The organism is Streptomyces sp. 3N207, assembly GCF_052246355.1.
Classification (GTDB): Bacteria; Actinomycetota; Actinomycetes; order Streptomycetales; family Streptomycetaceae; genus Streptomyces.
Genome location: NZ_JBQQBV010000014.1, coordinates 1 through 57671, shown reverse-complemented (window position 1 = coordinate 57671; position 57671 = coordinate 1). Strand labels below are relative to the sequence as shown.

At 70.6% G+C, this 57671-nt stretch carries 46 protein-coding genes and 1 pseudogene (1 of these 47 running past the window's edge); 30 read left to right on the top strand and 17 right to left on the bottom strand.

The features are described 5' to 3' along the window. Window positions 1-57, bottom strand: the start of a protein-coding gene (locus ACTWP9_RS22040; RefSeq protein ID WP_443247950.1) for an RNA polymerase sigma factor SigF. It extends 939 nt beyond the left edge of the window; only the first 57 of its 996 coding nucleotides appear in the window; its start codon is at window positions 55-57; its stop codon lies off the left edge, out of view. Between the two features lie 261 nt (window positions 58-318). On the opposite strand from ACTWP9_RS22040, the gene ACTWP9_RS22035 reads away from it, so the two are divergent. The 5 genes from ACTWP9_RS22035 (at window position 319) to ACTWP9_RS22015 (ending at window position 4695) form a co-directional block, all read left to right on the top strand. Beyond that, window positions 319-717 carry an STAS domain-containing protein gene (locus tag ACTWP9_RS22035; RefSeq protein WP_443247949.1) on the top strand — a complete coding sequence of 133 codons (399 nt, stop codon included), beginning with the start codon at window positions 319-321 and terminating at the stop codon, window positions 715-717. 418 nt (window positions 718-1135) lie between these two features. After that, entirely contained in the window at window positions 1136-1612 is a 477-nt protein-coding gene (locus ACTWP9_RS22030; protein WP_443247948.1) for an ATP-binding protein, read from the top strand. Between the two features lie 204 nt (window positions 1613-1816). Continuing rightward, window positions 1817-2584, top strand: coding sequence for an LPXTG cell wall anchor domain-containing protein (locus tag ACTWP9_RS22025; RefSeq protein WP_443247947.1), 768 nt, complete (start codon window positions 1817-1819; stop codon window positions 2582-2584). Between the two features lie 3 nt (window positions 2585-2587). Continuing rightward, the gene (locus ACTWP9_RS22020) at window positions 2588-3736 is read left to right on the top strand and encodes a COG1470 family protein (RefSeq protein ID WP_443247946.1); all 1149 of its coding nucleotides are present in this window, start codon (window positions 2588-2590) and stop codon (window positions 3734-3736) included. Next, a complete protein-coding gene (locus ACTWP9_RS22015; RefSeq protein ID WP_443247945.1) occupies window positions 3733-4695 on the top strand; it encodes a neocarzinostatin apoprotein domain-containing protein in 963 nt (320 codons plus the stop codon). Before ACTWP9_RS22020 ends, ACTWP9_RS22015 begins: the two co-directional genes overlap by 4 nt. A 65-nt stretch (window positions 4696-4760) precedes the next feature. Here ACTWP9_RS22015 and ACTWP9_RS22010 read toward each other — a convergent pair whose 3' ends face one another. Next, on the bottom strand, window positions 4761-6287 hold the full coding sequence (locus ACTWP9_RS22010) for a peptide MFS transporter (RefSeq protein WP_443247944.1): 1527 nt from the start codon (window positions 6285-6287) through the stop codon (window positions 4761-4763). A gap of 322 nt (window positions 6288-6609) precedes the next feature. On the opposite strand from ACTWP9_RS22010, the gene ACTWP9_RS22005 reads away from it, so the two are divergent. Continuing rightward, complete coding sequence (locus tag ACTWP9_RS22005) at window positions 6610-7290, top strand: response regulator transcription factor (RefSeq protein WP_243085427.1); 681 nt, start codon at window positions 6610-6612, stop codon at window positions 7288-7290. Window positions 7291-7354: 64 nt separating this feature from the next. Then, the gene (locus ACTWP9_RS22000; RefSeq protein WP_443247943.1) at window positions 7355-8641 is read left to right on the top strand and encodes an ATP-binding protein; all 1287 of its coding nucleotides are present in this window, start codon (window positions 7355-7357) and stop codon (window positions 8639-8641) included. Here the strand turns inward: ACTWP9_RS22000 and ACTWP9_RS21995 are convergent. Beyond that, window positions 8561-9184 carry a GtrA family protein gene (locus tag ACTWP9_RS21995; RefSeq protein ID WP_443247942.1) on the bottom strand — a complete coding sequence of 208 codons (624 nt, stop codon included), beginning with the start codon at window positions 9182-9184 and terminating at the stop codon, window positions 8561-8563. The genes ACTWP9_RS22000 and ACTWP9_RS21995 overlap by 81 nt on opposite strands. A 327-nt stretch (window positions 9185-9511) precedes the next feature. Here ACTWP9_RS21995 and ACTWP9_RS21990 point away from each other — a divergent pair, with 327 nt between their 5' ends. From ACTWP9_RS21990 to ACTWP9_RS21975, 4 genes are all read left to right on the top strand, one after another. Beyond that, the gene (locus ACTWP9_RS21990; RefSeq protein WP_443248087.1) at window positions 9512-10630 is read left to right on the top strand and encodes a 5-(carboxyamino)imidazole ribonucleotide synthase; all 1119 of its coding nucleotides are present in this window, start codon (window positions 9512-9514) and stop codon (window positions 10628-10630) included. A gap of 70 nt (window positions 10631-10700) precedes the next feature. Then, entirely contained in the window at window positions 10701-11219 is a 519-nt protein-coding gene (gene purE / locus ACTWP9_RS21985) for a 5-(carboxyamino)imidazole ribonucleotide mutase (RefSeq protein WP_443247941.1), read from the top strand. After that, window positions 11216-12436 (top strand): dipeptidase, encoded by a 1221-nt coding sequence (locus tag ACTWP9_RS21980; protein WP_443247940.1) that lies wholly within the window; start codon window positions 11216-11218, stop codon window positions 12434-12436. The genes purE and ACTWP9_RS21980 overlap by 4 nt, the downstream gene beginning before the upstream one ends. Window positions 12437-12570: 134 nt before the next feature. Continuing rightward, window positions 12571-15855, top strand: a complete 3285-nt coding sequence (locus tag ACTWP9_RS21975) for an amidohydrolase family protein (protein WP_443247939.1) — start codon at window positions 12571-12573, stop codon at window positions 15853-15855. A 60-nt stretch (window positions 15856-15915) separates the two neighbouring features. Here ACTWP9_RS21975 and ACTWP9_RS21970 read toward each other — a convergent pair whose 3' ends face one another. Then, entirely contained in the window at window positions 15916-17082 is a 1167-nt protein-coding gene (locus ACTWP9_RS21970) for an acyl-CoA dehydrogenase (RefSeq protein WP_443247938.1), read from the bottom strand. Window positions 17083-17266: 184 nt separating this feature from the next. On the opposite strand from ACTWP9_RS21970, the gene ACTWP9_RS21965 reads away from it, so the two are divergent. Beyond that, complete coding sequence (locus ACTWP9_RS21965) at window positions 17267-18610, top strand: UDP-glucose dehydrogenase family protein (protein ID WP_443247937.1); 1344 nt, start codon at window positions 17267-17269, stop codon at window positions 18608-18610. 40 nt (window positions 18611-18650) lie between these two features. Here the strand turns inward: ACTWP9_RS21965 and ACTWP9_RS21960 are convergent, their stop codons facing one another. Next, window positions 18651-19196: a CGNR zinc finger domain-containing protein gene (locus tag ACTWP9_RS21960; protein WP_443247936.1), complete on the bottom strand. Its 546-nt coding sequence runs from the start codon at window positions 19194-19196 to the stop codon at window positions 18651-18653. Window positions 19197-19315: 119 nt separating this feature from the next. On the opposite strand from ACTWP9_RS21960, the gene ACTWP9_RS21955 reads away from it, so the two are divergent. Continuing rightward, complete coding sequence (locus ACTWP9_RS21955; RefSeq protein WP_443247935.1) at window positions 19316-19699, top strand: VOC family protein; 384 nt, start codon at window positions 19316-19318, stop codon at window positions 19697-19699. Window positions 19700-19808: 109 nt separating this feature from the next. On the opposite strand, the gene ACTWP9_RS21950 is transcribed toward ACTWP9_RS21955, so the two are convergent. Then, window positions 19809-21083, bottom strand: a complete 1275-nt coding sequence (locus ACTWP9_RS21950; protein ID WP_443247934.1) for an LCP family protein — start codon at window positions 21081-21083, stop codon at window positions 19809-19811. Window positions 21084-21212: 129 nt separating this feature from the next. Here ACTWP9_RS21950 and ACTWP9_RS21945 point away from each other — a divergent pair, with 129 nt between their 5' ends. Further along, window positions 21213-21749: an acyl-CoA thioesterase gene (locus ACTWP9_RS21945; RefSeq protein ID WP_443247933.1), complete on the top strand. Its 537-nt coding sequence runs from the start codon at window positions 21213-21215 to the stop codon at window positions 21747-21749. 45 nt (window positions 21750-21794) lie between these two features. Here ACTWP9_RS21945 and ACTWP9_RS21940 read toward each other — a convergent pair whose 3' ends face one another. Then, window positions 21795-23213 (bottom strand): LCP family protein, encoded by a 1419-nt coding sequence (locus ACTWP9_RS21940; RefSeq protein ID WP_443247932.1) that lies wholly within the window; start codon window positions 23211-23213, stop codon window positions 21795-21797. Between the two features lie 192 nt (window positions 23214-23405). Here ACTWP9_RS21940 and ACTWP9_RS21935 point away from each other — a divergent pair, with 192 nt between their 5' ends. Further along, entirely contained in the window at window positions 23406-24461 is a 1056-nt protein-coding gene (locus tag ACTWP9_RS21935) for a glycosyltransferase family 2 protein (protein WP_443247931.1), read from the top strand. A gap of 95 nt (window positions 24462-24556) precedes the next feature. On the opposite strand, the gene ACTWP9_RS21930 is transcribed toward ACTWP9_RS21935, so the two are convergent. From ACTWP9_RS21930 to ACTWP9_RS21910, 5 genes are all read right to left on the bottom strand, one after another. Next, window positions 24557-26314, bottom strand: coding sequence for an LCP family protein (locus ACTWP9_RS21930; RefSeq protein WP_443247930.1), 1758 nt, complete (start codon window positions 26312-26314; stop codon window positions 24557-24559). 70 nt (window positions 26315-26384) lie between these two features. Continuing rightward, complete coding sequence (locus ACTWP9_RS21925) at window positions 26385-28199, bottom strand: LCP family protein (protein WP_443247929.1); 1815 nt, start codon at window positions 28197-28199, stop codon at window positions 26385-26387. A 147-nt stretch (window positions 28200-28346) separates the two neighbouring features. Next, a complete protein-coding gene (locus ACTWP9_RS21920; protein ID WP_443247928.1) occupies window positions 28347-29498 on the bottom strand; it encodes an LCP family glycopolymer transferase in 1152 nt (383 codons plus the stop codon). Window positions 29499-29660: 162 nt separating this feature from the next. Continuing rightward, window positions 29661-30416, bottom strand: coding sequence for a TIGR03089 family protein (locus ACTWP9_RS21915; protein WP_443247927.1), 756 nt, complete (start codon window positions 30414-30416; stop codon window positions 29661-29663). A gap of 95 nt (window positions 30417-30511) precedes the next feature. Further along, window positions 30512-30706, bottom strand: coding sequence for a hypothetical protein (locus ACTWP9_RS21910; protein ID WP_443247926.1), 195 nt, complete (start codon window positions 30704-30706; stop codon window positions 30512-30514). A gap of 94 nt (window positions 30707-30800) precedes the next feature. Between ACTWP9_RS21910 and ACTWP9_RS21905 the strand changes: the two genes are divergently transcribed. The 3 genes from ACTWP9_RS21905 (at window position 30801) to ACTWP9_RS21895 (ending at window position 34294) form a co-directional block, all read left to right on the top strand. After that, window positions 30801-32066, top strand: a complete 1266-nt coding sequence (locus ACTWP9_RS21905; RefSeq protein ID WP_443247925.1) for an N-acetylmuramoyl-L-alanine amidase — start codon at window positions 30801-30803, stop codon at window positions 32064-32066. 175 nt (window positions 32067-32241) lie between these two features. Then, entirely contained in the window at window positions 32242-33324 is a 1083-nt protein-coding gene (locus ACTWP9_RS21900) for a sugar phosphate nucleotidyltransferase (RefSeq protein ID WP_443247924.1), read from the top strand. A gap of 55 nt (window positions 33325-33379) precedes the next feature. After that, entirely contained in the window at window positions 33380-34294 is a 915-nt protein-coding gene (locus ACTWP9_RS21895; protein WP_443247923.1) for a DNA-3-methyladenine glycosylase family protein, read from the top strand. A gap of 17 nt (window positions 34295-34311) precedes the next feature. Here ACTWP9_RS21895 and ACTWP9_RS21890 read toward each other — a convergent pair whose 3' ends face one another. The 3 genes from ACTWP9_RS21890 to ACTWP9_RS21880 form a co-directional block, all read right to left on the bottom strand. Further along, a complete protein-coding gene (locus ACTWP9_RS21890) occupies window positions 34312-35637 on the bottom strand; it encodes a coenzyme F420-0:L-glutamate ligase (RefSeq protein ID WP_443248086.1) in 1326 nt (441 codons plus the stop codon). 107 nt (window positions 35638-35744) lie between these two features. Continuing rightward, a complete protein-coding gene (cofD, locus tag ACTWP9_RS21885) occupies window positions 35745-36749 on the bottom strand; it encodes a 2-phospho-L-lactate transferase (RefSeq protein WP_443247922.1) in 1005 nt (334 codons plus the stop codon). Between the two features lie 117 nt (window positions 36750-36866). Next, window positions 36867-37364, bottom strand: a complete 498-nt coding sequence (locus ACTWP9_RS21880; protein ID WP_443247921.1) for a cysteine dioxygenase — start codon at window positions 37362-37364, stop codon at window positions 36867-36869. Window positions 37365-38162: 798 nt separating this feature from the next. Between ACTWP9_RS21880 and ACTWP9_RS21875 the strand changes: the two genes are divergently transcribed. From ACTWP9_RS21875 to ACTWP9_RS21865, 3 genes are all read left to right on the top strand, one after another. After that, window positions 38163-38426, top strand: a complete 264-nt coding sequence (locus tag ACTWP9_RS21875; RefSeq protein WP_004952403.1) for a WhiB family transcriptional regulator — start codon at window positions 38163-38165, stop codon at window positions 38424-38426. A gap of 279 nt (window positions 38427-38705) precedes the next feature. After that, a complete protein-coding gene (locus ACTWP9_RS21870) occupies window positions 38706-42467 on the top strand; it encodes a glycosyltransferase family 2 protein (protein ID WP_443247920.1) in 3762 nt (1253 codons plus the stop codon). Continuing rightward, the gene (locus ACTWP9_RS21865) at window positions 42464-44092 is read left to right on the top strand and encodes a DUF5719 family protein (protein ID WP_443247919.1); all 1629 of its coding nucleotides are present in this window, start codon (window positions 42464-42466) and stop codon (window positions 44090-44092) included. Before ACTWP9_RS21870 ends, ACTWP9_RS21865 begins: the two co-directional genes overlap by 4 nt. 78 nt (window positions 44093-44170) lie before the next feature. On the opposite strand, the gene ACTWP9_RS21860 is transcribed toward ACTWP9_RS21865, so the two are convergent. Beyond that, a complete protein-coding gene (locus tag ACTWP9_RS21860; RefSeq protein WP_443247918.1) occupies window positions 44171-44620 on the bottom strand; it encodes a metallopeptidase family protein in 450 nt (149 codons plus the stop codon). Window positions 44621-44909: 289 nt separating this feature from the next. Here ACTWP9_RS21860 and ACTWP9_RS21855 point away from each other — a divergent pair, with 289 nt between their 5' ends. From ACTWP9_RS21855 to ACTWP9_RS21830, 6 genes are all read left to right on the top strand, one after another. After that, complete coding sequence (locus ACTWP9_RS21855; RefSeq protein WP_443247917.1) at window positions 44910-45356, top strand: DUF3499 domain-containing protein; 447 nt, start codon at window positions 44910-44912, stop codon at window positions 45354-45356. Between the two features lie 85 nt (window positions 45357-45441). Beyond that, window positions 45442-46827 (top strand): phosphomannomutase/phosphoglucomutase, encoded by a 1386-nt coding sequence (locus ACTWP9_RS21850; RefSeq protein WP_443247916.1) that lies wholly within the window; start codon window positions 45442-45444, stop codon window positions 46825-46827. 109 nt (window positions 46828-46936) lie between these two features. Next, window positions 46937-47110 carry a Trm112 family protein gene (locus tag ACTWP9_RS21845; RefSeq protein ID WP_078514689.1) on the top strand — a complete coding sequence of 58 codons (174 nt, stop codon included), beginning with the start codon at window positions 46937-46939 and terminating at the stop codon, window positions 47108-47110. Window positions 47111-47202: 92 nt separating this feature from the next. Then, window positions 47203-48501 (top strand): SIS domain-containing protein, encoded by a 1299-nt coding sequence (locus tag ACTWP9_RS21840; RefSeq protein WP_443247915.1) that lies wholly within the window; start codon window positions 47203-47205, stop codon window positions 48499-48501. Window positions 48502-48599: 98 nt separating this feature from the next. Continuing rightward, window positions 48600-49811, top strand: coding sequence for a mannose-6-phosphate isomerase, class I (gene manA / locus ACTWP9_RS21835; RefSeq protein ID WP_443247914.1), 1212 nt, complete (start codon window positions 48600-48602; stop codon window positions 49809-49811). Window positions 49812-49849: 38 nt separating this feature from the next. Next, window positions 49850-50818, top strand: coding sequence for a cation diffusion facilitator family transporter (locus ACTWP9_RS21830; protein WP_443247913.1), 969 nt, complete (start codon window positions 49850-49852; stop codon window positions 50816-50818). Between the two features lie 82 nt (window positions 50819-50900). Here ACTWP9_RS21830 and ACTWP9_RS21825 read toward each other — a convergent pair whose 3' ends face one another. Continuing rightward, the gene (locus ACTWP9_RS21825; RefSeq protein ID WP_443247912.1) at window positions 50901-53000 is read right to left on the bottom strand and encodes a fructose-specific PTS transporter subunit EIIC; all 2100 of its coding nucleotides are present in this window, start codon (window positions 52998-53000) and stop codon (window positions 50901-50903) included. A 396-nt stretch (window positions 53001-53396) separates the two neighbouring features. Here ACTWP9_RS21825 and ahcY point away from each other — a divergent pair, with 396 nt between their 5' ends. The 3 genes and pseudogenes from ahcY to ACTWP9_RS21810 all read left to right on the top strand — a co-directional run. Further along, on the top strand, window positions 53397-54857 hold the full coding sequence (ahcY, locus tag ACTWP9_RS21820; RefSeq protein WP_443247911.1) for an adenosylhomocysteinase: 1461 nt from the start codon (window positions 53397-53399) through the stop codon (window positions 54855-54857). 139 nt (window positions 54858-54996) lie between these two features. After that, window positions 54997-55611 (top strand): hypothetical protein, encoded by a 615-nt coding sequence (locus ACTWP9_RS21815; RefSeq protein WP_443247910.1) that lies wholly within the window; start codon window positions 54997-54999, stop codon window positions 55609-55611. A 916-nt stretch (window positions 55612-56527) separates the two neighbouring features. Beyond that, window positions 56528-57342, top strand: a pseudogene (locus tag ACTWP9_RS21810) (stage II sporulation protein M); the annotation flags it as partial. Between the last annotated feature and the right edge of the window lie 329 nt (window positions 57343-57671).

The window sequence follows — 57671 nt, the reverse complement described above, 5'->3', positions numbered from 1 at the left end:
GGTCGCGACCTGCGTATGCACGGGGTCGGATATCCCGTTGTCGAGCCGGGATGACATGGCTGTCCTCCATGGTTTCTCGGCATATGGCTGCCGAAGCCGTGACGTGCACTACGGGGTGCGGCGCCTCCAGAGCCGACGTTGGTTCGGTATCCCTACTAGACCTACCTGCTCCTGTACGGCAAGAGCAAGCTCCTTTTGTCCGTATGTGGCTAATCTGTCCAATGTTCGGCTACCGGTGAGGCCCACGAAGGCGTAGGGTTCGAACCGCTCGACGGGGGGAAGCAGTGAGGGCCCTCACGCGAAACAGAAGGGGTGTGCATGGACCGCGGGATGCCCGGCAGCACGAGCCAGGGCCGGCTGACGGTCGAGGTACGGCACGAGGGAATCAGTGCCGTGGTGACCCCCGAGGGTGAGCTCGATCACCACACCGCGGAGCTGTTGCGCGAGCCGCTGGAGCACAGCGTCGAGGAGGGCTACAGCCGCCTCGTCGTGGACTGCTCGCGGCTCGAGTTCTGCGACTCGACGGGGTTGAACGTGCTGCTCGGCGCCCGCCTGAAGGCGGAGGAGGCCGGTGGCGGCGTACATCTGGCGGGGATGCTCCCCGTAGTCGCCCGTGTCTTCGAGATCACCGGCGCGAGCGCGGTCTTCACCGTGCACGACGATCTCGAGTCGGCGCTCCGGAACTCCTCGGGCGCAGATCACCGGCCAGAGGCGTAACCAGCGCGTTACGCGCATCACACAGGTCCGGCTGAATCCGTAAGTGTTCTCACGGTGCGTCCGGGCAGGAGTCCTTCGAATCTGTCAGACATTCGCGCACAGCGCGTCACGGTCCCGTCGAACGCGGGACGGCGCGGGACGGCGAAACGTAACCGGTGATCGGTGAGGTGAACCACTGATGAGCACCACCCGGCCGCAACCGGCGGGCGACCGCGGTCCGGAGCCCGAGGGCACTCCGGCGACCGCGGGCCCGGGGTGTGCTGCGGCCGGGGGTGCCGACGCACGGGTGCGTGCCGGTACGGACACGGGGCGTGAGTCAACCCTCGGAATCTCCGATTCCGGCGGCGCTCCGGGAGGCGTTTCCCCTTCCGGGAGCGCTTCCACGCCCGCACCCGAACCCGAAGGGGGGAGTGGCGCCATGGGGACCGCTGCGGAGAGTGCGGCCTCGGCCGCCGCGGGGGCCGTACGCCAGGCAGGGCAGCCGATGCGGCAGGTCCGCAGGCTGCGGCTGGTCGGCGCCAGCGGTGCCGTGCCGCGCGCCCGGGACTTCACCCGCCGCGCCCTCCAGGACTGGGGCTGGCTGCCCGCCGCCACGGCCGATCAGCGCGCGGCCGCCGAGGACGTCCTGCTCGTCGTCTCGGAACTGGTCACCAACGCGTGTCTGCACGCCAACGGCCCCGAGGAACTGCGGGTCGGCGCCAATGCGAAGGTGCTGCGCCTGGAGATCGTCGACCTGGGCAGCGGCTCGCCGTCCCCGCGGACCCCGCACCGTGCCGGCCGGCCGGGCGGGCACGGGATGTTCATCGTGCAGCGGCTGTGCCTGGACTGGGGCGTCGTACGCAACCCGGAGGGCCCGGGCAAGACGGTATGGGCGGAGCTCGCTGCCCCGCACTGACGCGAGCGTGTGGGCGGAGCTTGCGGCTCCGCACTGACGCTCCGTATGACGCGACACGGGCGTGCGCGTTTCTCACCCAACTCGTGGCCCCCTGCTGACTCGACGGCGCGGAGGCTCTTCCCTCGGCAAGGGGCTGGGGCTACTGTCGGCGCAAATCTGATGTGTCGTCAGTAACTTGCGAGTCCGGATGAAGGGGGAACCCCCGTGTCCCACAGCAAGAAACGCCACACCCGCACGGCCGCCGCCGGCGTGGCAGCAACAGCCCTCGCAGGCTCGGCCGTACTGTTGTCGGCCCCCGCCGCGAGCGCCACGACGGTCGACGTCGACTACCAGTGCAAGACCCCCATCGGGAACAAGGGCGCTGTCTCGCCCATCGACATCAAGTCGACCAAGAGCGGCAGCGGTTACAAGCTCACCATGTCGTTCCAGAAGGGCGTCTCCTCCAGCCCCGTCGAAATCGGCAAGGGCGCGATGAAGCCCAGCGCCAAGATCAAGCTCGGCGGCGCCGAGACCGGCGATGTGCCGGTGAGCGGGCCGGCCAACGACAAGGCCATCCCGGCCAACACCCCGATCAAGATCCCGGATCTGAGCGGGACCTACACGCCGAAGAAGAGCGGCAAGGTCACCTTCACCGCCAGCACCCTCACCATCAAGGCGCTGGGTACGACCACCACCTGCGAGCCGAAGAACAACCCCAAGCCCTCCCTCACCCTCGATGTGACGGCGACGGGCGGCAGCGGCGGTTCGGGTGGCAGCGACACCTCCGGCGGCGCGGCGAGCGGCGGCGGCGACGCCTCCGGTGGTGCGGCGGCATCCGGCGGCAGCCAACCGGCGCCCAGCGGCGGCGAACTGCCCAAGACCGGCCCCGCCGACTCCGCGGTCGCCCTCGGCACCCTCGGCGGCACCGTGCTGCTGGCCGGAGTCGGCGGAGCGCTGTGGGTGACGCGGCGCAGGGCCGCGGTTCGGCACTAGCCCGTGGTGGGCCGCACCCCGCCCCACCATGGCGCCGGCATCGCACCGACCCCCCGCACCCGGGGAGTGCTCCCGGGCCGCACCCGGGGGGTGCTGGTCTGTGCACTCGTGGTGTTCTGCCTGCTGGGAGCGGGCAACCTCGCAGCCTCGGCGCCGCCCGGCAAGGGCGAGCCTCCGTGGTCGGCGGCGCCCTCCCCGCCCGCGGGTACGGCCACGGCCGACGCGCGCTCGTACTTCTATCTGGAGGGCGACCCGGGCACCGTGCTCAAGGACTCCCTCGCGCTCACCAACGAGAGTGACGCACCCCGCACCTTCCGGCTGCGCGGCGCCGATGCGTACAACGCACGCGGCGGCGGGTTCGCCGTACGGGACGAGGGCCGCAGCCGGGGGCCCGGCAGCTGGATCGCCCTCGCCGAGGACACCGTCGAGGTGCCGCCGCACACCCGGGCCGAGGTGCCGCTGAGCGTCACCGTCCCCGACAGCGCCGTCCCCGGTGACCATCCCGCCGCGGTCGTCATCAGCGACGGCAGGCGGAGGGTGGGGATACGGATGCATCTGCGGGTGAGCGGGCCGACGCTGGCGGCGCTGAGCGTCGAGAACGTCAGGGTCGAGGAGGCGGACGACGGTGCCGCGGCGATCGGCTACACCTTGGTCAACCGTGGCAACACCGCATTGCGGCCCCGGCTCGCCGTCGACGTGGACGGGCTGTTCGGCCCGCTGATCCGGCAACCGGCCCGCGCCCTGCCCGTCGAACTGCTCCCCGGCCAACGCGTCACCCGCCAGGAGCGGTGGCCCCACCCGCCCGCGGCGGATATGGCGGACGTCCGCCTCACGGTGACGGCCGAAGACGGAGCACGGGATTCCGGTACGGCCTCGTACACGGCCGTGCCCTGGGGGTGGGTTGTCGGGGTGCTCGTCGCCCTCGGCGGTACGGGCATTGCCTGGTACGCCCACCGCAGACGCGGCGCTTCGCCGGGCGAGGACCGGCGGCCGAACCCGGGCGAGGGAGCCCTGTCCGACCGGGGGCGCGGGGGCGAAGCGCCCGCAACCGATCCCGCCGACCCGGCGAGCAACCACGATGGCAAGGCTCCGGCGGTGGGCGCCACGGCCGCAACCCCGATGCCCGGTGCCATGAGGGGAGCCGCGAAGTGAGGACGAACATCCGGCGAACCGCATGCCTGTTGGGCGCGTTGGTGGGCTGCCTCGGCATGGTGGCCGTACTGACCGAGGCGTCTGCGGGCACCGCAGCAAAGCCGCAGCCGGAAATCACGCTTTCCCGCAGCGAGGCGGGCGCCGGGGCGAACGTCACGGTCCGCGGCAGCGGATGGCGCCCCGACACCCTGCTCACCCTGCTGGTGTGCGGCCAGAACGCGATCGGCGGCACCAACGCCTGCGCCAACGCCGAAGGGCGGGCCGTCACCACGGACAAGAACGGCCGCCTCCGCAAGAAGATCCCCGTCGCGGAGCCGCCGAAGCCCTGCCCGTGCGTCGTGAGGGCCACCACGGTGACCGGCGCCTACGCGGCGGCGAACGCGAAGCTCCGCGTCGCAGGGCACCCGGTGGAACCGCTGCCCGAGAAGCGCACGGGCGGGCGGCTCAGTGTGCTGGCGGCGCGGCTGGAGGGCGACAGCGGGCTGCTCAACTGGTTCGGCGCCCCCGAGCAGCGGAAGCTGGTGCTGACGGTCGGCAATCTGGGCGCCGACCGCGCCCGGGACCCGGTCTTCGAGGTGGGCACCTCGCACGGCGTCCTCGCCCCCGAGTGGGAGCGCCAGCAGTGGCGGGGCACCATCGATCCGGGCAGGAAGGCGCGGGTCGAGCTGCCGGTCGAGCTGGCCTCGGGGGCTCACGGGGAGTACGCGGTTGCGGCCAAGCTCGACCGGCGCGTACTGACCGAGCAGCCCTGGGAGGTGGGGCGCCCCTGGGGGGTGACGCTTTTCTGGGTGCTGCTGTGTGTGGTGGTGCCGCTGGCGGTGTTCCGGCTCGGGATGGCGCTGGTCGCGCGGGTTGCCCCGTCGCGGACACAGGGCGCCCCCTCCCGCGGCGGCACCTCCTCCCACCGCAACGGCGAGGAGGAAGACGGCGAGAGCCCGGCGGAAATGCGACGGAGCTGAACCAGTCGCAGATGCCGCCGGACCCTCGCCAGGGCGCCCCGCGTGGGAGGGCGCCCAGGGTGCGGCTACTTCACTTCTGTCATCGTCGCGGTGATCTGCCGCCGGTACATGTACACCGCGAAGCCGGCCAGCGCAGCGAGCGTGGCTTCGACGGCGACGACGCCCGTGGTGCTCAGGTCGGCGCCGCCGATGGACAGCAGGCCGGTGATGCTGTCACCCGCGGTCACGGCGAGGAACCAGACACCCATCAGCTGGCTCGCATACTTCGCAGGGGCCAGCTTGGTGGTCACCGACAGACCCACCGGCGACAGGCACAGCTCCGCGACGGTGTGCAGCAGGAAGATGAGGACCAGCCACATCGGGCTCACCTTCGTACCGTCGGAGGCCATGCCCATCGGGATGACGAAGACGAAGAACGACAGGCCGGTCACCACCAGCGCGAAGGCGAACTTCGCGGTGGTGGTCGGCTCCTTGCCGCGCCGGTTGAGGGACAGCCACAGTGCGGCGAAGACCGGGGCCAGCAGGATGATGAAGAGCGGGTTGATCGACTGGAACCAGGTCGAGGGGAAGTGCCAGCCCAGGATCGAGGTGGAGGTCTTCGCGTCACCGAACGCCTGCACGGTCGAGGCGCCTTGGTCGTAGATCATCCAGAAGATCGCCGCGGCGGCGAAGAACCAGATGTAGCCGGTCATCCGGCCCTGCTCGACCTGGGTGAGGTCCTTGTCGCGCTTGATCCGCACCAGCATCGCGAGCGGGATGAGCAGGCCCAGGACGGTGAGCGGGATCATCGCCCAGTTCAGGGTGAAGGTGCCGGTGGCGACCACGACGCCGTAGAAGATCACGGTGGCGACCAGCCACAGCAGCGCCTTGCGCAGTACGGCCGTCTTCTCCTGCGCCGTCAGCGGCGAGGGGACCTGGCTGCTCTTGGGGTCCAGATGGCGCGAACCGACCAGGAACTGGATCAGGCCGAGGCCCATACCGACGGCGGCCATGCCGAAGCCCAGGTGCCAGTTGACGGTCTGGCCGACGGTGCCGATGGCGAACGGGGCGAGGAACGAACCCGCGTTGATGCCCATGTAGAAGACCGTGAAGCCGCCGTCGCGGCGCGGGTCCTCGGGGCCGTTGTACAGGTCGCCGACCATCTTGGAGATGTTGGCCTTCAGCAGCCCGGAGCCGGTGGCCACACACGCGAGGCCGATGAAGAACGATGCCTCGCCCGGCATTGCCAGGGTGAGGTGGCCGGCCATGATGATGCCGGCGCCGACCGTGACGGTCTTGCGGGGGCCCCAGAGCCGGTCGCCGAACCAGCCGCCCGGCATGGTCAGCAGATAGACCATGGCGTTGTAGACGGAGTAGATCGCCGTGGCCGTGGCCAGGGTCATGGCGAGGCCGCCGCCCTGATGGCCCGCGCCGCCCTCGCCCGCGTCGGGCCCGCCGGCCACGAGGTAGACGACGAGCAGTGCGCGAAGCCCGTAGAAGCTGAAGCGCTCCCACATCTCCGTCATGAAGAGCGTGGCCAGACCTCGTGGGTGGCCGAAGAAGGTCTTGCCGCCGGTGGTGCCGGGAGCGTCCTTCGTCAGGCTGGGCGCCATATCGGTGTTCCTTGCCATTGCGCCGCAGGGGCCGCGCTGCCCAGCGGCGCTGCTCGCAGGCGGGACCCGTACACGGGAAAGGACCCCCGGCCGATGGTGCGTGGCGCCAGGAGTCCTCGACGTTCACTTACATAAGTGTATTCACCATAAGTCACCGCTCAGGGCTCCGGGGAAGGGCTTGCGAGATACATCACAGGTGAACCGTGCAACCTGCCTGGACTTTCCTTGGTGTCGTGTCCATCTCACCTGGGTATCGTCAGTGCCGGTGGAGGAGCGCACCGTGTCCCCACTTACGCTCGGCCACGCGGACTACCATCGGTGCATGACCCGAGTACTGCTCGCCGAGGATGACGCGTCGATCTCGGAGCCCCTGGCCCGCGCCCTGCGCCGGGAGGGATACGAGGTCGAGGTGCGCGAGGACGGCCCCACCGCGCTCGACGCCGGACTGCGCGAGGGCATCGATCTGGTCGTGCTCGATCTGGGACTGCCCGGCATGGACGGTCTCGAGGTATGCCGCAGGCTGCGCAACGAGGGCCACGCCTTCCCCGTCCTCGTCCTGACCGCGCGCGCCGACGAGGTGGACACCGTCGTCGGGCTCGACGCGGGGGCCGACGACTACGTCACCAAGCCCTTCCGGCTCGCCGAGCTGCTGGCACGGGTCCGCGCCCTGCTCCGCCGCGGTACGCCCGCCGAACCGGCCCAGCCCCCGGCCACCCACGGCGTACGGATCGACGTCGAGTCGCACCGGGCCTGGATGGGCGACGAGGAGCTGCAGCTGACCGCCAAGGAGTTCGACCTGCTGCGGGTGCTGGTGCGGGACGCGGGCCGGGTCGTCACCCGGGACCAGCTGATGCGCGAGGTGTGGGACACCACCTGGTGGTCGTCGACCAAGACGCTCGATATGCACATCTCCTGGCTGCGCAAGAAGCTCGGCGACGACGCGGCCAACCCGCGCTACATCGCCACCGTGCGCGGCGTCGGCTTCCGCTTCGAGAAGAGCTAGGGCCGGTCCGGCGGTCGTACGTTCGGGGTACGCCCCCTGTCACAGCTAGGAAAGAAGCCAGCACGTGCGTCGTCGGCTCATCCTCTCCATCCTCGCCGTCGTCCTCGTCGTCGTCGCGGTCTTCGGTGTCTCGCTCGTCCTCGTCGAGTCCCGCACGATCGAGAACAGCACCAAGGAGAACGTCCGCTCCGAGGCGGTCCGCCTGGTCTCCACCGTCGAGAGCCGGCTGATGGCCGAGGAGCAGGTGACGAAGGAGTCCATCGGCGTCACCACCTCCAAGGACCGCATCGTCCGCTATATCCGCATCGACCTGCCCGACCGGCGGCCCATCGAGGTCGGCCACCGGCCGTCGGGCGATGTCGTCGAGGCGCAGGAGACCGGCGCGCACGGCGAGCGCGTCACCGTACAGGCGTCGCGGTCCGCGGTGCGGGCCGAGGTCGGCCGCACCCTGCTGATCATCCTCGCGGTCGCGCTGCTCGCCGTGGTCGCCGCCGCCGTGCTGGCCGTACGCCAGGCCCACCGGGTCGCGGCGCCGCTCACCGATCTGGCCGAGACCGCCGAACGGCTCGGCTCCGGCGACCCGCGCCCACGGCACCGCCGCTACGGGGTGCCGGAGCTGGACCGGGTCGCGGACGTGCTGGACGGCAGCGCGGACCGGATCGGGCGGATGCTCACCGCCGAGCGACGGCTGGCGGCCGACGCCTCGCACCAGCTGCGCACCCCGCTGACGGCGCTGTCCATGCGGCTGGAGGAGATCATCGCGATGGCCGACGGGGACGAGCCGGAGAGCCGTGCCGTCGTCAAGGAGGAGGCGACCATCGCGCTCGCCCAGGTCGAACGGCTCACGGACGTGGTGCAGCGGCTGCTGACCAACTCCCGGGACCCGCGTACCGGCTCGGCCGTCAGCTTCGACCTGGACGAGGTCGTCAAGCAGCAGATAGAGGAGTGGAAGCCCGCCTATCGCAGCTCGGGCCGGGCCATCGTGCGCTCCGGCAAGACCGGACTGCGCGCGGTGGGCACGCCCGGCGCGGTGGCGCAGGTGCTGGCGACGCTGATCGAGAACTCGCTGATGCACGGCGACGGTACGGTCGCGCTGCGCACCCGGGTCACCGGCAACCAGGTGGTGGTCGAGGTCACGGACGAGGGCCCCGGGGTGGACGAGGCGCTGGGCTCGCGGGTCTTCGAGCGGACCGTCAGCGGCCACAACTCCACCGGCCTCGGCCTCGCCGTCGCCCGCGATCTCGCGGAGGCGGACGGCGGGCGGCTGGAGCTACTTCAGCAGTTGCCGCCGGTCTTCGCGCTGTTCCTCAGCCGCGAGGCCGCCGATCTCGATGCGTCCGCCTCCGGCTGAGGCCGCCGGTTCGACGGGGACGCGGTCGCTGGGGGCACCTCCCGGGCGAAGCCTGGGGGAGGGCTCACCGTCCGCCTCGGCGTCGGCATCAGGGTCGGTGCCGGACTTGGTGCCCACCCGGAACACCCAGGTGCGGTACGCCCAGAAGCGGAAGGCCGTGCCGATGGCGAGCCCGATGACGTTCTTGGCGATGTTGTCCGCGAGCGGTGAGGTGTACCCGAAGCCGTAGTGCGACAGCGCGAGGATGCCGTTCTCCAGCACCAGCCCGACGCCGCTGAAGAGGAAGAAGAGGACCGTCTCGCGGTGGATCCGGCTCTTGTCGATGTGCCGATAGGTCCAGTAGCGGTTGCCCAGGTAGTTGGTGCCGATCGCGACGACCTGCGAGATGACCCCGGAGCGGATGGGGGCGAGCTGGAACGTGTGGATGCACAGGTTGAAGATCGCGACGTTCACCAGGAAGCCCAGCGCACCGACGGCGCCGAACTTGGCCAGTTCGCGCAGGAGCCGTTCCAGTCCCGGGCGCACCGTGCGCCATTTCCCCATAACGATACTGAGCCCCGTTTCGTTCGGTCGTCGAAGGCTGACCCATGCTAACCAGCCGTACATTTGCTCTGTATGGCGATTGACGCAGCCGGGGCGAACACGGTTGCGAGGGCCGGTCGGCAGCACGGCGACCGCCAGTGTGGCTGGTTTCATACGCCGCACTTCGTCCCGCGAAGTCCGCAGCTCCCTCTCCCGATCGAGCGCGCCGAGCCCGGAGGAGGCGCGGTGAGGCGGACGGGGCGGGCGGAGCGCTCCCTTGGGCCCCGTACCCTGGGAACCGTGACATTCCCGGTAGTCGGCATGGTCGGCGGCGGCCAGCTCGCTCGTATGACGCACGAGGCAGGCATCCCGCTCGGCATCAGATTCAAGCTCCTTTCCGATACGGCGCAGGACTCGGCGGCACAAGTCGTCAACGAGGTTGTCGTTGGTGACTACCGAGATCTGGACACGCTCCGGCGCTTCGCCGAGGGCTGCGATGTGATCACTTTCGATCACGAGCATGTGCCCACCGAGCACCTCCGCGCGCTGGAGGCGGACGGCATCCCCGTCCGCCCGGGCCCGGAAGCGCTCGTCCACGCGCAGGACAAGGGCGTGATGCGCGCCCGGCTCGCCGAACTCGGGGTGCCCGCGCCGCGCAACCGGATCGTGAGCGGTCCGGACGACGTCGCCGCGTTCGCGGCGGAGGGCGCGGCGGAAGGGGCTCCCGGCAGCGGTTTCCCCGTCGTCCTCAAGACGGTGCGCGGCGGCTACGACGGCAAGGGCGTATGGGTGGTGCGCGGCGCCGAGGACCCGATCGCGGCCGAGCCCTTCAAGGCGGGCGTCCCCGTGCTCGCCGAGGAGAAGGTCGACTTCGCACGGGAGCTGGCAGCGAACGTCGTCCGCTCCCCGCACGGACAGGCCGTCGCCTACCCCGTCGTGGAGTCCGTCCAGGTCGACGGCGTCTGCGACACCGTGATCGCCCCCGCGCCCGAACTGGCCGAGGACGCCGCGCTGCGCGCCCAGGAGATGGCGCTGCGCATCGCGCACGAGCTGGGCGTGGTCGGGCATCTGGCCGTCGAGCTGTTCGAGACCAAGGACGGCCGGCTGCTCGTCAACGAGCTGGCCATGCGGCCGCACAACTCCGGGCACTGGACCCAGGACGGCGCCGTCACCTCGCAGTTCGCCAACCATGTGCGGGCCGTGCTCGACCTGCCGCTGGGCGATCCGCGCTGCCGGGAGCCCTGGACCGTGATGGCCAACGTGCTGGGCGGCGACTACCCCGACATGTACGCGGCGTATCTGCACTGCATGGCGCGCGACCCCCAGCTCAAGATCCATATGTACGGGAAGGACGTGAAGCCCGGCCGCAAGGTGGGGCACGTCAACGTCTACGGGGACGACCTCGCCGACGTACGGGAACGCGCAGCGCACGCCGCGGGATACTTGCGGGGCACCATCGCGGAGTGAGCGTCCGTCCGAGCCGTTTCTCTTTCTAGGAGCCGCATTGAGTACAGCCAGCCCTCTCGTGGGGATCGTCATGGGGTCCGATTCGGACTGGCCCGTCATGGAGGAAGCGGCCAAGGCGCTGGACGAGTTCGAGGTGCCGTACGAGGTCGACGTCGTCTCCGCGCACCGGATGCCCCGCGAGATGATCGCCTACGGCGAGGACGCCGCCGACCGCGGCCTGAAGGCGATCATCGCGGGCGCGGGCGGCGCGGCACATCTGCCGGGCATGCTGGCCTCGGTCACGCCGCTGCCCGTCATCGGCGTTCCCGTGCCGCTCAAGTACCTGGACGGCATGGACTCGCTGCTCTCCATCGTGCAGATGCCCGCGGGCGTGCCGGTCGCCACCGTCTCGGTGGGCGGGGCGCGCAACGCCGGGCTGCTGGCCGTACGGATGCTCGCCGCGCACGAGGGCGGCGAACTGCGCGAGAAGATGCGCGACTTCCAGCAGGAGCTCAACGCGCAGGCCACCGAGAAGGGCAAGCGGCTGCGTGCCAAGGCCGCGGGGGAGACCGGGTTCGGCTTCGGCAGCCCGGCGGGAGGCAGCCGGTGACGCCTGCCGACGGCCCTGGGCGCCGGCCCGACAGCCCCAACCTGGAGCGCGCCCGCGCGCTGCTGACCGAGCACCCTGTCGTTGACGGCCACAACGATCTGCCGTGGGCACTGCGCGAACAGGTGCACTACGACCTCGACAAGCTCGACATCTCCCAGGACCAGCACGAGAAGCTGCACACCGACCTCGCGCGGCTGCGCGCGGGCGGTGTCGGGGCGCAGTTCTGGTCCGTCTACGTCCCGGGCGAGCTGACCGGGGACGACGCGGTGAGCGCGACCCTGGAGCAGATCGACGCCGTACGGCTGCTGGCGGCGCGCTACCCCGACGACCTCCAGTTGGCCTTCACCGCGGAGGACGTGGAGGCCGCCCACGCCCAGCGCCGTATCGCCTCGCTGATGGGCGCCGAGGGCGGGCACTCGATCAACAACTCGCTGGCCGCGCTGCGCGCCCTGTACCGGCTCGGGGTGCGCTATCTGACGCTCACCCACAACAACTCGCTGGACTGGGCCGACTCGGCCACCGACGCATCGCGCGCGGGCGGGCTGAGCCGCTTCGGCGAAGAGATCGTCCGCGAGATGAACCGGCTCGGCATGCTGGTGGATCTCTCGCATGTGGCGGCCGAGACGATGCGGGACGCGCTGCGGGTGACCGAGGCGCCCGTGATCTTCTCGCACTCCTCCGCGCGGGCCGTCTGCGACCACCCGCGCAACATCCCCGACGACGTGCTGGCCCAGCTTCCCGCCAACGGCGGCGTCGCGATGGCCACTTTCGTGCCGAAGTTCGTCCTCCCCGAGGCGGTGGCCTGGACCCAGGCTGCCGACGAGAACATGCGCGCGCACGGCCTGGACCATCTGGACCTGAGCGACGAGGGCCGCAAGGTGCAGCGCGAGTTCGAGCAGGCCAACCCGCGGCCGGTCCCGGACGCCGGTACGGTCGCCGACCACCTCGACCACATGCGCGAGGTCGCCGGTATCGACCACATCGGCATCGGCGGCGACTACGACGGCACCGCCTTCACCCCGGCCCAGATGGAGGACGTCTCCGGCTATCCGCACCTGGTGGCAGAGCTGCTGGACCGCAAGTGGTCCGAGGCGGAGCTGGCCAAGCTCACCTGGTCCAACGCCCTGCGGGTGCTGCGCGAGGCGGAGGAGGTGGCCCGGACGCTCCAGACGCAGCGCGGGCCCTCGATCGCCACGATCGGTCAGCTGGACGGCTGACAGGCTGAACGGGCGTCAACTCCCTGGGCACTGCGGCATTGCGGCAGCGGGCCCCGAGGCGGCGAGCGGTCTTGACCTTGCCCCCGGGGCCCGCGAGCATCAGCGGGCCCACTCCTTGTGTCCAGGGAGGACCATTGGCCACCTCGGAACCGTCCGGCTCGCGCACCACTCCCGCAACTTTCTCCTCCTCCGACTCCCCTGGCGCCCTCGCCCGGCGCCGTCTCCTCCAGGCATCCGCCGCCGCGGGCGGCGCCCTGGCCGTGGGAGGCACCGCCCTCACGGCCCCGGCCGCCGCCGCACCGGCTCAGGCCGCCGCCGCACCGGCCGCCGACCTCGCGAAGGCCGCCACCAAGGCCCGCACCGTCTCCTTCTCCGCCGCCACCAACGGTGCCGCCACGCTGGTGCCCGGCGCCGAGAGGTTGATCGCGGAGATGCAGAACATCCTGTGGTCCATCCCCCGTTCGGGAGGTGCCGCCCGCGCACTGACCGTCCCGGGGCTGGAGCCCACCCGTCCCGTACTGGCGCCCGACGGCAAGACCGTGGCCGTGTGCGCCTACCACGACGGCGGCTTCCATATCTGGACCCTCCGTTCGGACGGCTCCGGCCTCAAGCAGCGCACCGACGGGCCCTGGGACGACCGCGGCCCCGCCTGGTCGCCCGACGGCACCCGGATCGCGTTCGCCTCCGAGCGCGAGGGCGACCCGGTCAAGGGCAGCCCGTACCGCATCTGGGTGCTGGACGTCCGCAGCGGCGAACTGACCCGCCTCACCGGCCGCAAGGGCCAGGAAGGGCCGCTCCAGGACGGTGCCTGGGAGGACTTCGACCCGGCCTGGTCACCGGACGGCGAGCGCGTGCTGTGCGTACGCGGCAGTGTCGTCAAGGGCGAGACCGGGCCGCAGCTCCAGGCGCGCACCCTGGTCTCCGTCGCCGCGGACGGCTCCGGAGACGTCCGCACCGAGCACGAGGACGGCACCGAGGGCGTCTCGCTGATGACACCCGCCGTCTCGCCCTCCGGCAAGGTGGCCTACCTGCGCACCACTGCCGCGCCCAAGGCGTCCTGCACGCTGGTCGTCGAGGGCAAGGCCGTACGGATCGAGGGCGACCTGGCGCCGGCGCCACCCCGCTGGACCGACCGCGAGACGCTGCTGCTGACCGTCTCCGGCACCTTCCGGCTGCTGCGCCCGGCCCGCCCCGAGTCCGCCGAGCGCATCCCCTTCACCGCCGAACTCCCCACCCAGCGGCCCCGCTACCGCGTCAAGGACTACGGCTTCGAGGCGCCCGGCAGCCACCGGGTGCGCGGGGTGCAGCAGCCCGTGCTCTCCCCGGACGGCAAGCACCTCGCCTTCGTCGCCCTCAACGCGCTCTGGCTGGCCCGCACCGACGGCCGGGGCAGCCCCCGCAAGCTCGTCCAGGCGTCCCAGGCCCGCTACATCTGCGCGCCCTCCTTCACCCGGGACGGCAAAGCGCTGCTCTACAGCGACGACCGCGCCGGACTGCTGGCCGTACGCCGCAGAGAGCTCGACTCCGGCAAGGAGCAGGAACTCGCCGCGGGAGGCCGCGTCTTCGGCGCGCTCTCCCCGGACGGCGACAGGCTGGCCTGCCTGGACATGGCGGGCAACCTGCTCGTCAAGGACCTGGCCGGCGGCCAGGAGCGCACCCTGGCCAAACCCCTGGGCGGCGGCGGCATCCCCGGCCCGCCCAGCTGGTCGCCGGACGGCCGCCGCCTGGCACTGTGCGACCGCAACCGGCTCAACTACCGCTTCCGCGAGGGCTACAACCTCATCCGCGTCCTCGACGCCGACAGCGGCGCGGAGGCCCTGCACCCGCTCGCCCCGCACGCCTCGCTCGCCGACCGCTACGCCGCCGGGCCCGTCTGGTCACCGGACGGGAAGTGGATGGCGGCCGTGTCCGAGTCGGCGCTGTGGGTGCTGCCCGTACGCGACGACGGCAGCCCGGCCGGGAAGGCCCGCCGGCTGTCCGACGAGAGCGCCGACCACCCCTCCTGGTCCGGCGATTCCCGCACCTTGCTGTATCTGTCGGCGGGCAAGCTGCGGCTGCGCGAGGTGAAGGGCGGAAAAGCGCGCACCGTCCGGCTGGAGATGTCCTGGCGGCGGCCCGCCCCCAAGCAGACCGTCGTGCACGCGGGACGGCTGTGGGACGGCACAGGAGAGGGCGTACGCGAGGACGTCGATCTGGTGCTGCGCGACGGCCGGATCGCCGAGATCTTCCCGCACCGCTCAGGGCGGCGCGCCGAGCGCCGCCTGGACGCCTCCGAGCTGACCGTACTGCCGGGCCTGTGGGACACCCACACCCACCCCTGGCAGACCACCTACGGCGGCAGACAGACGGTCGCCCAGCTCGCCTACGGCATCACCACGGCCGTCTCCTTCGGCGGCTTCTCCTACGAACAGGCCCGGCTGCGCGAGGCGGTGGCCGCCGGACAGCTGGCCGGACCGCGGCTGCTGGCCACCGGCGAACTGCTGGACGGCGCTCGCGTCGCCTACAGCATGGGCAGGGCCCACCGCACGGCCGAGGGGCTACGGCGCTCCCTGGAGCGTGCAGGCGCGCTCGACTGGGACTTCGTCAAGACGTACGTACGCGCATCCGCCACGGCGATGCGGCAGGCGGCGCAGTACGCGCACGAGGAGCTCGGCGTCCGCTCCGGAAGCCACCTGTGCACCCCCGGCATACAGGTCGGCCAGGATCTGACCACGCACCTCCAGGCCACCCAGCGGCTGGAGTTCGGGCACGCCACGACCGGTACCGGGCACGTCGACGAGGACGTCGTCGGCATCTACTCCACGCCGGGCGACTTCCACCTCGTCGCCACGCCCTTCACCGCGGCCCCGCTGCTGGGCGCCCACCCGGAGCTGGCCGAGGACGAGCGGGTGACCCGGCTGCTGCCGCCGTGGGACGTGCAGCTCGTACGCCAGGGCGCGGCCACTCCGCCCACCAAGGAGCAACTGGCCACCCTCGATGTGGAGACCGCCGTCTACCGGCGCGTTCTTGCCGCGGGCGGCATCGTCGCGCTCGGCACCGACCAGCCCCTGGTGCCGGTCGGGCTCCACCTCCATCTGGCGCTGCGCGCCCTGCACCGCGCCGGGCTCAAGCCGCACGAGGCGCTGCGTACGGCCACCGTGCTGCCCGCCAAGGTGTTCGGCGCCGAGCGCGAACTGGGCACCGTGGAGGAGGGCAAGCTGGCCGACCTCACCCTGGTGGACGGCAACCCGCTGACCGACTTCGACTCACTGGTGCGCACAGTGACGGTTGTACGCGGCGGCGTCCCCTACGAGCAGAAGAACCTGATCGACGCCTACCGCACCGCACAGGTGCGCACCCGTGACGAGGGGCAACAGGCGCACTGGCGGCAGGTGAGCCGCCAGCTGCGCCGGGACGGCTGCTGCGACATGGGGCACTGACGTGCGTGAGGGGCCGACGTTCCGCACGCCGGCCCCTCACCGCTGGTCACATGGGGCCCCTCACGGCAGATTGCGCGCCATCACGATGCGCTGCACCTGGTTGGTGCCCTCGTAGATCTGTGTGATCTTCGCGTCCCGCATCATCCGCTCGACCGGGTAGTCACGGGTGTAGCCGTAGCCGCCGAGCAGCTGGACGGCGTCCGTGGTGATCTCCATGGCGGCGTCCGAGGCGTAGCACTTGGCGGCGGCACCGAAGAAGGTCAGATCCTCCTTCTCGCTGCCTTCGGAGACCCGCTCGGAGCGCGCGGCAGCCGCGTAGGTGAGCTGCCGGGCCGCCTCGATCTTCATGGCCATGTCGGCGAGCATGAACTGCACGCCCTGGAAGTCGCCGATGGGCTTGCCGAACTGCTTGCGCTCCTGCACATACCCCTTCGCGTAGTCCAGCGCGCCCTGCGCGATACCGAGGGCCTGCGCGGCGATGGTGATGCGGGTGTGGTCCAGGGTCTTCATGGCGGTGGCGAAGCCGGTGCCCTCGGCGCCGATCATCCGGTCGGCCGGGATCCGCACGTTGTCCAGATAGACCTCGCGCGTGGGGGAGCCCTTGATGCCCAGCTTCTTCTCCGGAGCACCGAAGGAGACGCCCTCGTCGTCTTTTTCCACGACGAACGCGGAGATGCCCTTGGTGCGCTTGTCCGGATCGGTGACGGCCATCACGGTGTAGTAGTCGGAGACCCCGGCGTTGGTGATCCAGCGCTTGACGCCGTTGAGGACCCAGCTGTCCCCGTCCCGTACGGCCTTGGTCTTCATACCGCCCGCGTCCGAACCGGCGTCCGGCTCGCTCAGGCAGTACGAGAACATCGCGTCGCCCCTGGCCAACGGCGCCAGGTAGCGCTTCTTGAGCTCCTCCGAGGCGGAGAGGATCACCGGGAGCGAACCGAGCTTGTTGACGGCCGGGATGAGGGAGGAGGAGCCGCAGACCCGGGCGACCTCCTCGATGACGATCACGGTGGCCAGCGCGTCGGCGCCCGCGCCCCCGTACGCCTCCGGCACGTGCACCGCGTGCAGATCGTTGGCGACCAGCGCGTCCAGCGCCTCCTGCGGGAACCGTGCCTCCTCGTCCACCTCGGCGGCGTACGGCGCGATCTTCGCCTCGGCGAGCGCGCGCACCGAGTCGCGGAGCATCTCGTGCTCCTCGGACGGCCGGTAGAGGTCGAAATCAGACGCCAAGGTGTCTCACTCCTTTGAGAGCATGCGAATGCCTGGGTTGCTGGAGGTGCCTGGGACTGCTAATTACCGTTAAGTAACAGCGATTTTAGTGGTCTGGGGCTCCTTGGGGGTACGTGAGGTTCACGACAGCAGAGGCCCCGTTATGCTCGCGGACAGCGTTCTGCCGTCACAAGGAGCTACCCGCATGGCCTCGCCCAAGATCACCGTGATTGGCCTCGGCTATCTCGGCGCCACCCACGCGGCCGCCATGGCCGAGCTGGGCTTCGAGGTGCTGGGCCTGGATGTCGTCCCGGAGAAGATGCGCAAGCTGGAGCAGGGGCAGGCGCCCATGTTCGAGCCGGGCCTGGAGGAACTGCTGCGGGCCCATGTGGCCGGCGTCGAGGGGTCCACCGGGCGGCTGCGCTTCACCGACTCCTGGGAGGAGATCGGCGCCTTCGGTGACGTCCACTTCGTATGCGTCAACACCCCGCAGAAGCACGGCGAGTTCGCCGCCGACATGAGCTACGTCGAGCGTGCCGTCGACTCCCTCGCGCCGCATCTGCACGGGCCCGCGCTCGTCGTCGGCAAGTCGACCGTTCCGGTCGGCAGCGCGGAGCGGCTCGCGGCCCGGATCACCGGGCTGGCGCCCGCGGGCGAGGAGGCCGAGCTGGCCTGGAACCCCGAGTTCCTGCGGGAGAGCTTCGCCGTCAAGGACACCCTGCACCCCGACCGCATCGTCGTCGGAGTCGGCGGGCCGCGCGGCGAGGGGCTGCTGCGGGAGGTGTACGCGCGGCCCATCAGCGAGGGCACACCGTTCCTGGTCACCGACTTCCCGACGGCCGAGCTGGTGAAGACCTCCGCCAATTCGTTCCTGGCCACGAAGATCTCCTTCATCAACGCCATGGCCGAGGTCTGCGAGGCCGCGGGCGGCGACGTCGTGAAGCTTGCGGAGGCCATCGGCTACGACGACCGCATCGGCCACAAGTTCCTCCGCGCCGGGATCGGCTTCGGCGGCGGCTGCCTGCCCAAGGACATCCGCGCCTTCATGGCCCGCGCCGGTGAGCTGGGCGCCTCCGAGGCGCTCACCTTTCTGCGCGAGGTCGACTCCATCAACATGCGCCGCCGCGCCCAGATGGTCGAGCTGGCACGCGACGCGCTGGGCGGCGCGCTGCTGGGCAAGCGCATCGCCGTCCTGGGCGCCACCTTCAAGCCCGACTCCGACGACGTACGCGACTCGCCCGCACTCAACGTCGCGGGCCAGCTGCACCTCCAGGGCGCGCAGGTGACGGTGTACGACCCGAAGGGCATGGCGAACGCGCGGGCCGTCTTCCCCACGCTGGGCTACGCGGACAGCGCCCTGGACGCCGCCCGCGGGGCCGATGTGGTGCTGCACCTGACGGAGTGGTCCGAGTTCAAGGAGCTCGACCCGGCGCGGGTGGGTGACGTCGTCGCCACCCGCCATATTCTCGACGGCCGCAACACGCTCGATCCCTCGCTTTGGCGCAAGGAGGGCTGGGTCTTCCGCGCCCTCGGGCGGCCCACGATGTGATCCCGCACACCCGCCCCTGAAGGCGCCCTCTCCCGGAGTGCTATCGGGCGCGGCGCGCTCGATAGGTGCGCATTTTCGCGCGGCTGCCGCAGACCGCCATGGTGCACCAGCGGCTGCGGCCGGCCGGGCTGCGGTCGTAGTAGACCCATTGGCAGTCGTGCGCTTCGCACGCCTTCAGGCGCTGCCAGCTACCGTCGCCCGCCGCGGTGGCGATGCGGGCGGCCAGATGGGCGGTCAGCGCGGGGAGGCCCGCGAGGCCCGGAGCGGCCTCCAATGCGGCCTCGCCCTGGGCACCGATCCGCAGGGCGAGCGGTGCCGCGCGCAGGTGCCGCTCCAGCGCTTCGGCCGCTTCCGGCGGCACCGGAGCGCCCGTGTGGGCCAGGCAGGCGGCACGCAGCGCCTCGCGGAGCTCACGCAGCCCCGCCAGATCGGGTTCGTCCAGCCGGAACCGCGTCAACTCGTGGTCGTCGGCGAACCGGTCCAGATCCTCCGGCGTGGCGAGGCGGTCCGTACCGGACTCGATGTCCAGGGTGTTCGCCAACTCCTGCACCAAAAGGAGTGGTTCCGGCGCTTGTCTGTCTCCCACTCTTGCGACGTTACCGGTGCAAGGCCATCATGAGGTAACCGAAGTCGTTACCGCTAGAACCCGTATAGCGGTAACCGCACCGCAGCCGCAGATGGCGAGTGACCGAGAGAGGATTCACGATGGCCATCCCCAAGATGGGCGTTGTCGTGCTGGACTGCCCCGACACCGGGCGTCTGGCCGAGTTCTACGCACAGATGCTGGGCTGGAAGATCGACCCGGAGAGCGACAGCGAGTGGACGGAGGTGCTCGACGAGGAAGGCCGCAGGCGGCTGGCGTTCCAGCAGGCGCCGGGGTTCATCCCGCCGCAGTGGCCGAGCGAGGAGCACTCGCAGCAGTTCCATCTCGACCTGGACGTGCCGCGGGCGCGGATCGAGGAGGCCGAGCAGGAGGTGCTGGCCCTGGGCGCGCGGCTGCTCCAGGGCGACGGGGACGGTGCGCGCGACTGGCGCGTCTATCTCGACCCCGCGGGGCACCCCTTCTGCCTGTGTATGTGCGACCGCTGAGCCGGGCGGGAGCAGCAGCCAGGAAACACTGCGGCCAGGCCCCGTATGCAGGGCCTGGCCGCACAGTGCTCGGATCACATGCCGCGCCTCAGCGGCGGGCGGTCGCGCCTCAGCGGTCGGACGTCACCGTGACCTTCTCGTCGTTGTTGAGCTGGCTGACGAGCTGCTTGACCTTCGCCTTGTCCCACTGGAGATTGCCGCCCGGCGCCGGACCGGCGATCGGCATGTTCATCGACTTGCCCTCGCCACCCGAGACACCCTTCATGGCCCAGAACATCGAGGCGACGTTCCACAGGCTCATGTCCTTGTCGACCTTGAGGGTGTCCAGGCCGGCGCCCATGGTCGGGTAGAGCTTGAACGGGTTGAGGACGGTGCTCGGCGTCGCGGTCTGGTTGGCCAGCGCGGAGAGGAACTTCTGCTGGTTCTTGGTGCGGTCCAGGTCGCTGCCGGGCAGCGCGTACCGGGTGCGGACGTAGGCGAGGGCTTCCTGACCGTTGAGGGTCTGCTTGCCCTTCTTCAAGTCAGCGCCGGACTTCTCGTCCTTGATGTCGCGCGGAATGTCCATCTCCACGCCGCCGACCGAGTCCACGATCTTCGCGAAGCCGCCGAAGCCGATCTCCGCGTAGTGGTCGATCTTCAGCCCGGTGTTGTGCTCGACCGTACGGACCAGCAGCTCGGGCCCGTCCATCGCGTAGGTCGCGTTGATCTTCGTGTGCTTGCCCCGCGCCGGGTAGTGATCGCCGGATTCGGACCCGGTGAAGGAGGGAACCTCGACGTCCGAGTCGCGCGGCAGGGAGATCATGGTGTTCCCGTTGCTGCCGACGTGCAGGATCATGATCGAGTCGGTACGGCCCTCGTCGGTGGGCCCGCCGGTGTGCAGCTTCTGCTTCTCCTCGTCGCTCATGCCTTCGCGGCTGTCCGAGCCGACGATGAGGTAGTTGGTGCCGTCACCGCCCTCGGGGCGGTCCTCGACGATGCTGAGATCCACCTCACGGCGCAGCTTGGAGTCGGCCCAGAAATAGGTGCCGATCGACCATGCGAGCACGACGACCACAAGTGTGATCAACGTCCACTTGGTGCGGCGGCGCCAGTCCGGCCGGGGCCGGTCGTCGTAGTCGCCGCGACCGCCGCCCCGGCCACCGCCGTAGACCTGGCCCTCGCTGTAGCCGGAGTCGTAGCCGTCCTGCGGCTGACCGTAACCGGGGTCGTGACCGGGCCCTCCCTGGCCGTAACCGGGACCCTGGCCCGGGCCTCGGGTCTGCGGGGGGACACCAGGGGCCGATGTATGGGGCATGACACGTGTGGGGTCGGGACGGGACGCGTCGCGGCCACGACCTTCCCGGCCCCGCGAGCTGTCGTTCCAACCATCGGGCCACTCATTCATGCACCGCAGTGTGCCTGCACCCGGACGGAGGAACACAGGGTGGGTACCGCTTCGGTGTGAGGCTGTAGCAGTTCTGATGCAAAATGCTTCGCTCTGAGGAGCTTGTTCCCCGCGCATAAGGTGGTGGTCATGACCCACCAGGCGCACACGGCACACGGCGAGCTCCCGGGCAAGCCGACGGCCGCCTCCCGCACGACCCTGTCCCACATCATGACGGCGAGCGACACCAACCTGCTCGGGACCGTGCACGGCGGCGTGATCATGAAGCTGGCCGACGATGCGGCCGGTGCCGTCGCGGGGCGCCATTCGGAGGGCCCGGCCGTCACCGCCTCCATGGACGAGATGGTCTTCCTCGAACCGGTCCGGGTGGGCGATCTCGTTCATGTGAAAGCGCAGGTCAACTGGACCGGGCGGACCTCCATGGAGGTCGGTGTGCGGGTGCTGGCCGAGCGCTGGAACGAGTCGACGCCCGCCACCCAGGTCGGCTCCGCCTATCTCGTCTTCGCGGCGATCGACGAGAACGGCAAGCCGCGGTCCGTCCCGCCGGTGATACCCGAGACCGACGCGGACCGGCGCCGCTACCAGGAGGCGCAGATCCGGCGGACCCACCGGCTGGCCCGCCGCCGCGCCATCAAGGAACTCCGCGCCACCCGCTCCGCGGGGTGACGCCGCCCCGTCATCGGCGGGAGGGCGGGGCCGGGGCGGCAGCGACTACTCGCAGTCGACCTCGTCCCCCCGCATCGGGGCCTCGCCGGGGCTGCTGTTCCCGGCCGGGGGGCGGACGGGGCGCACGGGCTGGTACGGGTCGCCGACCGTGACCTTCATCCGGGCGCCCCGGTGTTCGGCCTTCACCAGCTTTGCTCCGGGCAGCGCTGCGGCCAGGGAACGGGCGGAGCGGTCCCAGCGGGGGTCGTAGGTGATCGTCGTACGGCCGCGCCCGGTGTGCGGGGCGTTGGCGGGCACGCCGGTGGTGGCGAAGCCGAGGCCGCGCAGCTTCCGGTCGGTCCGGGCCCCGAGCCCCTGCCGTCCGGTGGCGTTGGCGACCTCGACGCTGATGTTGCGCGGGGCGACTGCGACCTGCGGCCGGCCGCCTCGCCCGGGTGGCGTCGGCGGCGCGGAGAGCGGCCGGTCCTCGCGCAGCGCTTCGAAGAGTTCGGTCGCCTTGCCCGCGTCCCATTTGACCGTCGAGCCGAGGCCGGGTACCTGGTGGTCGGCGTCGGCCAGGGGCACGGAGGCGAACTCCGAGGACGCCGGGCGGAAGCCGCGCATCGCCTGCCCCAGGGCCATCATCTGCTCGGTGCCGAAGCCCTGGTCGGCGCGTACGGACTCCAGCAAGGTGGCGGCGACCTTGTTGAAGCGCACCGGGTTCATCAGCACCCCGGTGTCGGTGGCCCGTGAGATGAACGAGGCGAGGAAGTGCTGCTGGCGCTTCATCCGGCTCAGGTCCGAGCCGCCGTCCAGATGCCGCGCCCGTACGTACTGGAGTGCCTCTCCACCGCTCAGCTTGTTGGTGCCCTTGGGCAGATCGAGACCCGAGTAGCTGTCCTTGAGCGGTTCGGTCGTACAGACCGGCACGCCGCCCAGCACATCCACGGTGCTCATGAAGCTGGTGAAGTCGACCTCCAAGTAGTGGTCGACGTGCACATCGGTCAGCTTCTCCACGGCCCGTACGGTCAGAGGGGCGCCGCCGGCCGTGTAGGCGGCGTTGAGCTTCGCGGACCGCCCGGCCACCCGTTTGCCGGTTGCCCGGTCCTTGTGCGGGGGCAGCCGGGTGTAGGTGTCGCGGGGGAGGCTGACGACGGTGGCCCGGTCCCGGTCGCCGGAGAGGTGCACCAGCAGCATCGTGTCCGTGCAGTCGCAGGCCGTGCCGCCGAGCTTGTACGTCTCCTTCTGGCCCGCCGAGAGTCCGTCCCTCCGGTCGGTGCCGACGACGAGGAAGTTGATGCCGTTGTCACTCTTGGGGCGGCTGTCGAGACCATGGAACGGGTCGACTCTGCGCACGTCCGCGCTCAGCCCTGTCACCATCGTGTGCCCGATGCCGCCGGCGGCCAGCAACAGCACGGAGGTGCCCGTGGCGATCCGCAGGCCCCAGCGCGGGCCTTTGTGGGGGGAGGAGGCGCGACGAGGCAACGGTGGCCACCTTCCACAGAGGGAGTGTGAACAGAAACAGTACTCAGAGTGACGATTTCGTCACTTAGAGTTCCCACACTGTATGCCGGTACGATCTGCGGATCGTGAGTACACGCCGTCGCGTCCCCGGACCGGCTGCCGGAGGAGCGCGTACGTACGGACAGTTCGCCCGATCGCGGTAACGTGAGCGCCGTGACTCGCGAGAACCGACGTCCTTCCCCGGACTCCTCCCCGGACGCAGCCCAGCCTCCCGTCTCCGTGATCATGCCGGTCCTCAACGAGGAGCGGCATCTGCGCAGCTCGGTGCGGCACATCCTGGAGCAGCGCTACGACGGTGAACTGGAGGTGGTCATCGCGCTGGGGCCCTCCACGGACCGCACGGACGAGATCGCCGCCGAGCTGGTCGCCGAAGATCCCCGCGTGCACACGGTGCCCAACCCCACGGGCCGTACCCCGGCCGGTCTGAACGCCGCGATCAAGGCGTCCCGCCATCCGGTGGTGGTGCGCGTCGACGGGCACGGCATGCTCTCGGCCGACTACATCGCCACGGCCGTACGGCTCCTGGAGGAGACCGGCGCGGCCAACGTCGGCGGCATCATGCACGCCGAGGGCGAGAACGCCTGGGAGCACGCTGTTGCGGCGGCGATGACCTCGAAGATCGGTGTGGGCAACGCCGCCTTCCACACCGGCGGCACAGCTGGCGAGGCCGAGACGGTCTATCTGGGAGTCTTCCGCCGCGACGTGCTGGAGCAGCAGGGCGGTTACAACGAGGAGTTCATCCGCGCCCAGGACTGGGAGCTGAACTTCCGCATCCGCGAGGCGGGCGGGCTGGTCTGGTTCTCGCCCGAGCTCCGGGTCTCCTACCGGCCCCGGCCCAGCATGCGGGCCCTGGCCAAGCAGTACCGCAACTACGGCCGTTGGCGGCACGTGGTGGCCCGCTACCACGCGGGCTCCATCAACCTGCGCTACCTGGCGCCGCCGGTCGCCGTGTGCGCCATCGCGGCGGGCCTTGCGGTGGGCGTCGCCGTCACCCCGTGGGGGCTGCTGGTGCCCGGGGGCTATCTGGCGGCCATCGTCGCCGGTTCGCTGCCCGCGGGGCGGGGACTGCCGCTGAAGGCCCGTGCCCAGATCCCCGTCGCGCTCGCCACCATGCACATGTCCTGGGGGTGGGGCTTCCTGACGAGCCCGAAGAAGCTCGCCCGCAAGGTCATCGCGAGCCGCCGTCAGCCGGTTCCCGCAATTCAGTAGCGGACAGACGAAAGTAAGGGGCGCTCTCCCTGGAGGGCGCCCCTTACGTCTGGCCGTCTGTCCGCTTACGTCTGTCCTCGGCCACGTGGGGAGCGTCACCACGTGTAGCTCGGGTTGACCTCCATGCACGCCTTCTTGTTGTCCCCGCGCAGCGCGTCCGCGCTGTCCGGTGCCTTCTGGTCGTCCTTCTTGCCGTCGCCGCCCTTGTCGCTCTTGGGGTAGACCGTGCCGTCCCGCCAGTCGGTGCCGACGATGAGGGTGACGCTCTGCACACCCGTGGAGTGCTTGACCAGCCGCTCCGGGACACCCAGCGCCTTGGCGACGGCCAGGGCGTCGCCGCGCTGCTCCTCGCGCGGGTAGCTGATGGTGGTGTCCGCCCGTGACTGCGGCGTCTGGTCCGCCGTGGCCTGGCTGAAGCCCTTGCGGGCCAGGGCTCCCGCGACGACGCTCGCCCGGCCGGAGACCGGCTGCTGGAGCGCGGTACCGGTGCCGTTCATCACGCTGACCTGGATCTCGGCCTTCGGCTGCGACGGCTCCGTGGGCTGCGCGGACTTGCTGGCCTCCGCCTTCTTCTTGTCCTTACCGTCCAGCGCCACATCGTGGCGGATGAGGGAGAAGATCTGGTCCGAGTCGTTCTTCTTGGGCAGCACATAGCTGCCGCCGGACCCGTACTCCCACGGCATGGTGGCCATGGTGATGCGCTTGGTGGGTACGCGCTTGAGGTCGTTGCCCAGGTCGTAGAGCTTCTTGACCGAGCCGATGCCCTTGTCGACGGTGAGCGCCTTGGTGGCGGCCTCCGCCAGGCCGCGCAGCTTGCCCGGATCGGTCAGCTTGGTGCCCGCCTTGAGCTGGCGCACCATCGAGTTCATGTACATGTGCTGCGCCTTGGCGCGGCCGATGTCCGTACCGTCGCCGAAGCCGTGCCGGGTGCGCAGCCAGTGCAGCGCCTGCTCGCCCTTGACGACCGAACTGCCCTTCTTCAGCTTCAGCTTCGACTTGGGGTCGTGGATGTTCTTGTCGACACACACCGGCACACCGCCGACCGCGTCGGCCATGGAGACCACACCCGAGAAGTCGATCATCATGAAGTGGTCGATCGGGATGCCCGTCATCTCCTCCCAGGTGGCCACGGTGCAGCCCGGGCCGCCGTGCTGGAGGCTGGCGTTGATCCTGTCGGTCGTCTCCGGATAGACCTTCCCGTCGTCCGGGTCGGTGCACTTGGGAATCGTCGTCCTGGTGTCACGAGGCACCGAGAGGACCGACATGTTGCTCCGGTCGGCCGAGACGTGCAGCAGCATCTGTACGTCCGCCAGCGGCGGGCGGTCGCGGTCGGCGCGGGAGCCGCCGAGCCGCACGTTCTCCTTCGAGGCACGTGAGTCGGAGCCCAGCAGCAGGATGTTCATCGGAGTCTGGCCCGCGGCGTTGGGGTCGGACCGGTGGAGCTTGTTGTCCCCGAGGTTCAGCTCGTCCTTGTTGAGATTGCCGTTGAGGTGCTGGTAGTAGAGATAGCCCGCTCCCGCGGTGCCGAGTATGAGTACCGAGAGGACGGCGGCGGACCAGCGCAGCAGGCGCCTGCCTCGGCTCGGCCGCTTGGCCCGGCTCACCGCCGCAGCGCTCTCGCCGGCCTTGCCGGATCTGGCCGCGGCGCCGTTCGTGCCCCCGCCGGGCTGCCTGCGCCGGCGACCGCGCTCGCCACCGCTCCCGGGCCGGTAAGCGGATACGGATACGTTCTCGGGGTTCGGGCCCTGCTGCGCCGGGTGCTCCTCGTACAGGCTCTCGTCCCAGCCGCGGTCGGCGGCGGAGGGGGCGCCGCGCTGCGCCTCCCTGCCGCCGTCGGTGTCGTTCTGCCGCACGGGACCTCCCCGAGATGTTCAGGTTGTGCTGCCCTCGGCCGCCTGGCGGGACGGACCGGAGGGGTCGGAGTCACTTAGCACACACCTTCTTGTCGTTGGCATTGACCTTCTCGACTCCGGAAGGTGCCTTGTCGGGTGCGCCGAGCGGCTTGCCCGGCGCCGTGAAGTCCCTGCCCAGCGTCAGCGCCATGCTCTTGCCCAGGCTGTCGGACTTCTTCAGCGCGGAGGCCGGCAGCTTCAGCATGACGGCCAGCCTGGCCGCCTCGCCCTCCTTCGAGGGGGCGAACTCCAGCCGGGTCTTCTCCAGCTCTTGCGGCGCGTTGCCGCCGGACGCCGCGCTGCCCGCGCCCTTGTTCAGCAGGTAGTCCGCTGTCGTGGCCGCCGCGCCGGAGGGGCCGCCACCGTTGAGGATGGACACGTTCACCTTGGACGCGGGGGCCTTCTTCGCCTTCGGCTTGGCCGCCGCCTGCTTCTTGGCCTTCCCCGTCATGGACTTGTCCTGCTGGACCATCTTGAACAGCGGCTGGGCCTTCTGCTTGTTGAGGACGACCGTGGCCGGGTCGTTCGGGTTGTCGACGACCGGAACCGTGGCAAACGTGATGTTCTTGACGTTCACCCGCTTCAGGTCGTTCGCCAGGGCCATCAGCTTCTTGACGCTGCCGATGCCGTCGTCCACCGTCAGCGCCTTGGTCGCCACGTCGCTGAGGTCGAGCAGCTTGGACGGGCTGGTGAGCGTGTCACCGGACTTCATCTTGCGGATCATCGAGCTGAGGAACTGCTGCTGGAGCTTGATCCGGTCCAGGTCGCTGCCGAAGCCCACCGCATGCCGGGTCCGTACGAACGCGAGGGCCTGCTCGCCCTTGACGGTGTGCTTGCCCGCCTTCAGGTTCAGATGCGACTTGGGGTCCTTTATCGGCTTGGCCGTGCAGACCTCGACGCCGCCGACCGCTGTGGACAGCTGCTTGACGGCGTTGAAGTCCGCCATCATGAAGTGGTCGATCTCCACCCCGGTCAGCTTCTCGACGGTGCGCCAGGTGCAGCCCGGGTCCCGCTCCTCCTGCCCCAGGCTCGTGTTGAAGCGCACCTGCTCCTCGGCGCGGATGGTCTTCTTGACGCGGCCGTTCTCCCGGAGCTCGCACTTGGGGATGTCGGTGATCATGTCGCGCGGGATGGACAGCGCGGTGGCGTTGGAACGGTCCTTGGAGACGTGGAAGAGGAACGTGGTGTCCGCGTGGCCGACGCTGCCCTTGTCCCCGTAGCCGGTGTTGCCCTTTCCCGAGCGGGCGTCGGTGCCGATGACCAGGATGTTGACCGGGCCGTTCTTGACCGCGGGGTTGTTCTCACCGACGTCGACCCTGTTGATGTTGCCGTTCAGCCGCTGGTACCAGACGTAGCCGCTGACGCACCCGGCCACCAGCGCGAAGCCGACGATGCCGCCGCCGATACGGAGCGCCTTCTGCTTGCCCGAGAGCCGCCGCTTGGCCTTCCTGCGCCCCCGGCCGGTGCCCTTGCCGTCGGAGCCGGCCCGATCGGCGGCGCGGCCCCGCCGCTGGGAGGGAAGCCGGGACTCGGCGCGCCGCGCCGAGCGGGACCCGGGGCGGTCGCCGGCACGCTCACCGGAGCGTTCCCCGGCGCGGGCACGCGCCCGGTCGCCGGCCCGCCCGCCCGGGCGCTCCCCGGCGCCGGGCTCGGCAGGTGTAGTCGCGCTCTCGCCGGGGGAAGTACTTCTCTGGCGCGGGGCGGAGGTGCGACGGGAGCCGTATCGACTCTGAGAGTCGTCGGCGACGGGGTTCAGTCGCAGCTCGTAGCTGCCGGTGTTCGGGTTGAACACCCACTGATCTGCGGGATCGACATCTCCCGCCTGCCCACGGCCTTGCGCGTCCACGATTGCGAAAGTCCTCCATAGAACCGGCTGCTGATGCCGCCCCGGGGCCGACCGGAGCGCTCACACTATCCGGCAGGTTCTGCGGCTAGCGACGCCGGTGACAAATTCAGTACGACCAGAAACGGTCAATTCGCCTCATTCCCAGCGTCATTCGTTCGCGCAGATGTCCAGGTCCCCCGTCGTCCCGCGGTACGACCCGTCCTGCTTCTGCTTTCCGTCCTCCTTCTCCGCACCCCCGTCCGTCACCCGCACCGGTCGGTCCTCGCGCAGTGTGGTGAAGAGCTCGTCGGCGTCGGGCTGCACCAGCTCGTCACGGTTGATGTCCAGTTCGTACGACTGTCTCGGCACCGTAAGAAAACGGATGTGGTCTTCCGGGATATCCCGGATGCTCCGCGCCAGTTCGTACAGTTCCGAGAGGGAATCAAGACCGGAATCCGCAGTCAATGACGAGGTTGCAGCATCAAGTACGGGATAGGCCCGCGTCGGGTTCAGTAGTACTCCCTTGCTGCGCACCTTCTTCACCAGAGATCCCAGGAATCGTTGCTGCCGGTCGATGCGCTGCGTGTCGCTGCCGTTGCCCAGGCCATGACGCGCCCGGACGTATCCGAGTGCGTCCTCACCGTCCAGCGTCTGCCGCCCGGCCGGCAGATCAAGCTTCGCCTCCCGGTCGTGCGCCGGCTCCGCCAGACAGACTTCCACCCCACCCACCGCGTCCACCAGTTTCTTGAAGCCGCGGAAGTCCACGACCAGGTGGTGATCGACGCGGATGTCCGTCATCTTTTCCACCGTACGGATGGCGCAGGCCGCGCCGCCCGTCTGGAACGCCCAGTTGAACTGTGCGAACTGTGCGCGGCTGAGCGAACCGTCCGGCCGCCGGCAGTCCGGGATGTGCACCATCAGATCGCGCGGTATCGACATTCCCGTCGCGCTGCGCCCGTCGGCCCCTATGTGCAGCAGGATCGCGGTGTCCGAGCGCTGGCTGCCCTCGTCACGGCCGTAGGCGCCGTTGCCGTCGCCGCGGTTGTCCGAGCCGAGGAGGAGAATGTTGCGCGCCTCACCCGCCGCCCGTACCGGCACGGGGCGCTCCTTCTCGTACGGCGCCAGCGCCTGTGCGGTGCCCGAGTCGGTACGGATGTTCGCGTCCAGCTTCCGGTAGAGGGACCAGCCGGTGGCGGCGACGGCGAGGACGAGCACCGAGGCGCCCAGCGCGGTCCAGCGGAGCCAGCGGCGCCCATGAGGGCGGGCGGAAGCCGTGCTGGACGCATCGGGATCGGCTTCGGTGGTGCCGGAATCGGTCACGGCTGTTCATCCCTCGGGTGGCGGCGACACCGGAGCACACGGAGTACAGGGCGTACACACGTACGGGTGCGCCGGTCACGAAGACAGACGCCCGAAGCGCTCGCAAGGTTGTACGGACCACCGGTCCGCAGGCCAGGGTGGGTGTCCGCTCGGCCGGGGACATCACCCGGCGGTGTGCGTCACCCGCTCGTTCTCCTTGCGCTGTTCGAGAGAAGCGGCGTCCAGTCGCTCCAGCCGCGGTGCGAGCACCACCGACCCGCCCGCCGCCAGCGGCGCCAGCAGCCCCGCACTGATGCCGTCCCAGCCGTCGTACGGCAGCGCCGACAGCAGCCGCGCGCCAGGCCCCAGCCCGCGCGCCGCGGCATCCTCCCGCGCCCGTTCCACCACCTGAGCGCCCGTCAGCTCACTGCCCCCGGGCAGCACCAGCGCGGGCATTTCCGGATCAACGGGAACGTACGGGGCGAACTGGTCGCCCTGTCCCGGTACCTCCACCGCGTAGTCCATGAACCCCTCCGGCGGCTGCGGAAACCGCCCGCCCATCGGCCGCAGGCTGAGGGCCACCCGCTCGCCGGAGCAGGTGCGGGCCGCCTCCAGCGTGTCCGGCCCGCTCACCGCGAGGTCGGCGCGGGCGGCGTCGCCACCCAGCTCGGCGACAACGCCCACCGAGGAGCAGGCCAGCAGCCAGACGGCGGTCTGCCAGTGCGCGGGCAGCAGCAGCGCGAGCCGGTCGCCCGGCTCGGCCGAGAGCTCGTCCTGAAGGAGGTTCGCGGTCTTCGACACCCAGTTGGCGAACGTCGCCACGGACAGCTCGACACGCTCACCCGTGGCGTCGTCGTAGTAGGTCACCAAGGGACGTGACGGGTCATCGGACAGCGCGATCCGCAGCAGGTCGGCGGGGGTGCGATCGGAGTCGTTCATTCGCGCAAGCGTACGCGGGCGCCCAGCTGGCGGTGCGTCAATAGACAGGAATGATCACATATGTCCATGATCACGGGTATGCGTGCAAATCTCGCTCAATCGATCGGTGTCGCGAGTGCGGCGGCCCTTCTGCTGCCGCTCACCCCCCTCGCCACGGCAGCCGCGCTGTCCCCCTCCACGGCCCCCCGGGCTTCCTCGGCTGCCTCGACTGCCTCGACTGCCTTGTCGTCCTCGTCTTCCTCCTTGTCGTCGAACTCTCCTTCCGCCCCGTCCGGGGTCCCCGGCCACACCCAGTCGCTCTCCTTCAGCGAGTCGGCCGAGGGGTCGGCCGGGGCCCGTGGGCCGGGTGACCCACGCTCAGCGGCACGCCTCCCGGCCCGTACGGTGCACCCGTACTCCCTGGTGGGCGCCGTCTGGGACCGCGCGGACGAACAGTTGCCGGGGCGCTTCCAGGTCCGCACGCGTAATGCGGACACCGGCCGCTGGTCGGGGTGGCAGCAACTGGACGTCCACCCCGGCGAGGCACGGGACACCGGAGAGGGCCGTCAGGCCCGGGGCACGACGGCCCCGCTGTGGGTCGGGCCCTCCGACGGCGTCGAGGCCCGCATCCTGCCCGAGGGATCCGCCCCTCACCAGCCGCTGCCGGAAGGGCTCCGCCTGGAACTGGTCGACCCGGGAGCGGGCGAGACCCCCGGCCCCGACAAGGCGCCCGGCACAGGCGGAGCACCCAATGACGGGGCACGGGACAACGCGGCGGCGGGTTCCGGCGCCGACGAAGCCGGAACCGGAAAGGAACCGGGGACCGACCCCGGAACCGAACCGGGAACCGATCCCGCGGCCGAGCCCAAGTCAGAGCCCGGAACCGAACCCGGAACCGAACCCGGGACCGAGCCCGGAACGGAACCCGGCACAGGCGCCGACACCGGCACCGGCACAGGCGCCGACACCGGCACCGGCGCCGCGAGCCCCCAGGTCGCGAGCGGCGCCGTACTGCCTGAGCTCTCCAAGGACGCGACCCAGGCCCAGTACCCAACCACCCAGTCGCTCGTCGGTCCCCGCCCGCGCATCGTCACCCGAAAGGGCTGGGGCGCCGACGAGAAGCTCCGCGAGGCCGGATACGCCTACACCAAGACCGTGAAGGCCGCCTTCGTGCACCACACCGCCATGACGAACGCCTACGCGTGCCGTCAGGTGCCCTCCATCATTCGCGCGATGTACCGCTACCACGTCAAGAGCAGCAAGTGGCGGGACATCGGCTACAACTTCCTGGTCGACAGGTGCGGAACCATCTACGAAGGCCGGGCCGGCGGTGTGGCCAAGCCGGTGATGGGAGCCCACACTTACGGGTTCAACACCAACAGCACAGGAATCGCCGTCCTCGGCTCCTTCGACAAGAAGAAGCCGCCCAAGCGCGCCGTCAAAGCCATCGCCCGGCTCAGCGCCTGGAAGCTGGGCCTCTTCGGCGTCAGCGCGGGCAAGAAGACCTGGCTCAAATCCGGCGGCGGCAACAAGTTCAGGAAGGGAAGCAAGATCAGGTTCCATACGGTCTCCGGGCACAAGGACGGGTATGTCACCGAGTGCCCCGGCGCCCGTCTCTACGGCAAGCTCGGCGCGATCCGCACCGCGGCGGCACGCCTGCAAGGCCGCTGAGTCACCGGCCCGGCCAACGGCTCAGCAGCCGGGCCGGTGAACCGCCGAGCCGCCGACGGCGTCTGCCGGGGACAGGCGTAAGGGGCCGCCCACGCGTCCGTACGTGTCTGCATACACTGTCCGGCGGCCACCCGAAGGGCGGTCGGCGGACCCCGGCAGGAAGCAGAGACAACAGGTGACAGAAGCGATCCTTCTGGTCGGGGGCAAGGGCACCCGGCTGCGTCCGCTCACGGTGAACACCCCCAAGCCGATGGTCCCCGCCGCAGGCGTGCCCTTCCTCAGCCACCAGCTGGCCCGGGCCCGCGCCGCAGGCGTCGACCACGTGGTGATGGCCACCTCCTACCTCGCCGAGGTCTTCGAGCCGTACTTCGGAGACGGGTCCCAGCTGGGACTGCACCTGGAGTACGTCACCGAGGAGGAGCCGCTCGGCACCGGCGGAGCCATCCGCAATGTCGCTTCCCGGCTCTACTCGCGTCCCGACGAACCGGTACTCGTCTTCAACGGCGACATCCTCTCCGGCCTCGACATCCGTGCCCTGGTCGGCCGGCACACCCAGGCCGGTGCCGATGTCTCGCTGCATCTGACGCGGGTGACCGACCCGCGCGCCTTCGGGCTCGTCCCGACGGACAGCACGGGCCGCGTGACGGCGTTCCTGGAGAAGCCGCAGACGCCGGAGGAGATCGTCACCGACCAGATCAACGCCGGTGCCTACGTCTTCACCCGTTCCGTCATCGACACCATCCCCGCGGGGCGGCCCGTCTCGGTGGAGCGGGAGACCTTCCCCGGGCTGCTGGCGGCCGGAGCGCAGCTGCACGGCATGGTCGACTCGACCTACTGGCTCGACCTGGGCACCCCCGAGTCGTTCGTACGCGGCTCCGCCGACCTCGTACTGGGCCGTGCCCCCTCGCCCGCCGTACCGGGCAGATGCGGTGAGCGGCTCATACTGGAGAGCGCAGCAGTGGCGGGGGACGCGAAGCTGACCGGTGGAACAGTCGCCGGGGCGAGAGCCGAGGTCGGAGCCGGGGCCCGGATCGACGGCAGCGCACTGTTGGACGGTGCGGTAGTGGCACCCGGAGCGCGGATCCGCGACTCGCTGATCGGCGCGGGCGCGCGCATCGGGGCCGACACCGTGCTGGACGGCGCGGTCATCGGGGACGGGGCCGTCATCGGCGAGGGCAACGAACTGCGCGGCGGCATCCGCGTGTGGTGCGACGCCCGGATACCGGCCGGCGCGGTGCGCTTCTCCTCGGACCAGTAGCCCTCCAGCAACCGGGCGGCGGGGCTGTCAGTGCCGGCCCGTAATCTTGCTGCCCGTGTCACTCACCCGCACCTGGACCCCGCCGGGTCCGTACGACCTGTACGGCAACCTGCGCGTGCTGCGCCGGGGCCCGTACGACCCGACGTACCGCACCGAGGGCGGCACGATCTGGCGCGGCACCCGCACCCCGGACGGTCCGGCGACGCTCCGGGTGGGCATCCAGCAGGGCGGCACGCACGGTGTCGTATGTGCTCAGGCATGGGGGCCGGGGGCAGCGTGGTTGCTGGACGGCCTGCCCGCACTGCTCGGCGCCGAGGACGACCCGGACGCCTTCGTCCCGCACCACGACATCGCCTACGAGGCGCACCGCCGCAACCCCGGGCTGCGGCTCATCCGTACGGGGCGGGTGCTGGAGGCGCTGATCCCCAGCGTCCTGGAACAGAAGATCACCACCGAGGAGGCGTACCGCGCCTGGCTGCTGCTCGTCCGCCGGTTCGGCGAGCGCGCCCCGGGACCGCACCCGAACCTCTGGGTGATGCCGCACCCCCGCGACTGGCTGCGCATCCCCTCCTGGGAGTGGCACCGCGCCGGTGTCGACCAGAAGCGCTCCGCCGCGATCCTGCGCGCCCTCCAGCGGGCCGGCCGGATGGAGGAGGCGGCACACATGGACCTCCCAGCCGCGCTGGCCCGGCTCCAGGCCATCCCCGGCATCGGCCCCTGGACGGCGGCCGAGGTCCTGCAGCGCTCGAACGGGGAGCCGGACGCCATCACGGTCGGAGATCTGCATTTGCCGCGCCTGATCGGCTACGCCCTCACCGGCGCCCGGGGCACCGACGACGACGGCATGCTGGAGCTGCTGGCCCCCTACGAGGGACAGCGGCACCGCGCCGGCCGTCTCATCCTGCTGGGCGGCCCGCGCATGCCGCGCCGTCAGCCCCGCTTCCCGGTGGGGAACATAGCCCCGCTGTAAGGCTGCGGGAGCGCGGGTCAGCGCTCGACGACGAAGTCCGCGGCGGACCGCGCCGGGCGCTCCCGGGGCGGGGCCGCCGGGTGGCCGATGGCGACGGCGCCCATCGGGTCCCAGTCCGCGGGCAGATCGAGCACCTCGCGCACCACGTCGCGGCAGAACATCGTGGAGGAGATCCAGGCAGAGCCCAGCCGCTCCCCGGCCAGGGCGACAAGGAAGTTCTGGATGCCCGCGCCGGTCGCCACCACGAACATCTCCCGCTCGGCGGCGTTGCGGCGGTCGTCCGGATAGGTGTGCGAGCCGTCCATCACCAGGCAGGGCACGGCCAGACAGGGCGCGTTGCGCAGTACGTCGCCGCGCTTGACCCGCTTGGCGATGCTCTGTTCGCTCTTGCCGTCGCCGCGCAGATCGGCGATCCAGGCGTCCCGCATGGCGTCCAGCAGCCGGGTCCGGGACTCGGCGCTCTCCAGCAGGACGAACCGCCACGGAGTGGTGTGGTGCGGCGCCGGAGCCGTCACGGCGGCGGCGACCGCGCGCCGTACGGCCTGTCCGTCCACCGGCTCCGCGGTGAACTCCCGTACGGTCCGGCGCAGTGTCACCGCTTCGCGTACGGCCTCCGAAGTGCCCAGCCGGAACATGTCGTTGGCGGCCTCGCGCACCAGCGCCCGTGCCGTCTCCGCGTGGCCGGTGCCGCTCCGCTCGTCCGCGGGCGCACATGGCAGCACATGGTGGGACAGCCCGCGCACCACCGCGACCGGCAGCCCGCTCGCCTTGCCCTTGACCAGTTCGCCCGCCGCCGCCAGTTCGTCGCCGACGGCGGTGACGGTCACCCCCAGCGGGTTGCCGTACATATCGACGCTGCCGCGCAGGTCCTCCAGGACCCGCACCCCGGCGGCGCCGATCGCCACATCGGTCTGCCCCTCGCGCCAGGGCCGCCCGAAGGTGTCGGTGACGACGACGCCTACGGTGATGCCGAGCGCCTCCCGCACCCCGTCCCGTATCTGCCGGGCCGTGGCGTCGGGGTCCTCGGGCAGCAGCAGCACGGTGCCTTTCGGCGTGTTGGAGGCGTCGACCCCGGCGGCGGCCATCACGAAGCCGTGCCGGGACTCCACGATCCGCGCCGGACCGCGCCGCGCGACGACACGTACGGTCTCGGCGTCGATGGCGGCCTCACGGTCGTCGGCCTGCACAATGCGGCCCTCGGCCTTGCTCACGATCTTCGAGGTGACGACGAGCACGTCGCCGTCCACCAGCCCCCGCCCGCCGGGAGCAGCGGCGGCATCCACCACGAGCCCGACCAGGTCGTCGCCGGGAAGCACTTCCGGAATGCCGGGCAGCGCCCACACCTCGTACGAGGTACTGGGAACGCTCTCGTCGGCGCCCGCCCTCTCCGTCGCCTCCGCGGCCTCAGCCGTGTCCGTCGTCCCGGCCGCCTCCGTGGTCACCGCCGCGGTCACGCCCGTACCTCCTCGGCCAGCTCCAGCGCCTGTCGCGCCATCTGAGACGTGGCCTGCTCGTCGCGCATCAGCAGCGGTACGGCACGGCAGCGGATGCCCGCGTCTTCGACGGCCTGGACGGTGCCTGCGTCCACCGTGTCGACGAGCCAGCCGTCCAGCAGCCCCGAGCCGTAGTGCGTGGCGACGGCCGCGGCGCTGGTCTCCACCCCGACGGCCGCCAGCACCTTGTCCGCCATCCCGCGCACCGGCGCGTCGCCCACGATCGGCGAGAGCCCGACGACGGGCACGCCCGCGTCGGCGATGGCCTCGCGGATGCCGGGTACAGCCAGGATCGTGCCGATGCTGACGACGGGGTTGGACGGCGGGAAGAGAATGGTGTCGGCCCCGGCGATGGCTTCCAGCACACCCGGAGCCGGCTTGGCGGCGTCGGCCCCGACCGGCACCACGGCGTGTGCGTCGACGGAGGCCCGCAGCCGCACCCAGTACTCCTGGAAGTGCACCGCCTTGCGACCGCCCTTGCCGCCTTGGCCGTCGGCGCCGCCCTCGCTGTTCTCCGCGTCCGGGTCGTCGATCAGCACGTGCGTCTCGACCCGGTCGTCCGTCATCGGCAGCAGCCGCACCCCGGGCTGCCAGCGCGCGCACAGCGCCTCGGTGACGGCGCTGAGGGGATACCCCGCGGAGATCATCTGGGTGCGGACGATGTGCGTGGCGAAGTCCCGGTCACCCAGCCCGAACCACTCGGGGCCCACGCCGTAGGCGGCCAGTTCCTCCTTCACCACGAAGGACTCGTCCGCCCGTCCCCAGCCCTGTTCCTCGTGGATGCCCCCGCCCAGGGTGTACATCACGGTGTCGAGGTCGGGACAGACCTTCAGGCCGAACAGATGGATGTCGTCACCGGTGTTGCCGACGACGGTGATCTCCGCGTCGGGCACCGCGGACCGGAGCCCGCGCAGAAAGCGGGCACCGCCGATGCCCCCGGCCAGAACCACAATGCGCTGCATGGGCACCAGTCTCGCAGCCCGGCGCCCGCCCCCGACATCAGGTCCGCCGCGTCACGGGCATCGGACCCGCTGTGTCACCGGCATCGGCCGCTCCGCATCCGGCATCACGTCATGGCCTCAGGCCAGGGCGCCCTGCGCGGCATCCTGCGCGGCGGGGCCGACGGAGCAGTGCTGCGGCATCTCGGTCAGCCCAGGTGCGTAGACGTGCACGCTCACGACCGGATCCAGCCCGTCGTTGACCACTTCGTGCACATATCCGGGAGCGAAGACCCGCACCGTTCCGGCGTCGAGCACACGTTTACCTCGTCCGTGTTCGGTCAACTCGCCCTCGAGCACGCCGAACACACCGAACGAGCGTCCGTGATCGTGTCGTCCACTGCCCTGCCCGGGCAACCAGCTGAGCAGCCACACCTCGTAGCCGGGGCCTGTGCGCAGCCGGTAGTACCAGCGCAGGGTCGGGTCGTAGCGCACCAGTGGCGCCCAGGCGGCGCGGTCGGCGGCGAGTTCACGGATCAGCCCGGCGAAGTCCGCGACGGTGGCGGGGTGCGCGGGGGCTGGGGGGAGAAGGTGCGGAATGGCGAGCGGGTCGCCCGCGATTTCGAGGTCGCTGTTCACGTGCGGGAGTGCCTTCGTACGAGAGCCGGCCGGAAGCCGGGAGGAATCGGATGCCGTCGCCGACGGGCGGCCGGACACGGCGGCGGGAAGTGCGCAAGGGCGCGGCGGGGAGTGCGGAAGAACGCGGCACGCTCAGCCGGAGCAGATACTCGACGGCGGCGGGACCGACGCTCGGCTCAGGCCGAGCCGGGCCTCAGCAACAGCGTGCGTGACAGCCGCGCGGACAGCGACAGCGGTGGGGCTCCAGGACGTGAGAAGCGGCGCGGGGAAGCACGGACGCACCCCCGGCAGACCGCGCGGCGAGGGCGCCACGGGCCGTACGGGTCTCAGAGGTCACTGCCATGCGCTCCAGAACAGCGCCCCCGTGCCCCAGGTGTCAACCTGTGGTCGCGTTTGTGGCGAATCTTTCATCCGTTCCGGCCCCTATGGGTGGCGAAAGGTTTGTGCCCACCGGCGCCGGAGAGATGGCGCACCAGTCACGCCCGTACGCCGTTGCACTTCCGTGATCAGAGTGTGATCAGGGCCATCCGGGGGGTGATGCGGAACGTGACCGCAGGTCACCACGTTCTGAAATCAGGAGTCGGGCAAAACCCCCCGGCTCCAACCGCGAGTGTCATAGTTCGTAGTGATTTGAACACTTACTGCGAAGGCTTGGTTCCGCCGGGTGAATAACGGGCTCAATAGCAGATCTCGGCTTGACTGCCCCGGATCGGCACACTTGTAATTTCACTCGTGTCGTTCAAGAGGGTTCGATAACGACAGCATCACGGGGTCGAAGAGACGGATCGAGGGGCGCACATGACCGAGCTGTTCCAACAACTGCTGGTCGAAGAGGCGGACGAGGAGCTGGGCTGGCAGGAGCGCGCCTTGTGCGCTCAGACCGATCCGGAGTCGTTCTTCCCCGAGAAGGGCGGATCTACCCGCGAGGCGAAAAAGGTCTGTCTCGCGTGTGAAGTCCGCTCCGAATGCCTCGAATACGCCCTCGCCAATGACGAGCGTTTCGGTATTTGGGGCGGCCTGTCCGAACGTGAGCGGCGCCGCCTGAAGAAAGCCGCTGTCTGACCCGGATCCGTACCGGACCGTCGACCAGTCGAAGCTCGGCAGCACCCCAGCAACCCGAGCCGTGCCCTCGCACCGCTCGCCCGGAGAATCAGGAGCCCGCCCCGGGCTGTTGCGACGGACAGCCGGACGCGTGAGGACAAGCCGTTAGTGTGGGGCCGTCCGCGACGCACCACCCTGGCAAGGGCGTGCGTTCACCGCTCCGATACGCGTCTTCCGGGGGCTTGCAGCCACCGCGGCACTGCCGCGAGGCCCCGGCACCCGGGGAGGGCCCCTACCTCGATGTCCGTGCACAGCCACATGGCGGCCCACTACGAGGCGGCCGCAGCAGGGTTGGCCCCCTTGGAGCCGCCCGAGTTCCCCCGGCACGTCGTCACTGCCGTCCTCGTCGCCCACGACGGCGCACGCTGGCTTCCCGACGCGCTGAGCGGGCTGCTGGAGCAGAGCCGCCCGGTGCAGAACATCATCGCCGCCGACACCGGCAGCGCGGACAACTCCGCCCAGTTGCTGACCGACGCGCTCGGCGCCGAACGCGTACTGCACATGGCGCGACGCACCGGCTTCGGCACCGCCGTCGAGGAGGCCGCCCGTACCGCGCGCTGGCTCACTCCCGAGGACCTTCCGTATCTCAAGCGGCCCAGCGGCTGGGACCCGGTCAACCGCACCTGGCGCGACGACGCCTACGACATGCCCGAACTGCCCTACGGCGAACCCGTGCAGTGGCTGTGGCTGCTGCATGACGACTGCGCGCCCGAGCCGGACACCCTGGCGCAGCTGCTGCGCATCGTGGACGCCGATCCGTCGGTCACCATCACCGGGCCCAAGCTGCGCAGCTGGTACGACGGCAGGCAGCTGCTGGAGGCGGGCGTCACCATCGCGAACAGCGGCCGGCGCTGGACGGGTATCGAGCGGCGCGAGCAGGACCAGGGCCAGCACGACCAGGTGCGCCCCGTGCTGGCCGTCTCCTCCGCCGGAATGCTCATCCGCCGCGACGTCTTCGACCAGCTCGGCGGATTCGACCGCCGACTGCCCCTGATGCGGGACGACGTCGATCTGTGCTGGCGCGCCCAGGCCGCCGGGCACCGGGTGCTGACGGCGCCGGACGCCGTGATGCGGCATGCCGAGGCGGCCTCGCGGGAGCGCCGCCCGGTCGACTGCGTCGGCCGCGCCAGCCGGGGCGGTGCCAGCCCGCACCGGGTCGACAAGGCGGGCGCCGTCTACAACCTGCTCGCCAACATGCCGGGCGCACTGCTGCCGTGGGTACTGCTGCGCCTCGTTGTCGGCACACTGCTGCGCACCCTCGCCTATCTGGTCGGCAAGGTGCCCCGGCAGGCACTGGACGAGATCGCCGGACTGTCCGGCACCCTGCTGCTCGGCGGGCGCATCCTGACCGCACGCCGCAGGCGGGGCAGACCGGCAGTGACGCACAAGGAACTGCGCCCGCTCTTCCCACCGCCCGGAGCCACGCTGCGGGCGACCGTGGAACAGGTCACCAGCAACTTCACCGGACGCACCGAACCGGAATCCTCCGCCGGGGGTCGACATGGCGCTGTGGAGTCGGGTCCCGGGGACGAGGACGCGGACTTCCTGGAGGTCGAACAGTTCGCGCGCCTCAAGCGGCTCGCGCAGAAGCCGGGCCCGGTCCTCTTCGCCGTACTGCTCATCGTCTCGCTGGTGGCCTGCCGTGCGCTGCTCGGCGGTGGCGCACTGGCGGGCGGTGCGCTGTTGCCGGTGCCTGACGGAGTGTCGGACCTGTGGGCGCGGTACGCGGAAGGCTGGCATCCCGTCGGCACGGGCGGCACCCAGTCGGCGCCGCCCTATCTGGCCGTCCTCGCCGCGTTCGCCACCCTGCTGTTCGGCAGTACGAGCCTTGTGCTGACGCTGCTGCTGGTGTGCTCCGTCCCGCTCGCCGGGGTCACCGCCTACTTCGCCTCCCGTCCACTGGTCGACTCGCGCCTGGTACGCGCCTGGGGGAGCGTCGCGTACGCGTTCCTGCCCGCCGCCACCGGTGCGCTCGCCCAGGGCCGGATCGGCACCGCCGTGCTCGCCGTACTGCTGCCCCTGCTGGCCCGTGCCGCTGTGGCGGCCGGCGGGCTGCGCGGCAGGGGCGGCTGGCGGGCCGCGTGGGCGTACGCGCTGCTGCTGACCCTCACGATGGCGTTCACCCCTGTCGTGTGGCCGCTCGCCGCTGTGCTTGCGGTCGCGGCGCTCGGGGTGCGCAGGGCGGACGGTGCCTCGTTCGGTGCGCTCGCCGCCCGGCTGGCCACCGTCCTGGTGACGCCGCTGGTGCTGCTGGCCCCCTGGTCGCTGTCGCTGTTCACCGATCCCGGGCAGTTCCTCGGCGAGGCGGGCCTGGAGTACGGCACGGGTGCGGCTTCCGCCGTCGATCTGCTGACCCTCTCGCCAGGTGGACCGGGCACCACTGACGGGGTCTTCCTCGTCGGTCTGGTGCTGGCCGGGCTCGCCGCACTGCTGCGCACCGAACGGCAGCTGGCCGTACGGGCCGCCTGGGTCGTGGCCCTGGCAGCGCTGCTTGCCGCGGCGCTGTCCAACAGTTCGGCCTGGGCCGGGCCTGCCACCCTCGTCTACGGGCTCGCGCTGTTGTGCGCCGCCGCGGTCGGTGCCGAGGGGGCGAAGGAACGGGTGGCCGCGCAGAGCTTCGGGTGGCGCCAGCCGGTGGCCGCCCTGATCGCCGCAGCCTGTGTGCTGGCTCCGCTGGGCGCCGCCTTCGGCTGGATGGTGCGCGGGGCCGACGGTCCTCTCTCGCGGCGCGACCCGGTGCAGGTGCCCGCCTTCGTCGCGGAGGAGAGCACCACCAGCGACCAGGCGCGCACCCTGGTGCTCGACCAGCCCGAGGGCACCTCAGGCATCACCTACACGCTGGCACGCGGCTCGGGCGCCCGGCTGGGCGACGCCGAGCTCGCAGCAGCCGACGGGGAGGGCACGCGCCTGGACCACGTGGTCTCCAACCTCGTCGCGGGCTCCGGCGCCGACCAGTCCAGCCAGCTGGGCGGTTACGCCGTGCGGTACGTCCTGCTGCGCGACGGCGCCTCGCGCGAGATGAGCCGCACCCTGGACGCCACGCCAGGGCTGACCCGGCTCAGTCAGGCGGACGGCAGCGCCCTGTGGCGCGTCGACCGGCAGGTCTCCCGTCTCTCCATCGTCCCCGGCCGGCAGGAGAACGGCTCGGCCGGCGCGGTGACCGCCCCGGTGGCTGTTCCGGCCGGGCCCGTCGAGTCGCACGCGACGCTGCCGTCCGGCCCCTCGGGGCGGGTCCTGCGGCTCGCGGACCGCGCCGACAGTGGCTGGCAGGCCACGCTCGACGGCAGCCCGCTCAAGAGCGTCACCGTCGACGGCTGGGCGCAGGGCTTCGAACTGCCCACCGGCGGCGGCAAGCTGGAGCTCAGCCACGAGACCCCGCTCACGCACACGGCCTGGGTCTGGACGCAGGGCTTCCTCCTGCTCGTCGTTCTCGTGCTCGCGCTGCCGGGCCGCCGTCGCGACGTGGACGACGACCTCCCGGACGCCCCGCCGGCGCCTGAGCTGTCCGCCGCCGGGGACGGCCGCAGGGCCCGCAGGCTCCGCGCCGCCGCCGAGGCCGCCGAGGCCCCGCCCGCGCCCCCGGCCCCGCCCGCGCCGCAGGGTCCGCCGCCCGTACCCGGGCAGCCGGAGTACGACCCCTACAGCCAGCAGCAGCCCTACGTGCCGCAGCAGGCGCCGTACGCGGACCAGGCGGACTATGGCCGGACAGCGCCGTACGAGCAGCCCTCCTACGGCCAGGTCCCGCAGCAGCAGCCGTACGAACAGCAGCCGTACGAACAGCAGCCGTACGAACAGCAGCAGCCCTACGAGCAGCCGCCCTACGACCAGCAGTCCGCATACGACGCCTACCAGCAGCCTGCCTCCTACGAGGACTGGCAGGCCCAGCAGTACCCGGCCCAGCAGCCCGCCGACCCCTACGGCTACCAGCAGGGTTACGAGGGGCCGGGCGCACCCGGCTACGACAGCAGGTACGGCAACGGCAACGGGAGCGAGCAGCAGTGAACCGCACAGTCCTCAGCTTCGGAGCCGTCGCCGTTGCGCTCGCCGCGGTGACCGGGGTCGCCGCGCTCACCGCACCGGACGAGGCGGCGCAGCGCGGTGAGAGCGCCAAGGCAGCCGCTCACAAGCCCGTGGAGCGCTCCACACTGGTCTGCCCGCAGCCGAGCGCGTCCGACGTCGCGGAGACATCCTACGAGGCGTTCACGCCCAAGGGCGGCCCCGGCAAGAAGGGCAGCGCGGCCCTGTACCCCGCCGAACTCGCCGAGACGGACACCCCGCAGAGCCCCGAAGAGGACAAAGACGCCGGCAAGGACGGGAAGAAGGGCAAGAAGGACGAGAAGGGTAAGAGGGGCGCCGGAAAACAGGGCGAGCAGACCGAGCAGCAGGGCGCCGGGACGGCCGACAAGGGAAGCGGAAAACCCTTCCTCCCCCTCAGCAGCCCCGGCACGCCTGTGACCGCCGACACGGACGACCCGAAAGCGCCCGCCCTCACGGGCACTGCTGACGGCCCCTTCGCACCCGGCTGGACGGTGCAGCAGACGACGAGCATCGGGGCAGGTGCGGGGCGCGGTCTGCAGGGCACGTCCTGCTCGGTGCCCGACACCTCGTTCTGGTTCCCCGGTGCCAGCACGGCCGAGGACCGGCAGGACTACGTGCACCTCGTCAACCCGGACAGCACCACCGCGGTCGTCGACCTGGAGCTGTACGACAAGAAGGGCAAGGAAAGGGCGAGCGAGGGCGCCGGCGAGGATGTGACCGTTCCGCCGCGCTCCACCGTCCCCGTACTGCTGTCCACTCTCACCGCAGAACCGGTGACCAATGTGACGCTGCACGTCACTGCGCGGACCGGCCGGGTGGGAGCACAAGTACAGGTCCTCGACCGTAAGTTGGGCGGTGACTGGCTGCCGCCCGCCACCGACCCGAGCCCCCGCCTGGTGCTGCCGGGCATCCCCAAGGACGCGGCCTCGGTCCGGCTGGCCGTCTTCGCGCCGGGGGACGAGGACGCCGACCTCAAGGTGAAGCTCGCGGGCCGTACCGGGCAGATCAGCCCCGCCGGGTACGAGACCCTGCATGTGAAGGCGGGCATGGTCACCACTGTCGACCTCAAGGACCTCACCAAGGGCGAGGCCGGTTCGCTGGTGCTCTCTCCCGCGGAGGGCGGCGAGGACGCTCCCGGCGTGGTCGCGGCAGCACGGGTCCTCCGCGGCAAGGGCAGCAAGCAGGAGACGGCGTTCATCCCCGCTACGGAGCCGGTGCAGAAGCAGGCCACTGCCGCCGGCACCACCCCGACCGGCGCCACCCTGGCGCTGACCGCGCCGGAGACCGGGGCGAGGGTGCGGGTGACCGCATCACCTGGCAACGGCGGCGGCAGCCCCAAGAGCACCACCGTCTCCGTCAAGGCGCACACCACCAAGGCGTTCACCCCGCCCCGCCCCACCGGCGCCAAGGGCACCTACGCCGTGACGGTGGAGCGCCTCTCCGGCGGCCCGGTGTATGCCTCCCGCACCCTGGAGCGCGAACAGTCCGGACTTCCGGCCTTCACTGTGCAGACGCTCCCGGACGACAGGAGCACGGTGGCGGTACCCGGCTCGACGCAGGACCTGTCGGTACTGAACGACGACAAGTGAGCCCTGCGGACAGCGAACCGCTCGGCCGCGCTCGGGCGCACGGCTGAGCGGCAGTGGGCACAGGGAAGGGCAGGACCGTCAGTCCTGCCCGTACCGAGGGTCGACCGACTCCGGTGCGAGGCCCAGCAGTTCGGCCACCTGTTCCACCACGACCTCGTGCACGAGAAGAGCCCGCTCGTCCCTGGTCCGGCTGCGGATCTCCACCGGGCGCCGGAAGACGATCACCCGGTCCGGGCGCCCGCCCACGCCCTCGGTGACCCGCCCGAGCGGCACGGCGTCGTCGCCCTCGCGCACCTCGCCGTTGTCCGACCGCGGCACCTCCTGGACGGCGAACTCGACGCCGGCCAGCTGCGGCCAGTGCCGCTCCAGGCGGACCACCGAGTCACGCACCAGGTCGTCGAACGCCTCTGCCCGGCTGATGGCGAGGGGCACTTGGGGAGGTGCGATGGGGCCGCGCATGCCACGGCCGTGGCGGTCTCGGCGGCGCGGCCGGGAATCGGCCCGGCGCGGCGGTACGGGGCTGTCCATCACCTCCGAGCCTAGCCCGCCGCAGGTCCCACGCGGGGCACGACGGGCGCGTGCGGAGCATCTCCCGCATATCGCCGCATGAAGACTATTCGCCCTTTCTGTCGTTTTGATCGCCTTTTTGGAGGGAACAGAGCATGGGAAATGACCGTAATCGGGCGAATGGTGAACGCTTCGCGAGGCGAACCTGATCGCGAGCCCTCGGCCAGGGGGCGCTCACCCGGTCGTCGTGCGCGCCTTTCAGCAGATCAGGCGTTTCCGGCGAACGCGGACGACACGGCAGGGTGACGTCATGGAGAGTCGTCGCAGCCCGCTCAAGAGTGCGGTACGGTCCAACGTCGTGAGCCCTGTACGTCGCTGTTCGCGCACCGCTTGCGGTCGTCCCGCCGTCGCGACGCTGACGTACGTCTACGCGGACTCCACCGCCGTCCTGGGCCCCCTCGCCACCTACGCCGAGCCGCACTGCTACGACCTGTGCGCCGAGCACTCCGAGCGGCTCACGGCACCCCGCGGCTGGGAGGTGGTCAGGCTCGCCGTCGACACGGCGGCGGCCCGCCCCAGCAGTGACGACCTGGAAGCCCTCGCCAACGCCGTTCGGGAGGCCGCCCGGACGCCGCGACACGAGCCGCAGGACCCCGCCCCCAAGGACCGGCTCAGCGGACCGCACGGACGCGACGCCGACCCGATGGAGGTCGCCCGGCGCGGCCATCTGAGGGTCCTGCGGTCCCCGGAGTCGTAGCACACCGTGCTGCCTGGCGGCGGCCCTCACCCGCGCGGGTAGATTTGGGGCCGTTGCCGACCGACGACCCCAGGAGAGGCTGGCCGTGGCTGATCTGTCTCAGATCGTTAAGGCGTACGACGTGCGCGGTGTGGTGCCGGACCAGTGGGACGAGACGACAGCGGAGCTCTTCGGCGCCGCGTTCGTCCACGTCACCCGGGCCTCCGCCATCGTCGTCGGACACGACATGCGGCCCTCCTCTCCCGGTCTCGTCCGGGCATTCGGAAAGGGCGCGGCCGGCCAGGGCGCCGACGTCACCGAGATCGGCCTGTGCTCCACCGACGAGCTCTACTTCGCCAGCGGCAAACTCGGCCTGCCCGGTGCGATGTTCACGGCCAGCCACAACCCCGCCCAGTACAACGGCATCAAGATGTGCCGCGCCGGCGCGACACCGGTGGGCGAGGAGACCGGACTTGCCGAGATCCGCTCCCTGGCGGAGCAGTGGTCCGCCGCGGGCGGCGCGCCTGCCTCCGACAAGCCCCAAGGCACCGTCACCGAACGGGACATGCTCGAGGAGTACGCGGCACACCTGCACTCCCTGGTCGACCTGTCGGACACCCGCACCCTCAAGGTCGTGGTCGACGCGGGCAACGGGATGGGCGGCCTCACCGTCCCCTTCGTGCTTGCCGGGCTGCCGGTCGAACTGCATGAGATGTACTTCGAGCTGGACGGCACCTTCCCCAACCACGAGGCCAACCCGCTCGATCCGAAGAACCTGGTCGACCTCCAGCACAAGGTGCGCGAGGTCGGCGCCGACCTCGGCCTGGCCTTCGACGGCGACGCCGACCGCTGCTTCGTGGTGGACGAGAACGGCGACCCGGTCTCCCCGTCCGCGATCACAGCGCTGGTCGCCTCCCGCGAGCTGGCCAAGGAGCCAGGCTCCACCGTGATCCACAACCTGATCACCTCCTGGTCCGTCCCGGAGGTCATCAGGGAGAGCGGCGGCCTGCCCGTCCGTACCCGGGTCGGCCACTCCTTCATCAAGCAGGAGATGGCCAGGACCGGGGCGATCTTCGGCGGGGAGCACTCGGCGCACTACTACTTCCGCGACTTCTGGAACGCCGACACCGGCATGCTCGCGGCCCTGCACGTGCTGGCCGCGCTCGGCGGGCAGGAGGGCCCGCTCTCCCAGCTCGTCGCCCGCTACGACCGCTACGCCGCCTCCGGCGAGATCAACAGCACCGTCCAGGACCAGTTCAACCGCACAGCAGCCGTCAAGGCGGCCTTCGCCGGCCGCGAGGGCGTCACCATCGACGAGCTGGACGGACTCACCGTCACCGGCGTCAACTGGTGGTTCAACCTCCGCCCCTCCAACACCGAACCGCTGCTGCGGCTGAACGTGGAGGCCCGTGACACCGCCACCGTCGAGCGCATCCGCGACGAGGTGCTGGCCATCGTCCGGGCAGAGGGCGAAACCACCTCCGCGGTCTGACAGCAGCGCCGGTACCGTCGGCCGCCCCCGGCGGTACCCTGACCGCACAAGCCAGCACACAGCTGCACAGTCAGCCCACAGCTGCCGCGCACCGCACCTGGAGGAACACATGCCGCTCGAAGCCGGACTCCTTGAGATCCTCGCCTGTCCGGCGTGCCACGCGCCGCTGCGCGAGGAGGGCGACGAACTGCTGTGCACCGGGGGCGCCGAGTGCGGCCTGGTGTATCCGGTGCGCGACGGCATCCCGGTGCTCCTGGTGGACGAGGCCCGCCGCCCCGCCTGACCCGGCGCACAGCTGAGTTCCGGCGCTACGGCCGGGACGCCCAGCAGGCACCCGTATGCGCAGCACCGGAAGCCGATCGGAGGCCACGGAAGATGCTCGACGAGACGCTCCTCGACGCCCCCGAGGCTCTCGCCCGCGCCGACGTACGCGGTCTGCTGCGCGGCGCCGCACAGGCCGGAGCACGCGTCCGTACGGGGCTGCGCCAGGCCACCGAGGCAGGTCTGGACAAGCTCAAGCCGGAGGGCCGTCCCCGCGCGCTCCTGGTCGCAGGACCGGGGCCGGCCACCGCGTGTGTCACCGACCTGCTCGGCGCCCTCACCAACGGCGCCGTACCCGTCACCAGACTGCGCCCCTCCGGCGCCCATGCGGCCACCGGGGCACTGCGCTGGCCGCTGCCCGGCTGGGCGGGCCCGGTGGATCTCCTGCTGCTCGTCACTCCGGACGGCACCGAACCCGGCCTCATGGCCCTGGTCGACCAGGCGTACCGCCGCGGCTGCACCGTCGTCGCCGTCACCCCGCAGGGCGCGCCGCTTGCCGACGCGCTGGGTGAGACCCGGGGCCTCGCGGTGCCGCTGGCGCCCGGCCCGTACGAGGTGTACGCCTCGCCGGACGTCCCCGAGCACCCGCTGGACGCGGAAGTTGCAGGCGGGCCGCTCGGCGGGAACGGCCCGAACGGTGGCAGCGACCAGAACGGCGAGACCGAGCGGGACGGCCAGGACAGCGACCGCGGGTCGCGACGAACCCCCGCTACGCTGGCCGGCCAGCCCGTCGGCGCCCCCGGCACGTTCTGGGCGCTGCTGACTCCGCTGCTGCTCCTGACCGACCGTCTCGGGCTCACCCAGACCGGACCGTCAGCCGTTACGGCGATCGCCGACCGGCTGGACGAGATCGCGGAACGCTGCGGCCCCGCCATCCCGCCCTACAGCAACCCCGGTAAGACCCTGGCCGTCGAACTGTCGGGTGCGGTGCCGCTGCTGTGGAGCGAGGGCGGCATCGCGGGCGCCGCTGCGCGCCACTGGTCCGCCGTCCTCGCCGCGCTCTGCGGCCGGCCGGCCCTCGCGGCCGAACTGCCCGAGGCCATGACCGCGCACGGCGCACTGCTGTCGGGTCCTTTCACGCCGGGCTGCGACCCGGACGACTTCTTCCGCGACCGGGTCGAGGAACCGGAGACGACCCGCGCCCGTGTCGTCCTGCTGCGTGAGGAACCACCCGGAAGCGAGTCCGCGACCGTGGCCGCCCGCGATCTGGCCTACGCGCACGAGGCGGCACTCAGTGAGCTGGAACCGGCCGAAGGCAGCAGCCCGCTGGAGGCGGCGGCCGAGCTGATCGCCACCGCCGATTTCTCCGCCGTTTACCTCACGCTCGCCGACAGCGACTCCCCTTGGGCGTGACCGAGCACCGGCCGCCCCCTACCCGACCTCCCGCAGCCCGAACGGACATCCGCACCCCGCACGGACTCCTCCGAGCACGACAGGAAACAGCACACCTCATGGACCGTCTGGAGAACACCGTCAGGCCGTACGCCTGGGGTTCCACCACCGCCCTCCCGGAACTGCTCGGCGAGAAGCCCACCGGTCAGCCCCAGGCCGAGCTGTGGATGGGTGCCCACCCAGGTGCACCCTCCCGCATCGACCGGGGCACCGGACCGCTCCCGCTGTCGGAGGCGATCGCCTCCGACCCGGAGCGCGAACTGGGCGTCCCGGCAGTGCGCACGTTCGGGCCCCGGCTGCCGTTCCTGCTGAAGCTGCTCGCAGCCGCGGCCCCGCTCTCCCTCCAGGTGCATCCCGACAGCACGCAGGCGGTCCAGGGGTACGCCGATGAGGAGGCACGCGGCATCCCGCTGGACGCCCCGGAGCGCAACTACAAGGACGACAGCCACAAGCCCGAACTCATCTGCGCCCTCACCCCGTTCGAGGGACTGTGCGGTTTCCGGCATCCCCAGGAGGCCGCGGCGCTGCTGGAGGGCCTCGGCGTGAACGGCCTGAAGCCGTACGTCGACATCCTGCGGGCCCGCCCCGAGAGCGAGGCGCTGCGCGAGGTCCTGACGGCCCTTCTGACGGCCGACAAGGACGCGATGGCCGCCACGGTCGCCGAAGCCGCCGAGGCGGCCCACGAGCGCCCTGAGTACGCCGTGTACGCAGACCTCGCGCACCACTACCCGGGCGACCCCGGAGTGCTCGCCGCGATGCTCCTCAACCACGTCGTCCTGCGCCCGGGCGAAGCGCTGTTCCTCGCCGCCGGAGTTCCGCACGCCTACCTCAGCGGCCTCGGCGTCGAGATCATGGCCAGCTCCGACAACGTGCTGCGCTGCGGCTTGACGCCCAAACATGTGGATGTGCCCGAACTGCTGCGTATCGTCCGCTTCGAGCCGACGGAACCCGGCATCCTGCGCCCCGAGGCGGACGACGCGGGCGGCGAGGAGGTCTATGAGACGCCCGTCGGAGAGTTCCGGCTCTCCCGCTTTGTCCTCGTCCCCGGCGCCCGTCCGCACACCCTGCACGCGCCTGCCCCGCAGATCCTGCTGTGCACCGCGGGAGCGGTCGTACTGCACGCAGGTGAGGACAACGTGCAGGATGACGCCAGAGAGGGCGGCGGCGAAGAACTCAGCCTCGGCCCCGGGCAGTCCGCGTACGTTTCGGCAGGGGAGCCAGTACGGATCTCCGGTGACGGTACGCTCTTCCGCGCCACCGTGGCCGTCTGACCGGACGGTCGCACAGCAGTAGGAAGGACCCGGGACTCGTGAGTGCATCAGGCGGAACAAAGGCGATCGTCGCCGCGCTGGGCGCCAACCTGGCCATCGCCGTCGCCAAGTTCGTCGCGGCAGCCTTCAGCGGCTCGGCCTCGATGCTTGCGGAAGGCGTCCACTCCGTCGCCGACTCCGGAAACCAGGCGCTCCTGCTGCTCGGCGGGAAGAAGGCCAAGAAGGAAGCCAGCGAGGAGCACCCGTTCGGATACGGCCGTGAACGCTACATCTACGGCTTCCTGGTCTCCATCGTCCTGTTCACCGTCGGTGGCGTCTTCGCGCTCTACGAGGGCTACGAGAAGATCGCTCACCCACACGAAGTGGAGCACTGGTACTGGCCGGTCGGCGTCCTGGTCTTCGCCATCATCGCCGAGACCTTCTCCTTCCGTACCGCCATCCAGGAGTCCAACCAGGTCCGCGGCAAGCTCAGCTGGGGCCAGTTCGTCCGCCGCGCCAAGGCGCCGGAGCTCCCCGTCGTCCTGCTGGAGGACCTCGGCGCGCTCGTCGGCCTCTTCCTCGCCCTCGGCGGCGTCGGCCTCGCGCTGCTGACGGGCAACGGCGTCTGGGACGGCATCGGCACCATGTGCATCGGTGCGCTGCTGGTCGTCATCGCGCTGGTACTGGCGGTGGAGACCAAGTCGCTGCTGCTGGGCGAGTCCGCCGACCCGGCCGAACGGGAGAAGATCAGCGCCGCGCTCGTCGACGGCGAGACCGTCACCCGCGTCATCCACATGCGCACGCTGCACCTCGGCCCGGAGGAGCTCCTGGTGGCCGCCAAGGTGGCTGTCCAGCACGACGACACAGCCGCCCAGATCGCCCGCGCCATCGACGCCGCCGAGCACCGCATCCGCGAAGCCGTGCCGATCGCCCGGGTCATCTACCTGGAGCCGGACATCTACCGCGCCCAGGAGGCCGGTGCGGAGTCCGTCTCCGAACCGTCGGACGTGACGGGCCCGAGCGCCTGACCGCAGCCACAGCACGAGGAGGGCCCGCCCCAGGGTTTCGGGGCGGGCCCTCCTCGTGATGTGTTTCAGCTGTGCGGCTGCCTCATCGAATCTCGGCGAGCGCGTCCAGCACGGTCTCCTTGTCGGGCGCCTCCAGCAGCCGCGTACGGAACGCGGGATCCATCAGCTTGCGGGACAGCAGGGCCAGGATGCGCAGATGCTCGTCACCGGCTGCCGCCTCGGGCACCGCGATCATGAACACCAACCGTGCCTTCGTCCCGTCCAGTGCGCCCCACTCGATGCCCTCGGCCGACCGTGCGAACCCGACGACCGGTGCGGTGACCGCGTCCGTCTTGGCGTGCGGGATGGCGATCTCCTCGCCGAGCCCCGTAGTGCCCTGCTCCTCCCGGGCGAGCGCCGCCTGCACGAGCGCCGCACTGTCGGCAACCTTGCCGCTGCGCTCCAGCAGTGCGGCCATCTCCCGGATGCCGGCGTCCTTGTCGACAGCTGAGAGCTGCTCGCTGACGGTCTCCGCGGTGAGATATCCGGAGAGCACTCCGGCCGCCGCCCCGGCGGCTTCCGCGCTGCCCGGCTTACGCGTCGCTGGCGTGCCTGCTCGTACGGTGCTGTCCGTACCGTCCGTACCGTCCATGCTGCGCGTTTCGGGTGATCCGGTCCGGGAACGGCGTGCCCCGAGCGTCACCAGGCCCGCCGTGGTCAGCGCCGTGACGGCCGTACCGATCAGGACTGCCACGAAGAACATCGCCACACCGTCGATCGCGCCCAGCACCGCCACGATCGGCCCGCCGTGCGGCACGTTGTCCCCGACCGAGGCCAGCCCTGCGACACAGCTCGCGACGGCGCCACCGAGCATGTTGGCCGGGATCACCGTGGCCGGCCGGGCGGCGGCGAACGGGATGGCGCCCTCGGTGATGCCGAAGAAGCCCATGAACAGCGCCGCCAGCCCGGTCTCCCGCTCCTGGTCGGAGTAGAACTTACGGCGCAGCAGCGTCGCCAGACCCTGGCCCAGCGGCGGTACCGGAATGGCCGCCGCGCACATACCCATCACCTCGGGGCTCTTGGAGACGAGCCCAGCGCCGAACAGGAACGCGGTCTTGTTGACCGGGCCGCCCATGTCGAACGCGATCATCATCCCGAGCACCACGCCCAGCAGCGCGGCACTGGTGCCGGTCATGCTGCCGAGGAAGTCGGTGAGATTCTCGAAGACCCAGGAGATCGGCTTGCCGATGACGTAGATGAAGAACAGTCCCAGCGCGGACGTCGCCACGATCGGGATCACGATGATCGGCATGATCGGCCGCACGAACCGGGACACCGGCAGCAGCTTGATCCAGCGGACCAGATACCCGGCCAGGAACCCGGTCACGATCGCCCCGATGAAGCCCGCCCCGGACTTGGAGTCGTACAGCTCGCCCGTATTGGCGATCCAGCCGCCGATCATGCCCGGCACCAGAGCGGGGCGGTCGCCGATCGCATAGGCGATGTAGCCGGAGAGGATCGGGACCATCAGCGTGAACCCGATGGTGCCGATGTCGTTGACGTGCTTCCAGAAGCTGCCGTCGGGTATCACCAGACCGCCGTCGGCCTGCGGGTGCCCGCCGAGGGCGAGCGAGACGGCTATCAGCAGCCCGCCGACGACCACGAACGGGATCATGTATGAGACCCCGTTCATCAGCGCCTTGTAGCCGATGCTGCGCTCCCGGCTCCTGGCCCCCGTAGGACCCGACGGTGCTCCGGCGGCTCCGGTGCCGCCCGTGCCGTCTCCGGACCCTCCGCTGCCGCCCTGGCCGTCTCCGCCCCCGGCCCGGGCTGCTCCGCCCTGGTGGACGGGCGCCTGGCGTACGCGGTCGATGAGGCCGTCCGGGTCGCTGATGCCTTCCGCCACCCCGACGACCAGCACGCGCTTGCCCCCGAACCGGCTGAGGTCCACGTCCTTGTCGGCAGCGACGATGACGCCGTCCGCGGCGCTGACATCGTTGTCGGTCAAGACGTTCTCTGCCCCGATAGAGCCCTGCGTCTCCACCTTCAGGGCAATACCACGGGCCTGTGCGGCCTGGGTCAGTTTTTCCGCGGCCATATACGTATGAGCGATACCGGTGGGGCACGCCGTCACGGCAAGCAGTTTCAGCCCCGGCCCGGCCGGGGGAGCCGCTCCGTCACGGGGATCGGCAGGACTGGTCACGTGGAAACTCCTAGCTCGGCCAGTGTGTGGAGGGGTGCGTTCTCGCGCCGTTGCAGTCGCAGTCGCCGAGGCCGCAGGGTGCACCGAACCAGCCGGACGGCCCAAAAAGCAAGCGGCCGAAAACCGACCCCGAGGCGTACTTGCTGTCAGCGGCGCCCGTCCGGTCCCCTGGACGGGCGGTGTAGATTCGTAGAGCCAGACGTCGCTGCTGATGGCGGTCGGGCGGCCCGCATCGCGGGCCACCGAGGGAGAGAGGGCCTCCGACGGACTGAGCTGCGAGCAGGGGACGAGTGTGCCCGGCGACGATGTGCGCCTCCGCGCGACCGGCACCACACCGTCCCGCGCCGCAGCACGGACCAGCCAGCCTTATTTCTCGACACCGAGGAGCAGCTCGCAATGACGACGACCTCCACGACCGGCCAGGACTTCAAGGTCGCGGACCTCTCGCTGGCGGCCTTCGGCCGCAAGGAGATCACGCTGGCCGAGCATGAGATGCCCGGCCTGATGGCGATCCGCAAGGAATACGCCGCGGACCAGCCCCTGGCAGGCGCCCGCATCACCGGCTCCCTGCACATGACCGTGCAGACGGCCGTGCTGATCGAAACCCTGGTCGCTCTGGGAGCCGAGGTCCGCTGGGCCTCCTGCAACATCTTCTCCACCCAGGACCACGCCGCCGCAGCCGTCGCCGTCGGCCCCGGCGGGACCCCGGACAACCCGCAGGGCATCCCGGTCTTCGCCTGGAAGGGCGAGACCCTGGAGGAGTACTGGTGGTGCACGGAGCAGGCCCTCACCTGGCCGAACGCCACCACCGGCGGCCCGAACATGATCCTCGACGACGGCGGTGACGCCACCCTCCTCGTCCACAAGGGCGTCGAGTACGAGAAGGCCGGCGCCGCGCCCTCGGTGGACACCGCCGAGAACGACGAGCACCGCGTCATCCTCCAGCTCCTAAACCGCACTCTGAGCGAGAACCCGCAGAAGTGGACGCAGCTCTCCTCCGAGATCCGCGGCGTCACCGAGGAGACCACCACCGGCGTCCACCGCCTCTACGAGATGCACCAGGCAGGCACGCTGCTCTTCCCGGCGATCAACGTCAACGACGCCGTCACCAAGTCGAAGTTCGACAACAAGTACGGCTGCCGCCACTCCCTGATCGACGGCATCAACCGCGCCACTGACGTCCTCATCGGCGGCAAGACCGCCGTCGTCTGCGGCTACGGCGACGTCGGCAAGGGCTGCGCCGAGTCCTTGCGCGGCCAGGGCGCCCGCGTCCTGATCACCGAGATCGACCCCATCTGTGCCCTTCAGGCGGCGATGGACGGCTACCAGGTGGTGACCCTGGACGACGTCGTCGGAACCGCCGACATCTTCATCACCACCACGGGCAACAAGGACATCATCATGGCCTCGGACATGGCCAAGATGAAGCACCAGGCCATCGTCGGCAACATCGGCCACTTCGACAACGAAATCGACATGGCCGGTCTCGCCGCCATCGACGGCATCGTCAAGGACGAGGTCAAGCCGCAGGTCCACACGTGGACCTGGCCTGACGGCAAGACCATCATCGTCCTGTCCGAGGGCCGCCTGCTGAACCTGGGCAACGCCACCGGACACCCCTCGTTCGTGATGTCCAACAGCTTCGCGAACCAGACGATCGCCCAGATCGAGCTGTTCACCAAGCCCGAGTCGTACCCGACCGACGTCTACGTCCTGCCCAAGCACCTCGACGAGAAGGTCGCCCGCCTCCACCTCGAGGCACTCGGCGCCAGGCTGACCACGCTCCGCCCGGAGCAGGCGTCCTACATCGGCGTCCCGGTCGAGGGTCCGTACAAGCCGGACCACTACCGCTACTGATCCCGGCGACGATCCGCATCTGACCCTCCCGCGCCGGGTCCGGCGGTACAACCGCCGGGCAGGCCGGGAGGCAGACCGGTCCCAGGCCCCCGCCCTAGCGGGGGCCTGGGCGTCACCGCACCGACCCCGGACACCGCCCATGCCCCGCGGCCGATATTCGCTGCACGATCCGCACGACCACACCTTCCTCGGCGAAGAGCACTTCCACTGCGCCACCGGCCCCTCCGGCTGGCGCTACGTCTCCCAGCTCACCACCCCTTCGGGAGAGCACGCGGGCTCTGTCGACCTCACCCTCGACGAACTCGGCCGCCCGATCCGACTCGAACTCCACGCCGCGAACTGGCAGATCCGCGGCGCGGCACTGGACGGCGTCACCTGGGTGCGCTCCGACCCCGCGGGCGAGCAAGCCCAGGAGGGCAACGTCGCCGCTCACTCCTTCACCGGGGCATCCCCCGCATTCCTCGTCGCGACCTCACGGCTGCTGCGCCCGTCTCCCGGTGACCGGGCCACTCGCATCCGCCTCGTTGCGTTCACACCCCCCGTCCTCGCCCCCCGCACTCTCGACCAGTCCTGGGCGCTGCTGAACAGAGAAACACACGCCACTGACAACGGCCCCCTCGTCGTGGAGAACTACCAGGTCAACGACCTGGAGACGGGGGAGCAGCACGCGGTGCACATCGCCGGCGACGTCGTTCTCGCGGCCCCGGGCATCGAATTGGAAGACCTCGAGTCACCGCCGTCGACGTTCAACTGACGGCCCGGTCCTACGACGACGACACGAAGCCCGTACGCGAGGAGTCGGCCCGCTCCCGTCCCCTTCGAACTGAGGGAACTCGGATCGGAGGAAAAGGGAGGAGCCGGGGAAGAGGGGGAGTGGAAGCTGTCCCGGAGTCGAAGAAGACCCGCCGCGCTTCCCGCTGCCGATGCTCCGCCATAACCGCAACACCCGCCAGTCAGTCGGCGGCAGTGATCCCATACGGTGCCGGCGCCCCGGTCCATTCCCTGAAGTCGTTCGCCAGCTGCTCGGCCATTGAGAGACGAACAGCAGGGTCCAACTGCTCAGCCCACAACAGAAACTGCCGGACCGCGAGCCACAGCGAGTTCGGAAAGCTCGACACATCGAGCTCGGCAAACTCCCCCTCCAGCCACTGCGGGCTGCACGGTCATCTCCTCCGCCCCAGCAACGCGTTCCCGCACCACCAGCGTCCCGGCGAACACATCGCCCAGCCGCCGCCCCGATCCGACCCAGCGAGGCCGCACAGGCCATCAGCCCGAACAGCAGCTGGTTCTCCACGACCCCAGCGCCCCACGCACCAGCGCATGCCGGAACCGGATCGGCCCACCATCCTCCCGTACGACCCGCAGCCCGCCGCGATCCTCCCCAACGAGGGTCCCCCGCTGAGCGTCTCGACGGCGATCGGAACCCCGACGAGGACCAACAGAAAGAGCCCACCTGCACGTCCGCGATCGCCACCACGCTCAGAGAAGCCAAGGCCCTGAGCAGCGCGAGGGCCAAGGCGACGTAGATGACCCAGGCGAGCACCAGATCCACGCAGACCGCCAGCCCCCTGCGCGGCAGCCGCGCCGGCCGCAACCCGAGCACAACAGCGTCGCCTGTCACCAGCTCACTCAGCGCACACCCCCGGCCCCGGGCCCGTACGCCTTGTCCCCGCAGCGCGGTCACCGACACACACACCGCCTCATGGCGTAACGTCGCGCACTTCTTCGCCGCCAGCTTTCGCGCAGCTGCCTACCGCTCCCGCAACTGGTGGGTGCCGACCGCGCTCCCGTCCACCGTCCTGGCCGCGCTCATCGCATGGCGGTTGGGCACTCATCCAGAAGTCCGCGCCACCATCGGAGCCCCGGAAGGGCTGCGCGAGATGACTCGGCCAGGCGGGTCAGTACGAGACCTCTACTCAAGTCGCCCGGCCACGTCCTTCGCCGCCCAGGTCTGGACGGACAACGCCCAGGCCATCGCCATCTGCCTCGTCTTCGGAGCCCTTCTCGGTATCCCGGTGCTGGGTCTGCTACCAGAACGTCCTCAACCTCGGCGTCGGCCTTGTCCTCATGGAGTCGGCCGGCCGCCTCGACACCTTCCTCGGCCTCCTGCTCCCCCAGGTCCTCCTGCTCCCGCACGGCCTCCTCGAACTGACGGCCGTCTTCGTCGCCGCGGGGACAGGGCTTCGCTTTGGCTGGACAATCATCGATCCCGGCCCACGAAGCCGACGAACAGCACTGGCGCAGGAGGGCGTTCCGCCCTCCGCATGGCCCTCGGGCTGACCCCCGTCCTGCTGGTGTCCGAGGTCATCGAAGCCTTCGTGCCCCCGTCCGGCCTGCCAACCGGGGCACGATTTCTCATCGGTCTACTGGCAGAACTGGCCTTCCTGACCTACGTCTACGTCGTCGGCCGACGAGCGGTGAAGCTGGGCGAAACCGGTGACATCGCCGTGTCGACCGCTCCGCAGACCTGCCGACAGCCGCATGATGTGCGCGGACAGCAGGGAACCTGCTACTGTCCTCTCCGCCCCGGAAAGCCGTTGACGCGGTGTACCGAGGGCAGTAGATTCGAACAGTTGCCTAGAGTTGGACAAGCTCGGCAGCAGCAGTTAGTTTCTTCTCCGCTTCGAACCAAGAAATCCGGCGACGGAATTCTTGCGCAAGAAGCCCTCCGAACTCCAAGCAGATTCGATCTGATAGAGTCGGAAACACCGAAAGGGCAAACGTCCGGAGAAGCCGGTGAGACGGTTTCGAAGGAAGCGTCCGTTCCTTGAGAACTCAACAGCGTGCCAAAAGTCAACGCCAGATATGTTGATA

Bases quoted from the DNA above. Each gene is read 5' to 3' on its own strand.
- manA (WP_443247914.1), top strand. From the start codon at position 48,600: ATGGACCGTCTGGAGAACACCGTCAGGCCGTACGCCTGGGGTTCCACC.
- purE (WP_443247941.1), top strand. From the start codon at position 10,701: ATGGGGTCCGATTCGGACTGGCCCGTCATGGAGGAAGCGGCCAAGGCG.
- ACTWP9_RS22030 (WP_443247948.1), top strand. From the start codon at position 1,136: ATGGGGACCGCTGCGGAGAGTGCGGCCTCGGCCGCCGCGGGGGCCGTA.
- ACTWP9_RS22005 (WP_243085427.1), top strand. From the start codon at position 6,610: ATGACCCGAGTACTGCTCGCCGAGGATGACGCGTCGATCTCGGAGCCC.
- ACTWP9_RS21915 (WP_443247927.1), bottom strand. From the start codon at position 30,416: ATGAACGACTCCGATCGCACCCCCGCCGACCTGCTGCGGATCGCGCTG.
- cofD (WP_443247922.1), bottom strand. From the start codon at position 36,749: ATGCAGCGCATTGTGGTTCTGGCCGGGGGCATCGGCGGTGCCCGCTTT.
- ACTWP9_RS21945 (WP_443247933.1), top strand. From the start codon at position 21,213: ATGACCCACCAGGCGCACACGGCACACGGCGAGCTCCCGGGCAAGCCG.
- ACTWP9_RS21955 (WP_443247935.1), top strand. From the start codon at position 19,316: ATGGCCATCCCCAAGATGGGCGTTGTCGTGCTGGACTGCCCCGACACC.
- ACTWP9_RS21840 (WP_443247915.1), top strand. From the start codon at position 47,203: ATGCTCGACGAGACGCTCCTCGACGCCCCCGAGGCTCTCGCCCGCGCC.
- ahcY (WP_443247911.1), top strand. From the start codon at position 53,397: ATGACGACGACCTCCACGACCGGCCAGGACTTCAAGGTCGCGGACCTC.
- ACTWP9_RS21875 (WP_004952403.1), top strand. From the start codon at position 38,163: ATGACCGAGCTGTTCCAACAACTGCTGGTCGAAGAGGCGGACGAGGAG.
- ACTWP9_RS21950 (WP_443247934.1), bottom strand. From the start codon at position 21,083: ATGAATGAGTGGCCCGATGGTTGGAACGACAGCTCGCGGGGCCGGGAA.
- ACTWP9_RS21965 (WP_443247937.1), top strand. From the start codon at position 17,267: ATGGCCTCGCCCAAGATCACCGTGATTGGCCTCGGCTATCTCGGCGCC.
- ACTWP9_RS22035 (WP_443247949.1), top strand. From the start codon at position 319: ATGGACCGCGGGATGCCCGGCAGCACGAGCCAGGGCCGGCTGACGGTC.
- ACTWP9_RS21855 (WP_443247917.1), top strand. From the start codon at position 44,910: ATGGAGAGTCGTCGCAGCCCGCTCAAGAGTGCGGTACGGTCCAACGTC.
- ACTWP9_RS21860 (WP_443247918.1), bottom strand. From the start codon at position 44,620: ATGGACAGCCCCGTACCGCCGCGCCGGGCCGATTCCCGGCCGCGCCGC.
- ACTWP9_RS22010 (WP_443247944.1), bottom strand. From the start codon at position 6,287: ATGGCGCCCAGCCTGACGAAGGACGCTCCCGGCACCACCGGCGGCAAG.
- ACTWP9_RS21815 (WP_443247910.1), top strand. From the start codon at position 54,997: ATGCCCCGCGGCCGATATTCGCTGCACGATCCGCACGACCACACCTTC.
- ACTWP9_RS21845 (WP_078514689.1), top strand. From the start codon at position 46,937: ATGCCGCTCGAAGCCGGACTCCTTGAGATCCTCGCCTGTCCGGCGTGC.
- ACTWP9_RS21995 (WP_443247942.1), bottom strand. From the start codon at position 9,184: ATGGGGAAATGGCGCACGGTGCGCCCGGGACTGGAACGGCTCCTGCGC.
- ACTWP9_RS21990 (WP_443248087.1), top strand. From the start codon at position 9,512: ATGACGCACGAGGCAGGCATCCCGCTCGGCATCAGATTCAAGCTCCTT.
- ACTWP9_RS21870 (WP_443247920.1), top strand. From the start codon at position 38,706: ATGTCCGTGCACAGCCACATGGCGGCCCACTACGAGGCGGCCGCAGCA.